The organism is Pelagimonas varians (assembly GCF_003208435.1).
In the GTDB taxonomy this organism is placed as follows: Bacteria; Pseudomonadota; Alphaproteobacteria; order Rhodobacterales; family Rhodobacteraceae; genus Pelagimonas; species Pelagimonas varians.
The window spans coordinates 229425-287095 of sequence record NZ_QKMF01000003.1; the positions used below are offsets into that span (position 1 = coordinate 229425).

Sequence of the window (57671 nt, forward strand, 5' to 3'; positions counted from 1 at the left end):
GCGGACCTGTTCGATTCCTTCCCATGAGGTTTCGACGGCTGTTCCGGCATTTACGATGACAGGGCCGGTTTGCGTATCAAGCAGTCGCAGCGAGAAATCGAGCCCTAGATCCACATCTTCGGCCGTTCGGATAGTCGCATAGACAAGGTCATGCCCCGCTCCGCCTGACACTTCCAATGCCCCGCGGTAGCCGTACAGCCGGTCGGAACCGCCGTTGCCCACCAAGGTATCAGCAAGGTTGCCGCCATACAGGACATCGCTTGCCGATCCGCCCCTGAGATCAAAGGATTCAATCCCGTCAAAGTAGGTGTAAACGTAACCGTCGACATAGGTTCGGTAGTAGGAGGCGGAGGAGTTGCTGAAATGGGTGATCGCGGAGGCAGAGGTGGACCAGTCCATCCGCATTATGTCGGCGGCACCTTCGCCGCCGTAAACGTAATGTGTGCCCCGGGACAGCAACGTTAAACGCAGGTCATCGTCGCCTTCGTCGCCGCTCAGGACTTCGCTTCCGCCGCCCCCGGCGATGATCGTGTCGTTGCCCATGCCGCCGCTGATCGTGTCGCCGGATGCGTTGCCGGTGATCACATTGTCCAGATCGTTGCCGGTGATGCGCACCGCGCCCGACGTGTCTGCGACGGTCAGGTCTTCGATATCAGCCGCCTGCACCGACATGTCAAAGCTGGAGGCCCCGGCGGCGCGCACTTCGATCAAATCATGGCCGCTGGTGTCGGTGATCAGATCCAGCACGTTGTCGACGACATAGGTGTCGTCCCCCACGCCGCCGATCATGGTGTCGCGCCCCAACAGCCCGTCCAACCGGTCATTGCCAGCTGTGCCAATCAGCGTGTTGGCCAACGCATTTCCGGTGCCGATGCGCGCTGCGCCCAGCAGTGTCAGGTTTTCGATGTTGAGTTGGCTAGGCGCATCCAGTGACCAGTCCACCCAAGCCTGAACCAGATCAGTGCCGGTTCCAAGTTCGGTGACTTGCTCTAGGATATGGTCGACAACATAGGTGTCGTCGCCGTTGCCGCCGATCAGCGTGTCGGCGTCTTGTCCGCCGTCAAGGCTGTCATTGCCAGCGTCGCCATCCAGATAATCTGCCCCGATACCGCCGTCGAGACTATCGTGCCCCGAGCCGCCGAGCAGAGTGTCATTCCCCAAGGCCCCGCGCAGCGTGTCGTCGCCGCCCAAACCCAAAAAGGCGTTGTCGCCATCATCGCCGATCAAAGTATCAGCCAGCGCCGAGCCTTCGATTTCTTCGATACTGGTATAGGTGTCGCCAGCCGCGTCGCCGCCAATCTGTGCCGCCAATGTCAGATCGATAGAAACCGCAACAGTGCTGCTGCGATAGGTGGCCCGGTCCCGTCCAGTGCCGCCGATCAGTGCATCCGCACCGCCAAGGCCTTCGAGCGTGTCGTTTCCACTGGCTCCGATCAGGGATTGGTCTAATGCGTTACCGGTCAGCGAACCGTTCAGGACTGAGGCGTCCAGGGCCATTACTTCGATGTCATCGTCCGCGTCCAAAGCAAAACTTTGAAGTCTCGATATGGCGGTGTCGGTGCCCTCAAGGGCAGCTTCGACAATATCGTCGCCGAGGTGGTCGACGAAATATGTATCATTGCCGCCATGGCCGATCATGCTGTCGGCACCAGCTTGGCCGTCCAACCATTCGCCCGCCCCGGACCCGTGCAGCGTGTCTGACCCGCCGCCGCCATACAGCGATCCACCAGAAAGCCCGAGCTGGTTTGCGGTTATGACATTGTCGCCAGCGTTGCCCGTGCCTGAAATGGCTGTCCCGATCAGAGTCAGGTTTTCAATCTGGCTTTGGGTGCCGGTGGCGATGGACCAGCTGATCGCTGCCCGTACTTCGTCTGTACCGCCATCGGTGCCTACTGGAATCTCGCCATAGCGGTTTTCATCAACAACGTCGCCTGTGTCATCGACAAAATAGAGATCGTCGCCCTGTGCGCCGACCATGGTGTCCGCGCCGGTTCCGCCGTCCAGTGTGTCGTTGCCATCAGACCCCAAAAGCACATCGTCGCCGCCTGCACCGGCGATGGAATCATCACCATCCAGCCCGATGATCATCTCGCCGTTGCCGCTGCCGGTCAGCGTATCCGCGTCATTGGAGCCTTGTAGCACCTCAATCGAGGTCAGAACGTCGCCCTGCGCGGTTCCGCCTGCGCCTGTGCCGGTTCCAAGGTTCACATTCACCCCGACGCCCGAATAGACGTAGGATACCATGTCTTCGCCGTCGCCGCCGCTGAGTGTATCCGCGCCTGCGCCGCCATAGAACAAATCGGCCCCGTCGCCGCCGATCAAGCTGTCGTTGCCGTCCCGGCCAAACAATGTGTCTTCGCCAATGCCGCCGTCCAGCGTGTCACCGGCCGCACCGCCCGCCAAAATATCGCGACCTTCGCCGCCTTCGATCGAACCGGCAATGGCAAGAGTTTCGGACAGCACCAGCTGGTCATTACCCTGTCCAAGATCAGCAGCAATCTGCGTCCCGCTGGTATAAGCCTCGGCATAGCCGTCGATGACGACGTTGACCTTGCCGCCGGTTGCATCGCTGACATAGGCGATTTCGTTGCCGTCCACGGCGCTGCCAACCAATCGATTCCCGGCAAGCGGCCCTGTGTTCAGTGTCAGCACACCGCCCGAGAGGGACGCCAGTGCCAGCGTCGATGTGCTGGAAGCCAGGCCTGAAACGCCGGTGAAGTTGAAGTCCGCCAGCGTGATCTGCGGGCTGTCGATGCGGAAAATATCCCCGCCCAAAACACGCGCTGCAAGGGTCAGATGCGCTGTAATCGACCCCGAGGCATCGAAAAGACTAAAAGGGTTCGTCGAAAGCGCCGCAAGGAATTCATCATAGTACAGACGCCCCGGCTGTGATTGCAGCCCATCGGCAATATCAAGTTCGATTGTGCCGGTGACCGCGCCGCCGCCATACAAGCTTGCGATCACGGCATCCAGGGCCGCACCAAGGTTGATCGTTGCCGACAACGAGGCCTCGGGCCCTTCGCCGTCTATCACATATAGCCCGTTCAGCGCTGTCAACGCCGATGCGCCCGGCATGGTTAGCCCACGAGTGCTATAGCCGAATGCGAGGTCAAAGGCCGCCGAAATCGAGCCGCCGATGTTCACAGTGATACCGGTAAAGACCGGAATGGTCAGCAGGCTGTCGCCGCCGGCAGACATTGAGACTTCGGGGAAATCAATTTCGACCAGATCTGCCTCGCCGCCGAACAACAACGACAGAATTTGGGCTGGATCCTCAAGGATCGGCACCGAAAAGGCGGTCCCACTGACCATCTCTTGCAGCATTTCTTGCGGAGAAGTGCCGCCGCTGGAGTTGGTCCATTCGCCGCCGGACAGCGCATCGACGACGTCGGTCAATGTATCCGCAGCGCCCTGAAGGTCGAGATTGGCCGTGGTGATGTCGAAGGCTAAATCACGCAGGTCTTCGGCGGTGTCGAGGTTGAAGTCACCAAAGTTCAAACCGGCTTCGCCGACAGCCACGGAATCAAGGAACTCGGCCCAATCGACAATATCTTTGGCAAGGTCGATGAAGTCTTCAATTGGCCCCAGATCGATATCCGGATCGGCCAGTTTCAGCAGATCCAGCATGTTGATCTCGCCGTCGCCACTCAGATCCAGCAGTGTTTCCCAATTGGGCAACAGTTTGAGCATGGTGATGTCGGCGGTGATGACCTCTAGGGCAGTGTTGATGGGGTCGATCAGCGGCGCGATTGCGTCAAAGATCGGCAACATCACGTTTTCAAGAAAGCTACCGAGGTCGAGCGTTACATCCTTCAGCACAACGCTGGGCAACTCGCCAAAAGTCACATTCTGGTCGGTTGGATTGACGTCGGCATTGATGAACTGCCAGTCAATTTCCAGAACAGCCGACACTGACGGAAGCGCGCCTGTGCCAAAATCAGCTGCCATAGCCAGACCGATATCGGCTTGGCCGTTCAGCGACACATCCAGGAAATCCTGTCCCATTTCAGACAGGCGCAACAAGCCGTCATTATTTGCGTCGGTCAGGTCGATGGCAAACTCGAGGTCCAGCTCTGTACCCGCATCGGCCACAACATATTGCAACACGCCCAAGGAGGCAGACGCGTTAAAAGTAACGCCGGTGGTGCCGAGCGATAGATCAATGCCCGAGGCAGCCGTGTCGATGAAAAAGCCCGAAGAATCCAACCCCATGGTCAGGCTCAGGGCTGCGTTGGCTGCCACATCGGCAGATCCGGCCACAGAGACAGCGATCCCCGGTAGGCCGATGTCACCGGCCACTGCAAATTGCGAAGTTTCCCCGGCTTCGGCATTTATCGACAGGGTGATATCCGAACCGCTGACCTGAACGCCGACAACAACGCCCGACATCCCGATAGAGGCCAGCGCATTGTTGATCTCAATCTCGACCTGCGCGGCGGTATAAGTGGCCGCACCGGACAAAGTCGACAAGGCATTTACCAAAGCCGTGCGGGTGTTTTCCATCACCTGCGTCGCGTCACTGGAACTGGTCCCAAGCCCGGTTCCGATCAATGGCAGTGTCTCGGCCAAGGCTTGCGCGCCATATGCGATATTCAAAGAGTTGAGTGCAGAGGCGGCGCTGGTATGGAGCTGGTCTATCTGCGCTTGGGAAATTGTCATAAAAACGGCCTACTTAAACTGAATTCGCCTACATCTTAAAATTGTATGCGTCTGAAAACGTGCTGTTGGATTAATAATTCTGTATAAATTTATGCAATATTTGGCTTTTATTTGGCAAGTGGCATCATCGACAGGCTAACCGCAACGCGATTTGCTCGCTCCGGTTTTTGCTTTTTGGGATGGGGGAAATCGAATGCGCTGTTCGGTTGCAGCCAAACTCTAAGGGCCGGCTCGGGGGCAATTAAAACGGCGATGTAAACAGGGGGCGGGTGCCCGATCGGTTCGGTTATCCGAGTGTCTGAAAAGCGGTCCGGACCTGTTCAATGTCTGCCGGTCTGGATAGGGTGGGCGCATGGCCGCAATCACAAATCCCAGTGCTTGAAGGCTTTGGGCCAGTGCCTAGCATCTGTTGCAAAATGCTTTGGGTCAGCAGGTCTGACTGCTCACCGTAAAAAACATGCGTGGGGGTAGTTATGCTTTGCCATCGATCCCAAACGGTCATGTCCTGAGGCGCGTGGGTAAACTGCGAGATAATTGCGGGGTCATAGTGCAATGTCAGCTGGCCAGACGACGTCCGCCGTAAGGAGGCCAGTGCCATACGCTGCCAAAATGCATCTGGCGCAGGGCCAAAAGGGGCATAAGCCTTGCGCAGCCAGACTTCGGCCTCGGTGTGGGTGGCAAACTGTGGGGGATTGCCAACATAGGCCATGATGCGCTGGATTGCAGGGGCAGGCACTTCGGGGCCAATATCGTTGATCAATAGGGTGTTCAAACGTGCATGCTGGTCGCCAGACGCGATCCACATTCCGATCTGTCCGCCCATCGAGGTCCCCAGTAAGTCAGCGCTATCCAAGCCATAGGCGTCCATGAGGCCAAGTGTGATTTTCGCGTAACTTTCAACCCGGTAGTCGGTGGTTGGATTGGCGGACCAGCTTGATCGTCCGCGCCCGATCATATCGGGGCACAAAACATGGTAGTGATCTGACAGGGCCGACGCGATTTCATCAAAATCGCGTCCGGTGCGGGCCAGTCCGTGCAGCATAAGCAAAGCAGGTGCCCCGCCTTGCCCCCATTCCGTCACATGAACTTCATGCCCCATGACCGGTACAAAATTGAAACGCGGGCCGCTCATTTCCGCGCTCCTTTGGTCATCACAGTGCCTGCGATGCCGCGCGGGAAGAAGTAAACCAGAAGAATAAAGATGATCCCGAGCCAGAAGAGCCAGCGATCAGGGGCGAGCAGCTCTGGCAGCAACGGAATGTTCGCCGTTGCCTCTGACGCGGCACCCATCAAATCCCGTAAATAATACTGGGCCATGACCATGAGAACAGCGCCGATCACCGCGCCCCACATTGTGCCCATGCCGCCGATCACTACCATCAGTAAGATGTCGATCATAATCGCAAAAGACAGCGCAGTATCGGGGCCCGTGTACTTTAACCAGATCGCATAGATGGATCCAGCGACAGAAGCCGCAACAGCCGAAAGGCAAAAGACAAAGGTGCGGTAGGCAACAACACGATACCCAATGGCCTCGGCGCGGGATTCATTTTCTCGAATGGCTTTCAAGACCGTGCCGAGCGGCGAGACTGTGATGCGCAACATCACAAGGAAGAGGGCCAGAGAGGAGAAAAAGACAAAGTAGTAAGCCGCCAGTTTGCCGTTCAGTTTAACGCCGAACCAGCGGACCACTTTGCCGTTATCATCCACCATCAGCTTGTTCGCGGTTTTGAACAGATCCGGCGCGCGGTAGGTGATCCCGTCTTCGCCGCCCGTCAGATGCGAAAGCTGCGAGGCCAAGACCAACACAACCGAGGCCGCAGCCAATGTAATCATCGCAAAGAAAATGGCTTTGACCCGTAGGCTGATCAAGCCGATGACGGTGGCCACGACGAGTGAGACAAGGATGCCTGCCAGTGTTCCAATCGCAACTGCGTCCCACCCCGGCCCCATTTGCTTCAAGGCAATGGCCGCCCCGTAAGAGCCAAATCCAAAGAACATCGTATGGGCGAAACTGACGATGCCTGTATAGCCGATCAGCAGGTCATAACTGGCAACCAGCACGATGAAAATGCAAATGCGGGCCGCGACTTCGAGGGCGCGAACGTCTTGAAACAAGAAGGGGGCAAAAAGCAGCGCAGCGGCTATGATCAGCATACCTGTTTTGACGGCCATGGTGCCGTAAGTATTGTTCACATGTGCCATATTATTTCACCGCCGGACGCAGGCCGCTGGGCCGCCACATCAAAATCGCCATCATCAAAATCATGTTTGAGGCAAGCGCCAGTTTGGGGGCGAGATAGCCAATGTAATTGGCCGTCAGGCCGACGATGATGGCCCCCAGAAGGGTGCCTTCGATGGAGCCTAGGCCGCCAATGATGACAACGATAAACACAACAATCATCATCTCGCCGCCAAGCGCGGGCGTAATCAGGGTTTCATATCCGGCCCACATCGCGCCGCCCAATGCCGCCAATGCGGACCCCAACATGAACACACCGATAAAGAGGCGGTTGATTTTGAACCCGAGGCTTTCGACCATTTCACGGTTTTCCACCCCCGCGCGGATCAATAGTCCGATGCGGCTGCGGTTTAAAAGAAGGTAAAGACCAGTGAACACCACAGCCCCAAGGCCGAAAGCAAAGACGCGGTAAATCTCGATGCTGACATCACCGATGATCCAGGCCCCGTCTAAAAAGGACGGGCGCGGTACGGTGACAGGGGTGCCGCCCCAAACCGCCAGAATGATCTGTTCGGACACAATCAGCGCACCCATTGTGATCAGGATTTGGCGCAGGTGATCGCGGTACACAGGTCGAATGATCACGGTCTCAAAAAACAGACCGGCCGCAAGGCCAAAGGTGATCGCGGCCAGCAGCGCTAGACCAAGCGCCGCAGAGGCCAAGAGCACGCTGTCGCTGTCCAGCCAACCGCCCAAAGCCGCCAGAACGCTGGCCGCAACAAAAGCCCCAAAGCTGATAAAGGCCGAATGGCCAAAGTTCATGACATCCATCAAGCCAAACACAAGGCTGAGACCCGAGGCCATGAGGAAGACCATCATGCCCATCGACAGGCCCGCAATGGTCAAGGTGACCCAAGACGACGGCGCGCCGATCAAGACAAATGCGATTGCAGCCAGCACGACCGGTAGCAGGTTAACACCGCCGTACCGGCCCAGCGTTTCAGATAGTTTGTCCATGAAACCCCTCATGCGGACAGGCCCAAAAGATGGCCTTGCAATTCTGTGTCGGCAGCGAAACCTGCCATTGAACCGGTGTGAACCACGCGGCCGTCTTCAATGACCGCCATGTCGCGCCCAAGACTGCGGGCAAAGTTGAAGTTCTGTTCGACCAGCAAGATGGTGGTGCTTTGGGAAATCTCGCGAAACGCCTCGCCCATTGCGGCCACGATCGACGGGGCAAGCCCCTTGGTCGGCTCATCGATCAAGATCAGGGCGCGCGGTTCGATAATGGCCCGCGCAACAGCAAGCATCTGTTTTTGACCGCCGGACAGGCTCCAGGCTTGTTTTGTCCAGAACTTTTCGATGGCCGGAAACAGATCATAAATGCGCTGCAACCGCTTTTGGTCAAAGGTGCCCTTGGCGGTGGCAAGGATCAGATTTTCCTCGACGGTCAGGCCGCCAAAGATACCCATGTTTTCTGGAACATAGGCAATGCCTTTGCGGGCAATATCTGCGGTGCCCATGCCTGAGAGGTCTTGCCCCTGAAAGCTGACGGAATTCGCGGATGGCTGCCACAACCCCATGATCGACCGCAGGGTTGTTGTTTTGCCAGCGCCATTGCGCCCCAACAAGACAAACACGCCGCCTTCGGGGACATCAAAACTGATGCCATGCAGGACGGAATATTGCCCGATGTTGGTTTTCATATCTTTTACACTGAGCAGGGTCATGCCGTTTCCTCTGTCGCGGTGCCCAGATAAACGTCGCGGACAATCTGGCTGGCCATCACAGCGTCGGGTGCGCCGTCTGCCAACAGCTCTCCGTTGTGCAAAACGATAATGCGGTCGGCCAAGGCGCGCACCACGTCCATTTTATGCTCGACCAGTAGAACGGTTTTGGTGGGGTCTGCCTTGATTTTGGCAATCAGTTCCAGCACGGCCGGGGCTTGGTCCAGCGACATGCCGGCAGTGGGTTCGTCAAACATGTAAATATCCGGTTCCATCGCCATCAAAAGCGCCACTTCGAGTTTGCGCTGATCGCCATGCGGCAAGGCAGAAGCGGGCATAAAGGCCTTGTCGGTCAGCTGCGCGGCTTCCAGATAGGTTTCGGCCTTGGCGGTCAGTTCCGTCAGCTTTGCGGCAGGGCGAAACAGCCCCCATCCGGCCCCGGCCCGCGCTTGGACTGCCAGACGGATATTTTCCAGAACGCTTAGCTGCGGAAACAGGTTGGTCAGCTGAAAAGCGCGCCCGATACCGTGAGCGGCGCGCGCAGAGGGGGACATGTTTGTGATGTCGACCTCGCCTTTGTGCACGCTGCCAGAGGAGGCTGGAAGCTGGCCTGACATCAAATTGAAATAGGTGGTTTTGCCTGCCCCGTTCGGGCCGACGATCACCGTGGTTTCACCAGGGTGAAAGGCACAGGTCACCTGATTGACCGCGACATGCCCACCGAAACGGATTGTCAGGTCATTGGTTGAAAGGGAAGGTTGGGGCATGAAAAGGGTCGCTTTTGAGTGAATGCCCGGCCAGCTCGCCAAAAGGCGGTGGCCGGACATTGGGGGTTAGTTGTTGTTGCGTCCTACTGGGATACTCATTTCATCGGCTTCGATGATGCGGACCAAATCGGGGATTGCCCAATCAACATTATCATCCACACGGATTTTGAAATGGACCATGGATTGAAGCGCCTGATGATCTTCGGGGCGGAAGGTCATTTTGCCTTTTGGCGTCTCCCACGACATGCCTTCCATCGCGGCGATCAGGTCTTCAGTTTCATAGCTGGTCGCTGTTTCTAGTGTTTTGACCACGGCCAGCGCCGCCGCCATGCCGCCAGCTGTGAAGAAATCAGGCGGGCCGTCAAAGCGTTCTTGATGGGTGTCGACCAACCACTTGTTCACCGGATTGTCGTAGGCTTCGTAGTAGTAGTAGACCGCGCCCTCCATGCCGGGGAAACGCTTGTAGGTGGGCAAGACGGGCAGGATATGGCCGCCCATCGATAGTTCAATGCCATAGCGCTCTGGATCCAGAGCTTGAATTTTACCGGGGGCATCGCCGCTGCCTGCAACATAGACCAAAATAACCTTGCGGCCTTCTTTGTCTTTGAGAGCGTTGAACATACGTTCCGTTGCGGCGGTGAAATCCGCTGTGCCTTGGGGGACGAATTCTTCGGTCACAATCGTTGCGCCACTTCCTGCAAGGGCAGTTTTGAACGCTTCAATCCCGTCGCGGCCAAAGGCATAGTCTTCGGCAAGCGTTGCAACAAACAGGTTTTCGTCCGGCTTTAGCGCCAGTGCTTGTGCTTGCATATCCATCGACGAATTGCGCGATGTTTTGAAAATATATCGATTGCTGTCAGGGCCGGTCAGGCTGTCGGCAACCGCTGGTTCGACAATAAGGATCTTCTCGTATTCTTCGGCGATGGGCAGCATGCCTTTGGTCACACCAGACGATGTTGCACCAACGGCGAGCAAAACTTCGTCATCGCCATAGGCTTCTGCCAAAACGGCCCGCGCCACATCCGGCTTGAACTGTGTGTCCTTGACGATCACCTCAATGGGGCGACCTTTGACTTCGTTGGTGCCGCCTGTGGCGTATTCCAAGCCAAGTTCGAAACCGGTTTGTGCCTGTTTGGAAAAGGCTTCAAAGCTGGAGCCGGACAGGCCGTGGATCAAGGCAATCTTGATCGGCTCCTCTGCCGACGCCGCGCCTGCAAAAGCGATGGATGTAGCAACCGTTGCGGCAAGCCGCGTCAATAATTTCATGGTATCCTCCCTTAAGGGCTGATGCCGCCGTTGCGCGCACTTAGCCCCTCGTTTAGTATCGGACCAACATCCAAGACATCGCGCTTTGGGGCAAGATAGTGAAAATACGTACCGATGATTGCTACGCGGAGGGAAGCTTTGCCGAGCTGGCTTTTACCTATGCGCCCATCGGTTTGGTGGTCACCGAAATGCGGGTCATCCGCGCGTGTAACATCGCCTTTGCCGATATGTTTGGTTACACGTGTGATGAGCTGCGCAATCAAATGTTTTCAATCCTTTACCCTTCGGTGGAGGAGTTCGTGAATATCCGTGATCGCGGTGTAAAGCAGCTAAGCGAAACCAATACCTATCGGGATGAACGGATCATGGCGCGCAAGGATGGCGCGCTGTTCTGGTGCCGTGTACGCGGCCATTCCTTCACCACCGACGATCCGCTTGCACGTGCGGTTTGGAGCTTTGCCGACCTTTCCGCAGAGCGCCCCTATGTTCAGCTCACTCGGCGCGAGCGAGAGATTCTCAGTCATCTCAGCGAAGGTTTGACGAGCAAGGAAATTGCCTTGCAGCTGGACATTTCACACCGCACGGTTGAGGTCTACCGCGCCAAACTGCTGCGCAAATTCCATGTCAGCAACACAAGCAGCCTTTTCCATTCTTTGGGCGGGATCGACGGTGATCACGTGGTTTTTGCGGGCGAAAAGACTTGAGGTGAGGCATTTGCTGTCGCTTCGAAATTCAGCGGACAGTCTCGCCGATATAGCTTTCGACACATAGCATCTTGCCTGACCCGATTTCCCCGTCAAACTCTGCGTCCGGAAGTTCACCCTTGTGAGGACGGGTAAAACCGGTTTTCAAAGTGTTTTTTAGGATGCCCCCTACACGGTCCGCATCGTCTCGAAACCTCATGCCAGCGTCCGTGATGCGCATATTGCATACACCTGTTCATGCGCGATTTTTTAACTTCGCGGGGCTGCGGTTGGTACGCGTGGACCAGAGTGAAATGCCGTTGAGAAATCCGAATAATTCCCGCTGCAACCGACGACATCGGTGTCCAAGGCAATCAACTCGTTCTCCCCGGTCACATTGCAGGATGTCTCTTGAAACCATGGGTTGGACCGTTGGCCAGCATTCAACACCCGTGTTTCGCAATACTCCGCATTCAGAGAGGTCACCGATGGATGCTGGCAGCCGTGAATTCGAACGAAATGGATTTGCCTGCGGTCAGAAGATAGAGGGACGGGGCATTGTCTTGGTAAAACTCTTACATGTTGCTCGCGCCGGAGGCGTCGTGAATGTGGATTTTATCGGACAAAATCACCGCATCCACACCGTAGCGCGGCATTTCTTTGTGCCCGTGGCCAAGCCGGTACGGGCGGATGGCTTTTTGTTCCATGCCTTCGCTTTCTGGTGCGCGATCCCTGCCCAAACCGGTCTGCCAAACCTATGGCCAATCCAAAGGCCGGACAATTGCAGGCAAGGGGGCGGCACTGGCCACACCGTTATCGCAGGCGGATGGTCAACGGCAGCCGGATTTCCGCGCCCTGACCCAGAGTGGTTAGAACGTCCGGCCCGACCGTGAACGTCCCATTGGCGGTGCCGGGCCGTGCGGGCACTCCGGCAATCAAAAGATCAAAGGCTTGGTCTGCATCGCTGAGTGTAACCGTGATCGGTTGATTGGCTGCTATTTCGAAAAGGCCATTTCGTACGTATTTCAAGGCGGGGCGTAGGCGTTCTTGACCGGGTAGCAAGCGAGCGCGCTCTTCCAAAAGCTCTTGGCGGCGTTTGCGCAGGGCTGCAATTGCGATTGCATCCCTGTCCTCAAGCAGATTGATCAGTTTGAGGGCTGCGACTGTCTCCGCAACCTGAAACTGCGCTGCGGCATAGGCGCGAAGCTCGTCTTCCGTGACCTCGCGCGCAATCTTTTGTTTTGCCGTTTCAGTCAATTCATCGATGACGATGCCCTCAAGAATGCCAACCAGAATGTTGCTGGATCTGCGTTCACCAATGTCTGACAGAGTTTGCCCCAGACGCCGACCCATCGCGCGCCGGGTCGATCCGTGTTCGAGCGCCTCTTGGACGGTCGGGCGGGCGGTGTCTTGCAATTTGGTCAATTGCTCCGCCAATGCGCCGACACCTGTTTTTGACAGCGTATTCGCCGCGCTTTTAGCGGTTTCTTCACCGAGTTTCCGGCGCAGCGCCTGTGCGTCTGTTGTTGGTTTGCCGTCGGGCCCAAGTTCTGCGTCATAGTAGGTTGGCTTTGATAACAAGACGTTATTGGTCGCCTGAACGCCGGCAATCGCGATGAAGACATGGGGGCTGCCCTTAGACGCTATTGCTGCATCAGTTATCTGGACCGCCGCTTGTGCCAGCGCTTGCAGCAGGTAGCTGCTGGACGCCGACAGCGCCAGATCGTTGTTTGCAGCACTCGCCGCAGCGAGTGAATTGACCAATGCTTCGTCGGCCACCACCCGTGATTGCGCCAAGGATACACTTGCATGGTTGAGCGCAAGCAAAGCGTCTTCGATCTGCTCCAATTCGGTATGCTGGTCCAAGGTGCGTTCCAAAAGCGCATGTTGGGTTTCAATCTTCAAAACGTCGGGTATGCCCTCATATCGTGCTTGTGACACAGCAGTTTCGGCGGCCACAACGCGTTCTTGGGCCGGACCAAGATCGTCCTTAATTGTTGAATTCAACACTGTTCGCGCGGCTTCCAGTGGCCCACCTAACGCGCGCATTTCAGTTTCAAAATAACGTTTTTCGTTGGCTGCGGCAGCAGAGCCCAGTTCCAGTTTGGCAAGCCGTTCACGATAAGGAACAGCACGCTGGTCGGCCTCTTTTGATATTGAATCTGTCAGCTCTGCCACCCGAAGGGTCAAGCGGTCGACAGATCGTTCCACGGCCTCCAGTTCTAACCGCGCATCGGTGAGACGCTGGAGCGCTGCGATCTTGCGGTCCTTGGGGACATTTGCCTCAACGGTGACTGATCCGATCAAAAACTCGACAAGATACTCGGGTGCAGCGCGGTCATGCAGGTCGTTGATCCGGGCCAATGCTGTTGCGGCGGGGACAATGTCCTGGTTCAAGCCGCTGGGCCAGTTTTCATCATCGAAGGTGTATTGATAGCGAAAAGCGGTAGCTGCGCCGCCAATCAGTGCAACTCCGACTTGATTGAGGACTGCAGAAATCACGAGCGTATCCAGCAACTCGCTGTCCACGATGGCGGCTCTGTAGCGGCGCAAGGCTTCCAGAGTGACAGGTTTGTTGGTAGATAGCGCATCCAATGCTTCTTCTGTTGTTTCCAGCTCGTCTTTCAGGGAATTCGGATACCCTTTGGGAAGTGGCAGGGCACCCTCAAAGCGGGTTGTCAGCCACTGAGTTGTAAAGCCTTCTTTGTCTTCAACCATGTATCTTAGGGTGGGCACCATGCGTTCAAGCATTAGGATCATCCGGTCGCGTTCTGACTGAATAAGTGCTTGTCGTTCTGGATCAGCGGCATCGGCAGATAAAAAAGCCGGACAAAGGCAAGCGGCCAAAGCCGCGATTAGTCCACGCATGAGTCCTGTCCCCCCAAGGTTAAAACAAAATTCATTTCAGTGTTCTTGGCCCAGTTTACACCGTTTTTCGGGTTTCCTTTAGCTTTTTATAAATCGGGAAAAGGTCGGTGTATCGCTCACTATATTTCGGTGAGGGCCGGACGCACATGCCTTGCGGTCTGGGTTCTCGCCATGTGGATGTGTGGCGCAAACTGTGGCCTTGGCGAAAACTACGCCACCGAATGTCCTTTTCTTTCACAGGCGATGCGCGCAACAGAGGGGCATGACGATTCTCAGCTTTCTTCGTGACAATGCGCCTTGGCTCGCTGCCGGTGTGCTGTTGACCCTGCTCAGCAGCTTTGGGCAAACGTATTTCATTTCGCTATTTGCCGGTGAAATACGCGAGGCGTTTCAGATCTCGCACGGCGAGTGGGGGGCGATCTATGCGGTTGGAACCACGGTTTCGGCCATCGCGATGATCTGGGCCGGTGCCTTGACTGACCGTTTTCGTGTTCGCGTGCTCGGGGCGGCTGTGCTTGTGTTGCTTGCCGTATCTTGCCTGTTTATGGCGATAAACCCTGTGTGGTGGCTTTTGCCTTTTGTCATTTTTTGTCTGCGGTTCACGGGGCAGGGGATGGCCAGTTTGACGGCAGTTGTTGCCATGTCACGCTGGTTCATAGCAACGCGCGGCAAGGCCTTGTCGGTGGCCAACCTTGGATTTGCGATTGGTCAGGCGCTTTTGCCAATAATCTTTGTCGGATTGCTGGCGATCTATGACTGGCGGTTGCTTTGGGTTGGGGCGGCAGGAATTGCGCTTTGCGGTGTGCCGCTTTTGTTCGTGTTGCTGCGGTCAGAGCGAACTCCGCAATCTATGGCGAAATCGAACCAGTCGTTGGGAATGCGGTCCATGCATTGGACTCGGAACCAAACTGTCCGCCATCCTTTGTACTGGTTTATGGTTCCGGCTCTTTTGGGACCGGGGGCCTTTAACACCGCGTTCTTTTTCCATCAGGTCCATTTTGCTGAAATCAAGCAAATGACACATGTCGAACTGGTGGCGATGTTGCCGTTCTACACAGTGATCAGCATTGCCGCGATGGTTGTGGCTGGTTGGGCGTTGGACAAGATCGGCACAGCGCGGCTGATAGTCTGGTACCAACTGCCTATGGTCGCCGCTTTTGTAACCTTTGCCTATGCGCAAACTTATGGGGCAATGCTGCTTGGGTTTTTCTTTCTGGCGCTTACCACTGGCGGCAACTCGACACTTCCCAACGCCTTTTGGGCCGAGTTTTTTGGCACGCGGCATTTGGGGGCAATCAAGGCAATGGCTGCTGCGGTCATGGTTTTGGGGTCTGCAATAGGGCCGGGGGTCACTGGATTGGGCATCGATCTGGGCGTCGGGATTGAGACGCAGTATCTGTTTGTCGCGGCCTATTTTGTCTTTGCGACAGTGATGATGGCCGTTGGGGTTGCTAAATACCGGTCTGAACTGATCTAGCCATGCGGGACTGCGAACCAGCAGAAGGCAACAAAAAAGGCTGGCCAATTGCGCCAGCCTTTTGTTGTTTCTAGACGCTTACCGTCTTCTGTGTCCACCGCCGCCGCCGCGGTGACCGCCGCCGCCTGAGGGGCGGCGCTGCGGCGCTGCGCGGGTCGGAGTACGCTGCGGTTTTGCGCGTGTCGGCGTCCTTGGCGCTTGCACGCGCTGCTGTGGCTGGCGGGGTTTCGGCTTTGCGCGTGGTGGCTCAACCCGTGTTTTGGGTTTGGCAGCCGGCCGTGCACGTTGCGGAGTGTCGCGCACCTGATTGGACCGTTGGTTGGCCCGTTCGCGAGCCGACACATCACGCGAAACACCGGCAGGGACGCGGTCTGCTGCAGGTCTGCCGTCGCGGCGCTGGATCCCGTCTTGGGCTTTGCCCTTCAGTCCACCGTTGCCGTTTTGGTTTTGCAAGCGGTCGCGTGCAGTTGTACCGGCTGCGGGGCGTTGCAACTGATCGCGTGACGGGGCTTTGACATCATTCCAGCCATTGCCCGGATCCCACGATTCCCAATCATCTCCGACTTTGCGGTACACTTCGCCGTCGCGTCCGGCAAAAGTGTTGCCGCGCCGTCCGCTCATGGCAAACCCGTCTCCGCGCGAGCTGTCCCATTTGACGCCCTGTCCACCATTCTCGCGGTCAGCGGCTTTGATGTTCAGGTGTTCCGATCCATTGCGAACCGAGGCGGAGCCCCATTTGCCGTAGATGTTTTCACCTCCCCGTGCGGCCACTTTGGTGCCGGTCCGGGGGTTGTTGGCATAGACAAAACCGCGGCTGCCACTGGGGCCATAAACGCGGGCACCGCGTGCATAGGTGCCGGTTCGTGGGTTCCACGATGTCCGCGCTTCGATTCCGCGATACGGGCCGTAAGCATATCCATAGCGCCCGTAGTTGCCGCGCGCCGGATTATAATAAATGCCGCCGCCATAGCTGAGCGGGCGCGGGTAGTAGATCGGGCGATTGTGATGGTGCCAGTAGGGGTTATAATACCAACCCGTGCCATGCACGAATACGCCCCATGACAAGAACCCGAACAGATAACCGGCGGTAAAGCCATACAGCGCTTCGTTGTCGTCATATTCGTAGACGCGCACATAGGTCACGTTATGAACAGGGGAGGACGGCGGGATTGTATAAATTGTTTCCGGAACCTGTGTGGCAGGAACCCAAGGTCCGTTTGCAGTATCAGACGTGAACCAAACCCCGTCGACAACCAAAAAGTACTTGCCTGACACAAGGATGACTTGCGACTGGGTGTTCACCGCATAGCTCATGTCGGTGCCTTCAATCGGCGCAAACTCCGGCTCGCCGTCATAGCTCACGGTCGGCGGTTCGATGTCGGCAAGGCTCACCCGTGCCAATTCGGGTATGGCAGCGCGCAGACGGGCTTCGTTGGCTTCCGAGGTGCCCGGAACACTGGCGCGAACCGTGTAATAGGGAACATCGTCGGGAATATTCTGGAAGTCTTTTGGCAGGTCCGGTGTGGCGAAGGCCCAAGGGCCGTCTTCCAATGAGGCGGTGCTGAACCAGCGACCTGACACCAGATAGTAATAAGTGCCTGTGGGCTTGTGGCGAAAAATGTCGGCCTCGGTGTTCGACGCCCATTCCAGATCACCGCCCGGAACAGCCTCAAAGGTCGGGGGGCCATGGAACAAGACCATCTCGCTTGGGGTTTCGGAGTAGAAGATATGCGGTGCGCCTTCGTCATAGACCACCGGTGTCAAAGCTTCACGGGTGTCCGTCCAATTACCGTCTTCGGGCAATGCGGATAATTCAGCAGGCAGCTCGCTGACTTCTGTCCATGGCCCTGTCAGTTCCGGTGCCGTCATCCATGAAGATTCATCTCGTATCCAAAGGGCCCCGCCGACGCGAAACAAATCCCAATTGGTGTTCACGACAAATTCGACATCCGGCGCACCTTGAACGGGGGCGAAAATCGCGGTGCCATCCGTCTGCACCAAGCGGCTTGCATCTTGCGAGACAAAAATCTGTGGCGGATCGGCCTTCAGACCGTCGACATCCGTGACCTGTTGATAGTTCGCCAGACCAGCGACAATGCGTTCTTCGGGGACCGTCAATGCACCTGTCGGCAACAGCTCTCCGACGCCAACAGACACTTTGGCCAATTGTTCGCGTTTCAAGGCAGAAAAATCCATCTCGGTCACGGTCATGTTGGACACCACAACCGTTCGATCATCAGAGTTTTTCGCCGTATCGCCGCGCAACCCAATCACGCCAAAGATTGGTTCGGCCGTTTCGGTTTCGCGATATTCCGCCGCCAGCAAGGCATCAAGTTTCAGGAAGTCGGCCCATTCGGTAAACTGTGGCTCATACAGAACGATAAACGCGTCCCCTTCGAGCCCGAATGCCCGAGGCCAGGGCGACGTGTTTTCACCTTCGGTTTCCATCAGATATTTGCCGCTGACAAAGCCGGTTTGACCCTCGAACTCAACGGCGCACCACGCGCCAGAGCCATCGCAATCCAGCAAATCAACGGTCGAGCTTTCGGGGATATTGCCCAACACATTGGAACCAGTGCCCGGAGCATCCCGGAAATTCACGTTGGCTGTCACTTGTGCCGGCCCCGCCGCCAAAGATGACACCGACATGGCAAAACATGTCATAGATATAACGAACTTCTTCAAGGAGCTCTCCTGCGATTGGTCCAAGTGTATCGTACAGATAACCCCAAACATTTGAGCTGCAGTGGTTCCCGCCCAATACAATTTTAAGTTACCAAATCAAAGCCTACTCAATTTAAAGCCAGCTGGGAAACTGTTTTCGTCTTGCGGGCATAGTGGGCAAATTCCTGCAAGACCAGTTGGGGAAACAGGGTCAATCAAGAAGTCCGAGGCGGGGCAAGGGACCTGCCTGCATTGGTGTCACTTGTTCCGATAACCCGTGTCGGCAGATCGCAATTCCTCGGGAGAGGCGAGGTTGTCTTTGTTTGCGTCTACAATCCCAAAGGCAAATCTATAGGCGGCAAAAGCGCGAATTGTTTTGGCAGTTGGTTGGCCGGACTTGGCCATGGCTTGCACAAAGATGCGAAACTCAGGCAAGGACAAATTGCCGTCGCGATTGGCGTCGGCGGCGACAAAGGCATTGATCTCTGGTTGCGTCGCGGAAAACACCTGTGCGCGAACGTTATAGGGAGCGGTGGCGAATAATACGCTGAGCAGGGCTGCGAAAACGGTTTTTTTCATCAAATGTGCCTATCTGTTTTGCGCGGGTTCTTTGGACCAGCGCAGGAAATAGATATTGCCGGTTGTTCCCCGCAAATCCAAAGGCGCCATCATCGAGATGTCAAATCCGCCGTCGGTGTTCCGGGACCAAAGCACCAAAGTCTGGCGCACGGGCAAAAGGTCAAGACAGCCGGATGCGCCACTTGCCACAACAAGATCCGGTTTCACATCACGACGATTGCCCAGTCCTTTTTCAGTTGCGTTCTGCGTTGGGTTCTCCAGACAGATGCGCACCAATTGGCTGGGATATCCGCCGGACATACGCAGCCCCACCACCATATCGACCTGATCGCCGCGGGCACCATGAAACGACACAAGATCGTCGCCTTGGGCGATCCCGATATGCGGCCAGATAAACACGGAAAGGATGGCCAAAATCCATCGTATTAAATGTCGTGACACCTGTCTCTCCCGTTACAAAGGCGCTGGGCCTGCGGTTCAGGATTAAACTAGCCTTTGGGCCGGTGTCGCAACATGGGGCCAATCCCCCATTCAAGTCAGAGTTCCGAGGCCGGATCGACCAAGCCTTCGCGCAAGGCAAAGGCCATAAGCTGGGGCACGGAATGCACATCCAGTTTTTGCATCATGCTTGTCCGATGCTTGTCGACCGTCTTGACGCTGATCCCCAGAATTCCGGCGATGTCCTTGTTCGAATGCCCAGCCAAAATCATATTGAGCATTTGCCGCTCCCGCCCCGTCAGTTGTGCGCCCTTGGGCTTTTCTTTCAAGGCCGCAACAAAGCGCCGGGCGATATAGCGTTGGCCCCTCAAAATACTTGGCAACCGCATGTATAATTCTTGATTGTCGTCGCCCTTGGAAAACAGTCCATCAACGCCGCTGTCGACCAAGGCGCTGATCATCCCGATCGCGGTCACGCCGGTCAGCACCACAATCTTGGTATCCGGGCTCCACCTGCGGACTTCGACCACCACTTCGGCACCGCCGGCAAGGGGCATTTGCACGTCCAAAAGCAACAGGTCGGGTTTGTGTTGGCGGGCCAGCGCGATAGCTTCAAGGCCATTTTCCGCCTCGCCTGTGACCTCTATTCCGTCTGGGTCAATCTGCCCCGGCGTTTCAAGCGCGGCGCGCAAACCGCTGCGCACTATTGCATGATCATCCGCGACAACGGCATAGTATTTCCCACGCTCTTTCATTTTGAAATTCCTCAAAGGTCCTGACCAAAATGTGCCATGTCCGCAGGTTGATACCCAGAGTTTTGGCCTGCTTCGTGATGCTTTTTGTCTGGTGCGGTACGGTGCAGGCACAGTTGGTTGAATTGGCTCCGGGCCACGAAACCGCCGATATGGTGCCGGATCTAAGCTATTGGGCCTCGCTTGATCCAGAGGTCAGCGCGGCGATCAGCGCCTTTCGGGACGGGCATTTCAGGCGCGGCTTGCAGACCATTTCCTATAGCGCGCGGCATTCGCCTGAAACATGGGCTGCGGTGGAAATCATCAATCAAACCGCAGAAGATGGCCGACCGGATGACCGGTTTGTAGTGACACTGGATGCGCCTTTGGTCAGCGGTGTGCGGATATTTTTAGTGCGGACCGGCGGGCTGACAGAAAACCTGACGGATTATTCGATCTTTGAGCCGTTTGACCCCGTTGACCATGTGGTGAACCGCTTGCGGACGCCGGAATTTGCGCTGTCGCCCGGTGAACAGGTGACCTTGTTGACCCATGTTCAAACCGGTCCCTTTCCCGATTTCGGTATGGAGATTCACAGCCCCGACTATTTGGCCCAAGCTTCGTTTGGGTGGGGGGTGGCCTTGACCGCTTTTTATGCCTTTGCGCTCAGTTGTTTGGTGTTTTTCTTTGGCTTTCAGGCCGCGATGCGCAGTGCTGTTGGCGTCTGGAATGCAGTCCTGTTCCTAGTGTTTTTGGGGGTGCTGAGTTTTGTTGACGGCCTGTTGTTCCGCGCGGTTTACCCCCAGCACCCTGAATATGCCTCCGGCATTGGCTTTGGCCTGTTGTTCGCGCTGTCGGGGGCAGGTTTTTTGGTGGCGGGGGCAGGGGTGGCCCGCATTGCGCCGCGCCTTGGTCGGGCCGTGTCTGGACTGGCGTTATTGTCGCTCGCCGGGTTTGGTTTTGCGATTTTGGCGCCGGGGCCAATCGCAGCAGTTTTGTCTTATGCATTGATAGGTGCGATGCTGATCGCCAATGTCGTTTCCGCGCGGGCCTTTGCCCAAGATGATGTCGCGCCGCCCGTCGGGGCGATTTGGGTGGCCGGTCTTGCGGTGCTGGGCGCTGTGGTTGTGATTGCTTTGGTGGTTAGCGGGCTGGGAGGGCGATGGCTTGATGCGCCGACGGCGATGCGCGCGGTCTTTGCAGCATTGCTGTTGGCAACGATGACTTTTTTGACTGCAAATGTGATTGCGCTGCGCCGCCGTCATCTCAGCGCAGTCGAAGCGCGTGTGGAAGCGCTTCAAGCCGAGGCAGACCGCAATCGGGAGCTTTTGGCGGCAGAGCGCAACTATGCCCGCGCCCGCGAACTGGCGGCTTTGCGGCAACGGCAACTGGCGACCGCGTCACATGATTTGCGCCAACCGTTGATGTCCTTGCGCATGACGTTTGATGGACTGGCCACAGGTATGCAGCCCGAGGTGAAATCGCGTTTGAATGATGCCTTTGATTATCTGGGCGCGCTGGCCAGTGGCTATGCTGAAGATGGTGCCGATGAAGGCTGGGACGGCGATGAAACGGCAGGGGATGGGGGCGACACAACAGAGATAGAGACCTATGCTCTGTCCGTGCCATTGGGGACTGTTTTGCAAATGTTTCAAGGTGAAGCGCAGGCCAAGGGGCTGGACCTACGGGTTGTAAGCAGCGCGCGCGACACCACCGCGCCGCCGCTGGTGTTGATGCGAATTGTAACAAACCTTGTGTCGAACGCCATCAAATATACCGATAAGGGCGGCGTTCTGGTTGGGGTTCGGCACGGCTCCCGGCCACGGATTTGGGTTGTGGACACTGGTCCGGGTATGCGTGCACAGGACATCGCGCACTTTAGCAACGCTTATGTCAAAGGCGACAGTTCAACCGGCCAGGGTCTTGGGCTGTCGGTTTGTTTTGACCTCGCGCGTGACCACGGCATGTTGCTTGAGGTGACATCGGTACCGGGGCTTGGAACCTGCTTTTCTTTGTCTCTTTAGGGACAGGGGCCTTGGCTGAGGCGGGCGTCGCCGCGATAACAGACGTTTAATGCCCCAAGGCCAGTGACAGTCCATTGCGCGCCGCGTTGCTGCATCAACACCCGATAGGCACGCCCGGAAACGGAATCATCGGCCCATCCGCTGCTTAGGATCGTCGCTGCGATTTGATCGCCGGTTTGCTGCATCGCGGTTTCGATTTGCGGGCGGCCTTCTTCTTGTGTGGGAAAGTATAGGTTCAAATGGCTGGAAATCTGCTTGGGGTCTTCCAACGTCAGGGCAGGTGTTTCCAAAACGGTGAACCCATCCAGATCAAAAGACAGGCCCAGTTCCGTCATCAGGGCCCCTTGTTTCGGGGTCTCATAGGGGGATTCAGGCATCCAGAGCCAAACACGGTCTTGTCCGTCTAAATCTACAAAGGCATCCAGCAGTTCTGGGCGGGTGTCATTCACTTGATAGCTGTGCGAAATTCGCCCGTCGCCGATGCCCGGGGCTATCCTCTGGCTGGAAGAAATCACGCGAAAATCCGGCTGGACATCGGGGGATGACACCAAGGGGGACACCGTCATTCGACCCGTCTTTACGCGATGAGATGGCCTGCCTGATGTCTGAGAAGTAGGCACAAAGCTAAAGCCGGGAATAGGAAAGAAAAGCGGGGTCAGGATGCCGCCTTCGTCATAGACCATTACGTAAACCAAATCAGAGAATGTTGCGCGGCATGGGATCTTGTGCAGTGTCCCTGCATCGAATGGTTGGCTCTCGATCTCCGGCGGTAGGCTGCATTCTTGTGGGGCAATTGTTTCGCGCAGATCAAACAGGGCATCTGCGTCTGCGGCCTGCGCAGCTGCGCCAACAAGACCGGACAGGGCGATCAGGGGAAGGTGGATCAGTTTCATAAAAGGGCTCCGAAAAATTGAGGTGGTGAAAGTGGCCCCCTTGGGTCCATGGGGGCCAGTGTACTTGGGGCAGGGTTTAGTTCCAAATTTTGGTCAGGGCGTAGGTCACCGCCCCGCCACCGCCGAGGCTGCCAATACCGATCCCGATTGAAAATCCGGCGAAATCGAAGGGCTTGGAGGTAAACCACATGTTCAGTCCAACTCCGGATCCCGCATCGAATTCGGCGATAGTGCCAAAGGCGTGCCCGTCAATTTTGGTGTGACTTGAGCGAAAGAAAGAAAACACCAGATCGTTGCCTCCGCCAAAGTGATACCCGCCGCTCAGCGATGTGGTGGTATAGAGCTTGGGAGTGCCATCGAAATCCAGATCCATAGCAAATCCGGTTTCATGGGCACCGCCAGCTACAAACGAGCCACTGGTTTCTATCCCGACAGTTACGGTCTTGAACCCCATACGTTCGAGCGCTTCAAAACTCGTCCGCAGGTCTGAATTGTTGCTTAAAATGCGCTGTATGGCGCGGCCGTCTTTGTCTTTGATTGCTTGGGCAAGTGCCTTGGCGTCGCGCCCATCTGGCAAAGCAAGCGAGATTTGACGGGCGATGCCTGCAATCTCGGGCCCGTGTTTGCGGCTTGCGGCTTGAAGTTTTTCCTTTTTTCCGCCGCCAAAGACACCGCCTACTGTATCTCCAACTTTGTCGCCGATCTGGCCGATCATAGTGCTGCTGGCCGGAACGCATTTTCCCTTTTTAATCAATAATCCAGGTTTGCAGGCTTTGCCCTTGGAAATAATCTTGCAAGCTTTCTGGCCTTTGGCTCCGCAGGGTTTGCAATAGCCGCGCACTTCGCGCAGCCAGGTGCGGCACTCTGGGCCGGGCTTGTGCCAAGCGCAGGCTGCCTGCCCGGACCCGCCACAGCTTTTGGCCAGTGCAGCTGATGGCGGAGCCATTGCCGCAGAGGCCAAACCGAGGGCCAATATCATCAAGACGCGTTTGATAAGAGGTTTCATGGGTTTGTCCTTTGCGAAAATGGCTTCCAGTCAGTGTGGGTCAGTCGGTCAAAACGACGTTGAAGGTGCGGTTGCGCTTACACTCTTGAAACTCGGACGAGGCACGTTTTAGACCGCTCCATTTGTTGAAATGCTTGTTGTCGGTGCGGGTGCGGTAAAGGATCGTCACCTGCGTCTGGCGTTCATTTGCATGTTCAAGATTGCGGGTGACGGTGAATGGCTGACCTGCGGGGACGTCCTGATTGCGGATCGGTTCCGATTTCTTGCCGTAGCCGGAAATCTTGAAGTTCAGATCAACCACTTTTATCAGCCCGCCGGTCAGGTTTTCCGCATGGATATAGGCATCCTTGCAGTTGCCGCGGGCATGGCCCGGTGTGGCCAAAGAAGCAGTGATGGCGATCAGGGCGGTGGCGAAAATTGTCTTGGCGATCATGGTCTTGTTCCTTTTGGTGCCGGATCGAATGATGTCCGGTGGTTGGGTTCGTTTGTGTTCGTCGCTGTGCCGACGCTGCGTGTTTTGCCGTTCGACATCCTCATCATGCCGAATGCCGGTCGCCCTTGGGATCGGGGAAACACCCCATTTGACAGGGGGCGAATTGGGGGATTTCCCCCAGTGCTTTGAATCGCCGATCGGTGCCTACTCAGGGCAGTTTCGGCCTAACGCGGCCGCCTGATTACACCCTTTAAGAATAAGGAGAGCTCCGATGCTCCGCTCCAAAACCACCTTTTCCGCCCTTATGCTGATCACCACCTGCCTATCCGGTTTTGCCAATGCGCAGGCCGCGCCCGAGATCACCCAGATCGAACTGGGTCAGGCAGGCATTGCCCGCTACACCATGACGGCCGAAGCCAATGGCAACCTGATCAGCTTCACCGTGCCAGAGGCCGCTTCGAGCGATGTTCTGGCGTCTTTGGTTGTGCGCGATCCGGCGGGCGGCGTTGTTGATCTGCAAACCGATACGCCGGGGTCCGCAGCGGCGGCGCTGCGTGAAACCGCATTTTCCAAAGGTGTTCCGCAAGACACAGAGCAGCTATTGAGTGCGCTTCGGGGGGAGATCGTAACCGTGACCACGGCGACATCCAGCATCACGGGGCAGGTCATGGGGCTTCGCCACTTTATCGCCGTTGAAGATGGCGAAGGCGTCAACCGTGCGGCAGTCATTGTGCTGTCGGGGACAGGCGTTGTTGAAATCGTGCTGACCCCCGGTGTCAGAGTTGGCTTTTCACCCCAGATTGCCGAGAAGCTGGCCGACGCCCTTAATGCAGGGCAAGTGACCCGCGCCACCCGTCAGTTTGACCTGATGCTTGAGGCTGACAGTGCCCGCGACGTGGATCTTTCGTATGTGACCGAGGCGGCGGCTTGGAAAAACTCTTGGCGTTTGTTGCTGGACGAAGGGCGTCTGCAGGGTTGGGCTACCTTTGAAAACGTCTCGGGTGCGGATTGGGATGATGTCGAGATGACCCTGACCACGGGATCACCGGTGGCGTTTGATCGCGATTTGATTGACCCGCGATTTGTCAGCCGCAGCAAGGATGACAGTGCCAAACCCCAACCGATTCAAGTTAAGGCCAGCAGCGCGGGGATTGGATTGCTGTCCATGCATTCCGGCCGCGCCCATTCGGTGGGTAGGGCCCAAGACTCCGGCCCCGCCTCGGGAAGCGCCTCTGCCGGAGATGCCTTGGATAGCAGCGGTATTTTGCGCTACAGCCTGCCGGATGCCGTTGATCTCAAGGATGGGCGCACTGCAAACCTGATGTATCTAGATGTGTCAATCGAGCCTGAAATTCGAGGCCTGTATCGCCCGTCCAAAAGGCAGGGCACGATCTTGATGGCGGCCTCAATCACTTCTGATCAGGCTTTGGCATCAGGGCTTGTCTCGGTTCAAGATGAAAATGGATTTGTTGGCGATGCGCCATTCTTGGGGATGCAGGCCGGTCAATCGACTTTGCTGCCCTTTGCGGCGGTGACTGGCAGTGATATTCAAACTGTTGAGGACAGAGGCATACGGCTAACCACGGTTGTTCATCAGGCTGGCAAACTGACACTGGATTTCGAAGACACCCGAACAACAACCTATTCGGGCGCTTTGCCAGACATGGCCGATTTGTTTACAGTCGAGCATCCGGTTGGGTTTGGAGAGTTGGACAGCACCAACGGTGAGGCCGAACAGGCCAATGGCATCTATCGGATCACTGCTCCGGTCATGGATGGATCGGGTATGGTGTCATTGGTCGAAACCAACCGGTTCCAAAAACGCGTGCGTTTGGGGGCGGGGGATTTCGGGTCTGTGTTGGCGGATATTGAATCCGGAAGGATCACAGTAAACGACAATCTTCGTGCAGCGTTTGATCAGGCCAGCGCATTGAAGGTGAAGGTCGAAACGGCGCGCCGGTTGGAGGACGCCGCAAAAGCCCGCTACAAATCCTTGGGAGAAGAGCAAAAACGTTTGCTGGAAAACTTAAAGGGAGTGACGCAAGAGGCGCTGCGCACCCGCTATCTTGAGGCATTGGACAAAACCGAGACCGAGATTGCCAAAAGCTTTGACGACATGGATCAGATTAAAGCGGAGTATCAAGCGTTCGAAGCCAAGTTGTGGGCAATTTTCTCCGATATGTAACTCAGGACTTCATGGATAGTTTGCAAGATGGCTTCGGCGGCTTGTTTGTTGGGGAAAGGCCCGGATGGGCCTTTCCCTTTTTGGCCGACAGTTCCGCAGTGTCACGTGACCCTTAGTGAAAAGATGTCAGAGGGTCTTGGCAGCGTTAAAAGCCTGCGGGCTAAACGGATGCCGGCCCTTCCCTTAGGGCTGTCCAGCCAGCAAAGCATCCCAGAACAAATGTGCCGCTTGAGATCCAAGACCGCGCCTGCGGGCAGCGCAAATGTTCCACGGCATTGGGTGTGATAACTGAACCTCGCGGTGGGTCCCATCTGCCACGGCCTTGGCAAATGTTTCGGGCATACCTGCACAAATGTGGTCCGTTTTGGCCGTCAAACGAATGAGCAAGTTGAAGTCATCACATTCGATGGCGGGCATTTCCTCGACCCGCCGCCATGCCGTTGAATCCCCGCCAAGCATTGTTGCAACGGTTGCCCGCCAATGCCTGTGCAGATGGGCCGAAGCCAGCGGGTAATCAAACACTTGGCGGGCGGCTATTGGCCCCAGTTCGTGGATCGGATGGCCAACCCGCGCAAAAAATGCCACCGACCGTTTTTCGAGTACTTTGATATCGAGATTGGCAAGGTTGCTGGTATGGGTCAGATCCACAATGACAATATCAAGAGCGCCAGCACGCAGCTCTTCGACCGGTTCTTTGGTTGCCCGAACAACAACTTTGACCCGCAGATCTGGCTGTTTGGCAAGCATCCGTTCCAGCAACGGCCCGATGAGAGTATCCGTTGTCAACGGACCGCATCCGATGCGCAAAAACATCTCTGTTGCGTTTCTCGTTTGCCGTAGCCCATTTTCGAAACGTGTCGTCGAAGCAGTATAATCATCTGCCAAAAGTAAGAACCGTTCGCCGCCAGCGGTTAGGGCTGACCCGTTTTTGCGGCGCTCAAACAGCATGAACCCGCAAAATTCTTCGGCCTTGGCGATATGGCGTGAAAGAGTAGCAGTCGACATACCCAGACTCTCTGCGGCTTCGTGAAAGCTGTGAAAACTCGCCAAAGCCCGAACTGCGGCAAGTGTGCGATCGTTGAGCATGGCGTTCTCCGTTGGGTTTCGGGGCGGATATATTCCGTAGATTGCGCAACTTGCAACGCCTGTTTCACAAAGTGTAACACGCAGCAAGGATGGTCGCTTTTGCTGTACCGACCTGCAAAACGGGGGGGGCTTCGGGCCAGCGGCCCCAGTGTGTAGGTAGTTGCAAAAGGATTCCAGATGGATTTCGGAAAGACATTTCAGACATTGACGGGCGCTTGTGTGCTCTCAATTGTATCCACGCAGGTATGGGCGGAAGACGACCGCCCGAACATCCTCGTTCTCATTGCGGACGACATGGGGTTTTCCGATGTTGGTGCTTTTGGCAGCGAAATTGAAACTCCGACCATTGACCGGTTGGCCGCGGAAGGGATGTTGTTCACCAACTATCATGTTGGCGCATCCTGTTCTCCGACCCGGACCATGTTGATCAGCGGGGTCGACAACCATCTGGCCGGTCTGGGCAACATGCTTGAGATCCAGGCAGACAACCAGTTTGGTGAGCCGGGTTATGAGGGGCATTTGAACGACAAGGTTGTCGCCTTGCCGCGTTTGCTTAAGGATGCGGGTTATCACACTTATATGACCGGCAAATGGCATCTGGGGCATGAACCGGGCACGATCGCCTATGATCGCGGGTTCGAGAAAAGCTTTATGCTGGCCGAAAGTGGTGCTGACAACTGGGTCGAACAACCCTATGCGCCTTTCTATGATCGGGTTCATTATTACGAAGACGACACTCTGACCAGCCTGCCGACCGAGGGGTATTATTCCTCTGATTTCTGGACGCAAACGATGATCGACTACATCGACAGCAATCTGGGCGACGGCAAACCGTTTCTGGCTTGGGTTGGTTATCAGGCGGTGCATTATCCGCATCAGGCCCCGAAGGAGTTCATCGACAAATACGACGGCGTCTATGACGCTGGGTTCGAAGCATTGCGCGCCTCACGTTTGGCCACGCAAAAGGAAATGGGCTTGGTTTCGCCCGGGATCGAGTTGGACAGCGATCTTTTGAAAACGTCTTTCCAACCTTGGCAGATGCCGGATTGGGACGCGCTTTCGGATGAGGAAAAAGCTTTTCATGCGCGTCAGATGCAAACCTACGCGGGTATGCTCGACAACATGGACGGCAACATTGACCGGATTTTGTCCTTTCTCGAAGAAAAGGGTGAATTGGACAATACGCTCGTGATCTTCCAATCCGACAACGGCCCTGATCCGAACCAGCTGCCGCAGTCTGAAGCCTATCGTGATTGGTACAACGCCAATTATGACAAGGTGTATATCGAAGATTTTAACGGCGATTTCTCTTCCATGGGTCAAAAAGGTGTCTATGCGGATTACGGTCCGGGTTGGGCAGCAGCCGCTGCTACACCGGGCAGCTACTTCAAGACCTTCTCGACCGAAGGCGGCTTGCGCGTTCCGCTTATCGTCCGCTTTCCGGGTGTGGTTGAGCCGGGCAGCAAAGTTGAAAAGTTCGCCTATGTTCGCGATGTCTTGCCAACGATCCTAGAGGTCGCTGGGGTAGAGCGCCCCGGTCCGGTCTATGATGGCCGCGAGATTTATGTGCCGGATGGTATTTCGATGCTGCCAGTGCTGAAGGGGGACGTGCAAACCGTGCGCGGCGAAGACCAGCCGGTCGGGTACGAATTGGCCGGATCGTCTGCTGTGTTCAAAGGGCGCTATAAGTTGATGCAAAACCTTGCACCAAAAGGGGATGGCGCGTGGGAGTTGTTCGACATCGAAGCCGACCCGTCAGAGCTGACCAATCTGGCTGCGGACATGCCGGAATTGGTTGTAGAGATGCGGACCTTCTATGAGAAATGGTCCAAAGACGTGAACCTTGTTCCGGTGCCAGAAGGCTATAATCCGTTGGAGCAGACTGTGATCAACGCACAGCGGAATGCAGCAAAGCACTAACTGGTTTTATGCAAAATGATTTGGGCCGCTCTAACAGGGCGGCCCATTTTGTTATCTGTTCTTGAAGTAGACACGTAAGCATCGGTCAATTTGCAATGAAGCGGCCTGATGGCGGCGCAGATCTGGGGCATCAAGCGCTCTGATTGCCTCTGCCGTTGGAAAAGTCCCCCCATTGGTGAGCTACATTTACAAGCCGTGCGTCTCAGGGTGCCGAAACATATTGTGGGTACTAGTCGCCTTGACTGCGCGCGGCACGCTCAGCGCAAATACTACTCAAAAGACACCAAAAGAGCCCCCAATAGGGCTCTTTCAACAGGGTTTTCCAGATCGGCCAAGTTTATGATCGAAATCAATGGGTTTTTATACGTCGCCGACTGGACCCGCTGGATCCATGATTACAAGGCTGTCATCTGATCCGTTGTTGTCGTCATCATCGTCGTCGTTGTCGGTATTCGCCCAACCGCCGCCAAGTCCGAAATCAAAACCGCCGCGGTTGAAGTCATACCCACCGTTGAGTTCTAGATAGCTGTTTTCCATCATATAGGCGGCCCCGATGCTTCCACGCCAACCTTGGGATCCGAACATATAGTCAACCCCAAGGGAGCCCGCGAATTCATCGGGGGTATCATTGGAAAACAGGCGCACCCCCACACCGGAATTGATAGTCCCGTTTCCGAAGGTGAAGTTCAGACCAAATCCAAGGGTCGGGTCTGCTATCGCGGGGGCACCAAGGGCAATAAGGAATGCTGAAGCGGACAAAATTTTATGGGGCATGATGAACCTCTATGTTGTCGATGGATCAAGCCTAACCGCGACCGATGCGAAATGCAAAAAACACGTTCAGAAAAGTAAATGTGTCATGTGTGGACACAATGGGTTTTCCGATCAATTCCGTATCGAAGGCAATGTCTTTAGGCCCAAACTCTGCTAAATGAGGCCACCCCTGCTGGGCACAGTTGTCGGGTTTCAGCACGTCCAGATGCTGCGCGGCTTTTGCGCCCGTGACTGCATATGCTGCGGGCAAATACGTCCGTTGGTTTGCCTGACACCTCTGATCTCGTCATATATAGTCTTGGGAAAGTCAGCCTTGGTGCGGACGTCCGTTCTGCTCCGAAAAGTCCCATTAGGCATATTGCCAAGATAGTCCCTTGTTGACCGCGACCAATTCTGGGGACTTCCCCCGTTGAGGGGGAATGAGAGCGTTTTGCGCAAAAAGTCACCTGCCCCCTCAGGTCGGAAAAAATGCCCAAACCTTCTCAAAAGGGCGGGGAACAAAAGACCGGATGAACGTGCTGCGCAGGGGCACAATGAAAAGAGTTCTTGGAGAATTTCGCATTTGCAACTTACTCTCACACTATACTGCGGGGCAGTGGTTCTGCCTGCGACAAAGGGGAGAGTGATATGCGGACGCTATTAGTTGCTTTGGTTGCTTCGTTTTCTGCAGGTTTTGTTTCAGCCGAGGTTTCGGTAGATCGAGGAGAATATTTGGTCAGAGGGCCGGCGGGATGTGGAAACTGCCACACGCCGCAAACGCCTGAGGGGCCGGATATGTCCAATGAGTTTGGGGGCTTTATTGTTGAAAAAAGCCCTGCGTTTGAAGCTTGGGCTGTTAACATTACTCCGGCGAGCAGAATTGCGGATTGGACGGACGATGAGCTTGCCAAGGCAATCCGGGAAGGCATTCGGCCCGATGGGACGGTGATAGGGCCACCCATGCCAATCGGCCTTTATCGGGGATTGTCCGACGATGATTTGTATTCGATCGTCGCGTTTTTGCGCACAGTCCCCGCCAGTCAGAATGAAACACCATTTTCAACTTACAATATCCCTTTGCCGCCTGCTTATGGACCGCCGGTGGACAGTGTTGCTGCGCCGCCTCAAGAAGTCAGCGTTGCCTATGGTGCGTATCTTGCAGGCCCTGTCGCGCATTGCGTCGAATGCCATACACCGATGGGGGATAAAGGGCCAAAGCTTGACACTCACCTCGGGGCAGGCGGGTTTGTATTTCACGGACCTTGGGGCACGTCAGTTTCATCAAATCTGACAACCCATTCTGACGGGCTGGCCAAATATTCCGATGCGGAGCTAAAGACGATGATTACACGAGGTGTGCGCCCTGATGGGGCTCGCATGCTTCCTCCCATGGGATATCATCACTATGCGGCAATGACCGAAGACGATCTGGACGCAGTCATTTTGTATCTCCGTCAACTGCCGCCACTGCCCAGCCCGGGGTAAGGAGCCACCGATAGATAGGCAATTGGAATGCGCGGCGATGCTAGCACCACGATCGTTTATCGCTTGATAGGCTAAAGTGTTCGGGACTACCGGCTAGAAAGGCATGAAACGGCCCCGCCGAAAGCCGGCTGAGGGCCGTTGAAGGTGCTCTTGGATTTTGAGAGTATTCGGCTGGATGTTTTGGCATTTCGTGGGGATGTGCTAATCGCGACGAAAGGGCGTTCTGAGACGTTCCACAACCTAAAACGCAAGCGTTGTTACAACGTCATGCAGTGGACTATAGTCTTTGCAGAAAAAAACTGACGCTGAATAAGAGCGCTGAGTCACCGGTTGAGATTGGCCACAAGTTGATGAAACTTTTCGCCCTGAACAGCGACATGGCTGCGCAATGCTTCTGCCGCTTTTTCTGCATTCCCGTCCCGCAAAGCGTTCAAAACCTGTGAATGTTCACCCATAGACTGGGTAAGCCGTCCCCGAAAACGGAGTTGAATTCTACGGTAGGCCTTGAGACGATTTTGAAGCTGGAGCGCCTGCTTTTCCAAAAAGCCGTTTGTTGCTCCACGATAGATGATTTGATGAAACGTCTCGTTCTCTAAGTAATAGCGATCATAATCAGTTTCTTCGATTGCATGCCTGCATCGATTATTCGCGGCTTCCAGCTCGGCAAGGTCAAGGTCCGTCATCCGTGTTGCCGCGAGACGGGCGCACACGCCTTCAATTTCGGCCATTGTCTCAAACATTTCCATGAGTTCGACAGGTCCGGGTTGCCGGATGAAAACTCCGCGCCGCGGGATTTGCACGGCCATTCCGGAGCTGACCAACACTTGTAATGCTTCGCGGATAGGTGTGCGGGACACATGAAATTGCTCCGCAAGTTTGACCTCATCAAGGCGTTCGCCATCTTGAAATTCGCCCGCAAAAACGAGCTGTTCAAGGGCCTCTGCGATTTGGTTCGCACGTCTAATATTCATTTGCAAACTGTATCACCACCTGCTCCAAGAACTCAATCTGGAACTCGTTGTATGCAAGATCGTTGTTCTGCAGTACTAAACGCGGCAGCTATTGGGGCGTAGTTCTCGTCCAGCCTATCTCCCTTTGGCACGGACCGTTTAGGGGGGCATAACAAGTCGGCCGGCAGGTTAGCGGCTTTGGCTGGTGTGCAGTTGTACCGGTCAAACGCTTCACCCAATTTGCCATTGGCGAAGGCCTTCGTGCTTGCTGAAAGCGCGTTCGAGATACCCTCATTGCCCCGCTCCAAGTGTTTGTCTTTGGATGCCAGACAAGAGGGAGGCATTCGCGGCCAAAAGCCGATGGTCAGCACTGCCGAGAGTACGGCCCGCCCTAAAGCCGTACACGCAGTCCATCAGGCCCAAAGAAATGGCATTTTTCCGGCTGGAACGATAGATTGACCGTTGCGCCCTTGTCGAAGCCAACCCGTTGGGGTGAAGAGACTTTAATCTTGGTGCCGGCGATCGAGATATCGACGACGGTCCTGTCGCCGGTGCATTCCATGCTTTCGACCTGACCTTGGGCATTTGTGGCCGCGCTATCACTGCAAAATGAGATATCTTCGGGGCGTATGCCCAGCGTTGCCTCGCCGTTTGCGAGCGGAGTGCCGGGCATTGCTATTCGCAGGCTGTCACACTCAAAAACAGCGTTTGGAACCGAAGCAATCTTGCCGGGGATCAGGTTGATCGGCGGTGACCCGACAAATCCGGCGACAAATTTGCTTGCTGGCTGGTCATACAGTTGCAACGGATTTCCGAATTGTTCAATTTTGCCTTTGTTCATCAACATGATCCGGTCGGCCATTGTCATGGCTTCAATCTGGTCATGGGTGACGTAAATGGCCGTTGTGCCCAGTTCTTGTTGCAAGGTCCGGATATCCGATCGCATCTGGACGCGCAGCTTTGCGTCAAGATTGGACAGCGGTTCATCAAAAAGGAACACGCTTGGGTTTCGGACAATTGCACGTCCCATGGCCACGCGTTGCCTTTGACCGCCCGACAGGTCACGCGGTTTGCGATCCAGATAGGCCGTCAGGTCCAGCATCTCCGCCGCTCGGTGCAGCTGTGTTTTTTGCTCTGCGTCTGACGCCCCGGACAGTTGCAATGGAAAGCAGATATTCTGCGCCACAGTCATATGCGGGTAGAGCGCGTAGCTTTGAAACACCATGGCGATGTTGCGGTCGCGGGGCGAAATGTCATTGACGACCTTGCCGCCGATGCAGATTTGGCCCGACGAAATTTCTTCGAGTCCCGCAATGGTGCGCAAAAGGGTGGATTTCCCGCAGCCGCTTTCGCCGAGGATGGCGATAAACTCACCCTCTTGAATGTCGGCGTTCAGACCGTGCAGGACTTCGACCGCGCCATAGGCTTTGCGCACATCCTTCAGTTCGACAAATGACATGTTTTATCCGTTCAATTCTGTAGGGCGCTGGTGGGTGTCTTGGACTGGAGCGTCGCCAGTCGGGGCGTTCGAAAATCCGAGCCTGACAAACGCCTCATCCGGCGCTTTATTTAGGATCATCTGATCATGCATAGCACCGGCAAGGGAAGCTTCCAGTACGGCATCCCGCACGGGATTTTTTTGTTCCGGGTCATCTGCAAGATCAAAAATCACGCTCTCGCAATCCTCCATCGCCCCGGGACCGTGTGAGTTAAACCAGCCGGAACTTTCTTGCACTGGAATTTTCAGGACGGGATAGCCGTCTGAAAACGCGAGGTCATCGCAAAAGGAGGCGGCTTGTAGTTCATTTTGCGAAAATGGGACCAGCATATGCGCTGGCATCAGCGTGTATTCATTCAGATTGGTCGCGCCCATGTTTTCGGGATAGCGCATATAAGTGTGTCGACCGTCGGTCAGATTCACTGCGCCGCCAAAATATCCGTAGATAATGGTCTCTCGCAGCTTTGCCTTCGGGTCCGCGAGACTCGGCAATAGTGACTGCGCGGTACTGCCAAGATCACAAGGTTGGTCAAAACCGTCCAAAAGCGTTGGCATAATATCAATGGTTTGGGTCAGTGCAGCGCGGCGCGTCCCGGCCTGACCGGCATGGGCCGGGTGATGCACGAACAGGGGAATTCGTGCGACCTCGTCATAACAAGGCATCCGGTTTTTGGCCCACCATTCATGCTCGCCCAACAAAAACCCATGGTCTGTCGTGACAATCATCATGGTGTCGTCCCACATCTTCAGCAAGTCCATCTTGTCCAGCAACCGGCCCAACTGCGTATCGCAGTGGCGCAGCAAGGCCTTGTAGTTGTCCCGCAACAACCGGTTTTCCGGCAGACCATCGACGTAGCGGTCATAATGTGGCCAGTCGAAAACCGGTTCTTCGTCCAACTGGTATTCGCTGCGATATCCGGCAGGGGCGACAAAGGGTTCATGCGGGTCAAAGGTTTCCAACTGCAAAATCCAGTTGTCCGACGTTGCATGGGCGTCGACAAAATCAATGGCCTCGCTAAAGCACTGGGTTGAGGAAAAATCGCTTTCGCTGAGAATTTTTTCCCGGTTCGCCATGTTTTGAAGTTGCAGCGACCCCGGTTCGAAGTTCTGCTGTTTCTCGTGGTATTGTGCCTTCCATTTCTCAATTGGCGGATCGAGCGTCGGCACCCATTTGTCGCCTTCCTGACCCCTGAAAAAACCATAGGAATCATAGCGTGTGTGATAGTTGCCTGCGCCATCCTCGAAGTAGTGGTAATGGTCGGTGATCAAGTGGGAATAGACCCGTTGGTTGCGAAGCGTTTCAAACACCGAATTGTCGAAGGGTTCCAAAGGCCCCCAGCTGCGGTGCAGAAAACTTAACCGGCCGGTATGCAGATCGCGGCGCGCGGGCATGCACGGCAAGCTACCGACGTAGTGATTGTCAAATGTCACGGTCTTGTCGGCCAACCGGTTGAAATTGGGGGTGCTGACTTCGGTACCGCCATAGCATTCCAGAGCCCGGCGGTTCAGGGAGTCAAAAACAACAAGAATTACACGCATTAGGTTCTCGCCTTTTCTAGGTCTCGTTTTCCGTCAGTGCCACCCGCAGGCAATAGTGCCGCTGCTCATTCGGGTGCAAAATGATCATTTCCTGGCGGTCGCGTGCCTCTTGCCGAGAACGCGCCGCGGTAGTGCAAGGTTCAATCCCGAGGCCGTAGATGCCGGGCGCGGTCATTCTCAGCACCTGACAATAGGGCAATTGTGCCGATGGGTACTCAAGCTGCAGTGCCATCCCATCAAGCCTGTTGGTGACGGTCACTCGGCCCTTGTCGCTGCCATGATCGAAAACGGAGATCGCGTTTATGGCTCTTGGGTCGGGTGACAGGAACGGTGCGGTCGGTGCATGTTCATGTGACCGCCAGATGCATGGATCGCCGCCAAGGTCGATTTCGGTTCCGGGGCTGATCAACGGGAAGCCCAGATTGAAGTGATAAAGCAGCATATGCGTCGCCGGAGTGCTCCCGATATTTCGCACGGTATCGCGGATGGTGAAATGCTGCGCTCCGACCGGCATTTCGATCCGGCGGCGCAAGCGTAGGGCCGAGACAAAGCTCATGCCTTGGCAAAATTCGACCTCGCAGAATACATAGGGCACGTCGACATCATCCACGAGGCCATAGCCCCGGATCACACCCGGTTGGAATGTTCCTTTGCCATGAAGCGGATAGTGGACTTGGTCGATCTGGCCCTGATTGCTGGTGACGCCTTTGTCGGAATCTGGTTGCCGGATATGATCCAGACCGCAGGTGTTCAGAAATCCGCCAAACCCGCGTAAGAAACCCTGACCGTTGTCACCTTCTTGATCCATCAATCCGGGCGCGGTCAGGCCTGTAGACGGGTGCCACGACAGGGTTTGCCCGTTGAACGAAAAACGGCCAATGTCGCCGCTCCGATCGACGGCGACGTCGATTTCCACACCGCCGCCTGATCGCATTTCGATCACGCGGACCCCGCGTTCGCGCCCATCTGACAATGTCACGAGGCGCGCACTGGCATAGGTGCCGATGCCAGCGCTGAACTGGTGCACCGTATCAAGGTCGATATGGGTCAGGGGCCCGCTCATTTGACGGCCCCCGCAGTGATGCCGCGCACGATAAAACGTTGTCCGAACAGCAGGGCGAATAGGGCGGGCAGGGCCGACAGGACCGATGCCGCTGCCATTTGGGTGTATTTGATCTCTTCTTCTTGTGCGTATTTGGCAATTGCTACCGGCACAGTTCCGGTTTCGTTGTTGGTCAGGGCCAGCGCGACCGGAAATTCGTTCCAGCTGAATACATAGATCAAGATGGCGGTTGCCACCAACCCCGGTGCCATCAGCGGGGCGATCACCCGCCGGACAAGGGTCACAAACCCCGCCCCGTCGATATAAGCAGCCTCTTCCAGTTCTTTGGGGATTTCGCGGAAGAACGACGCCAGTAGCCAAAGCGCCATCGGCAGGTGCAGCGTGATATGGGCAAGGATCAGCGCGACATAGTCATTGGCCAAACCGACTTCGCGGGCCATGCCGTACCATGCACTGGCCAAAGACACCGACGGGATCAGGTTGAACGCCATGGACCAGATCAAAAACAGGTTCACCACGTAATTGGGCCAGCGCATTCGAAACAACGAATAGCCGGCAAAGAAGCTGATAAGAACCACGAAAAAAGTGCTGATGGATGTGACCAGCACACTGTTGGCGAAATTTTGCAGGTAGTCCGAGGTCCGGTCAAACAGCACTTCGTTATAGTTATAAAGGGTCGGGCTGAACCACACGTCACCCATCAAGAGCGAGATTTGCGTCTTAAAGGAAGAGAGCGCGATGTAGACAAACGGGGCCAGCGTCGCAAAGACAGCCAGAAGCAAAAAGCCGTTCAGATAAAGCGAGGTGCGGCGGTATTGCGCGAATTGGCTTGGGGTCTTGCTCATAGCGCCTCTCCCTTTTTGCGGCTGGCATTCAGGGCTATCACAATGATGATGGACACAACGAAGATGATCGAAACCGAAAGTGCAGATCCATAACCTGCCTTGTCTTGCAAAAAGAAACGTTGGAAAATCGTAAAGCTGATAACCTCGGTCGATGTCCCCGGACCGCCCGATGTTAGCAAGAACACCTCGTCAAAGACTTTGAATGCAATGACGGCGCGGAACAAGAAAGTCATGGCGAGCGCGGGATACAAGAGGGGCAAGGTGACATAGCGAAACTCTTGCCATGCGGTGGCCCCGTCGATTTTGGCCGCTTCGGACACGTCCTTGGGCAGAGATTCTACCGCGGCCAGCAACAGCAGAAAGGAAAATGGCGTCCAGTGCCAGATATCGACAACAATGACTGAGGCAAGTGCGGTTGTAGATGATCCAAGCCAGTCATGACCGGGCAGGCCAATACTCTCAAGCACCAGATTGAAGATGCCAAATTCGGCGTTGTACATCAGCCGCCAGATCGCGCCAATCACAATGCCGGGAATAAGGATGGGCAGGATCAGCAGCGCCCGATATGGGCGGCTTTTCTCCCCGAGGTTCGAGCAGGCCAGAGCAAGGGCAAGCCCGATGGCGACCTGCGCGCTTGTCGCGACCACCACCAGTATGGCCGTGTTGACAATACCGGCTTTGAACAGCGTATCGTCTTTCATCGCGGCGAAGTTTTTAAACCCGACCCATGTCGTTTCCTTCGCACCGGCCTGCCATGTGACCTCTTGAAACGAGGTGATAAACAGATTGATCACGGGAAGCAGGGCAAGAACGGCAAAAAACAAAATTGCGGGCGTAAGCGAGAGGTATTTTCCAAGCGGGCTGAAGTGAGGCATGTGACAGCCGAGTCTCCGTTGTTTTGTGTTTGCGCGTAGATCAAGTGGCGAGGCTAACAGCAGCCAGCCGAATGTGTCGGGGAAAACCGGGATGGATAGTGAAATGGAGGGCGAACCTTTGCCCGCCCCCATGGCACGGGCCAGTTACTTCAGGTCGGGGAGGCGACCGGTTTCGTAACCGGCGTCGGCCAGAACTTTTTCAAGATCGGCGGCCATCGCATTCAAGGTATCGACAACGCTGATTTCGCCAGCAACCGCACGGTTCAGACCCAGCTCCATGACCGAGGCCAGTTCGGCCCCTTCGGGAATGGTCCACATGCCTTTGGCCAATGGGGCAGCCACGCGCATCGCTTGCATATACCGGTTTTCAGGAAGGTCGGCGAAGTCGGATTCGTAGGCTGCCGCGCTGACCGGAGCCCCGCCCAATTCGGCATATTTGATTTGGGTTTCGGGTTTCTGGAACCAATCAAGGAAGGCCAGAGCCGCTTGCTTGTTTGCATCCGGAATGTTCTTGGGAATGCCGCCAAGCCAGTGACCCAGCGCCGGTGTGGATGCAAAGCCTTCGGCGGCTGGCAAAGTTGCATAGCCAATCTTGCCAACAACAGCCGACTTGTTGGGATCGTCCATTTGTGCCCATGCCGCAGCAGGCAGAACAGTGTGCAACAGCTTGCCAGTAACCAGCAATTGGATCAAATCCCCCTGTGTCAGGTTCGCTGAGTTTTCCGGCCCCAGTTCCTTGGCCAGCCCGACATAGGTTTCCAGCGCTGTGCGGCCGGCTTCGCTGTTGATTGTGACAAAGTAGTCGCCCCCATCGGAATCGCGGAAATACGATCCGCCGTGGCCTTCGATATAAGGCAGGAAATCCCAGGTGATCGATACCGTTGCGCGGCCAGCACGTTGAGCGATGCCATAGAATTTTTTGGGGTTGTGCAACGTCCGCGCGTTGGAGGCCATTTCTTCGAATGTTGTTGGCGCTGACCAGCCGTTCTCTTCGTAGATATCCTTGCGATAAAACAGCAAGGTGATGTTGGGATTGACCGGCACAGTCAGAAGGTCACCGGCGTCTTTACCGATCGATTTGGTGTCGGCATTGAACCAGGGGGTTCCGCCATATTCGTACACCTGCGAATCCAGATCGAAATCGGCGCGGATGTTTTGCAGTGGCTCCAGAAAGCCGCCATGATACATTTCCGGATAAAAAATCCCGTTGATGATGAGCAGGTCATATTCGCTTTCGGCGGACCGGACGGCGTTGCGTTGTTTTTCAAGGCTGCCCGCGTAAGGGTTGACGTCAAGCGTCACCTGATTGCCGGTGTCTTCTTCGTAGTAGTCGGCAATGGCAGCAAACCCCGCCAACCAAGGTGATTGATTGATGACCACATTCACCGGTGGATGGGTGTCTGCTGCACCAGCGGATGCGCCCATGACCGATCCGAAGGCCGCCGCGGCGCCCACCATTTTCAATACGGAACGCCGTGTCCCCTGACCCCTAAATCGCTTCATCACCACCTCCTCCTAGTTTCGTGATTTCGCAGAACGTCCCATGTCAGAGGTTTTCTAACAATCTTCTTTTTTGTTCAATTATCAAACTTTTGGTTATAGCTTGTGGCAAAGTCGCCGGGACGAAGGATGGGATGGCATGGCCAATACAAGACGATATGCGCATTTCATTGCTGCGATGGAGCAGCGTTCGTTCATTGGTGCTGCCCAGATGGTTAATCTCAGCCAACCAGCGCTATCCAAAAGCATTCTGGCCTTGGAAGACGAGTATGGCGTCAAACTGTTTGATCGCCACCCACGCGGCTTGGTGCCGACCCAGTTCGGGCACGCGCTCGAATATCACGCGCGACGTATCTTGTTGGACGTGAAGCAGTCCAAAAGCGATTTGGCAGCAATGGCATCCGGCGCGGTAGGGCGCATCCGGATCGGTGTTGGACAAGGTTTTGTCGGGCATGTCGAAACCGCGCTTCTGGAGCTTGAGCAGGATTTTCCGAGCATCGATAATCTGGTTATCACGGATTATGCCGAGGGGCTTCGGCTTGCGCTTTTGGAAAACCGCATTGAAATCTACCTTGGTATGGCCAACCGGCTTGTTGACGATGAAGAGTTTGAAACAACAATTGTCGCGTCGGACCCGATCTTGGGCCTGTGCCATCACTCTCACGCATTTGCTGAAAAAGAAGTTTCTTTTGAACAGTTGCGCGATCAGGAATGGGCTGTGCCGGAAAGAGGGGAGCTGGCTCGATCTGCCCTTGAGGCGCATTTTCTACTAAACCTCGAACAAAAACCGCGGTTCAAGGTGGTGACCAACGTGCCGGTATTGCTGGGGCGCTACGTGCGAGAGGCTCAATTGCTGAGCCTGCTACCTGCCAGCAGTTTAGGAGAATACAAGGATTTTGGCCTGACATGGTTTAAGATCAAAGGATTTCAGTCTGAACGGAAAATTGGCATTGTCCGGCGTCGCGGGGTGGCGGCGAACCCCCTCAGCGCTAGATTTCGGGAAATTATGATCAGCGTTATGAACCGCGCATTCGAGAACCACCCGCTGTTGGACGTGAACAGCTAAAATTTGGTCTCGATTTGATGGCGTCTATGGCCTGCGATTTGGGTTCTCTTTGCGGTAAAGCGCTGAGAAGTCGAGCAATTCAATGAGGGAGAAGTGAATTAAAGCAAATGCCTATCGGACATGATCTGGTGTGGAATTCCGTTTTCATTGACCGTCAGAGCCTGCGCAAATAAGCAAAATCGTGTTGGTCCGGTTCGGCTCTACTTTGGATGTCGACAAACTGGTCAAGGGTTTTCGGGTGTGCGAACTGCAGCTGGCGGAAATCGCCCGTACCCTGCTGATGGACGAACCAACCTCTGCCTTGTCCCAAACAGCACCCGACATCTTGAAGGAAGCCCTTCGGGACCTTGTATTTCAGGGGGTTGCGGTGATCTATATCTCGCACCGGATGAATTTCTTGTCCGAAGGTCGGATCACGGGTCAACTTTCCGCTGAAGACATGAGCGCAACCAACGCTTCAATCACAGACGTCGTGCCGGCCTTTGGCGCACTGACCTCGCCCTTGTCTTAAAAAGGCAACATCATTTTCCTGTCGATCGGAAACCTGACCGATTTGCTGCGACACGTTTCGGTTGTGGTATTTTCTCTGTGGCGTCGCTTCGTCAGGGTGAACCGGACGCGGGTATCGGGTTTGAGATAGATGAAATTGCCGCTGTCGTCATTGGCGGAACCAGCCTGATGGGTGATCGCGGTGCAATTGTAGGAACGCTTGTTCGAGATCTGGTTTTTTGGGTTTCTGAGCAGTATTTTGCATCTCAACAATATCAACAGCAACACCCAGCTTCTCTTGAAGGGGATCATCCTTGTTGCGGCGGTTCTTCGTCAATAAGGCCGTTTCGGCGGAACAGTCGATTGGCAAAAAAAATAGCGAGCCTGTACTTAAAGCAATTTCTTGACCGAATTGATGTTTCGAACCACCTGAGTGTTCTGGATGGCGATCAAATTCTGGCTATTGCCAAGATGGACGCCTCCAAAACCTATGGTCTGTCGTTGCAGGTTAGCTTTCGCCGGATCGGCCTCTTGCAACGCCCGTCGCGGCGATCACACTTGCGCTGTCGGAGGCGACGGTACTGCGCAACACGATCCTAGATACCGCCGACCATCTGAAGTTGGCTGTTTCCGCTTTGGGACAACAAATCGATATCTCCATGCCGTCGCTCGCCCAAAAACCACCGAGCGCAAAACCCTGAGCGCGTCTATAGTCTATGCAGTGACCTATGCTTGCGCCATACCGATGGGGTTTGCTGAATTAAAAACCATCCCATTTGGGAGAAAGGTGCTCTATGCTGCTGAATATCGATCCGATTTTATCGCCAGACTTGCTATTTATCCTGCGCGCAATGGGGCATGGCGACAGTCTTGCAATCGTAGACGCAAATTTCCCCGCCGAAGGGTTGGGACCAAAATGCATTCGGGCGGATGGCTCGGACGCAACTGCGATTTTGAGAGCAGTGTTGTCTCTCTTACCCTTGGATGCCAAAGTTGCTGACCCGGCAATTTGTATGGCCGTCGTGGGGGAGCCAGACGCGGTTCCAGAGGCGGTTGCGGATTTCCAAGCGGTCATTCAGGAGGTGGCGGACACGCCGCGCGACATCCAATCGCTTGAGCGTTTTGCGTTCTACGAGCGGGCCAAAACAGCCAGTGCTGTGGTGCAAACGGGTGAAAGGCGGCTCTATGGAAATATACTTCTGACAAAAGGTGTCATTGGTTAAGGGGATTAGGGTATCAATTTTCCGGTCGTTTGCGCAGCAACCTTGTTGGGCGGGGCAGGGTGCATTTGCGCGGATCGGCTCTTATTCTGCACCTTCGCTGCACTTTTTTGTGCAAAAAGACGCGCATGAATGCTTTTCGAAAATCCCTTGCCGCCCGGATATTTATCGCAATCGCCGCGACCGCCGTCTTGATTATCGCGATCATGGCGTTGCTGATTGCGCTATCAATGCGAGACGGGTTTGCGCAATATCTTCTCCGAGGAGAGTTGACGCAGTTCGACGATCTTGAAGGGGCGTTGGTGCAGGCGCATGATCCAAGCGCATCGGGCTGGCCGGAGCTTGCCTCAGACCGGAAGATCTGGAACGATTTCGTGCATGCCTATCTCCCCTATGGCCCGGACGGTCTTGGACATCCTGACCCGCCTGCTGGGCATCCATTCCCGGCATTGGACCGACCGATCGGACCGCCACCACCAGGCGGCCCGGCCGGTCCGATGATCGCTGACCGGTTGATGTTGCTGGGGCCAGACAAAGAACGCATTGCCGGAGCGTTCGATCAATCGGGGTTGTTTGAACAGCGCGCGATTTGCGTCGCAGCAGATTGCACTGGCGATGGCCTGCTGGGTTACATCAGGCTGAACGCGCTGGATGTGTCCGAAGGCACCAGCGACGCCTTCTTTTTGCGCCGTCAGTACGCCTCGTTGGCATTGTCTGCCCTTATCGCGATCGTACTGTCTGCAGTTGCGGCCTTTTTGGTTGCGCGCCGCATCCTGATCCCGATCAGACAGTTGGAAACGGGTGCCAAGACCATGGCGGCAGGCGACTATACCGCCCGAATTGCGCAAAACCGTAAGGACGAACTTGGCCAGTTGATTGCTCACTACAACGCGCTTGCGGACACGTTGGAGCGGACAGACAAGGCAGAGCGCGCGTGGATTTCCAATACCAGCCACGAATTACAGACGCCTTTGGCCACCCTGCGCGCCCAAATCGAAGCTGTCCAAGATGGCGTGCGCCAACCCGATCCCCAGACCTTGGCTGGGATGCATGCGTCAGTGATGCGGTTGTCCCGTTTGGTACAGGACATCAAGACCCTGTCGCATTCCCGTGAGGCTGGTCTTATGACCGCTTTTCACGCCGAAGATTTTAGTGCGATCATCCGTCAGGCTGTCGCATCAGCGCAGCCGCAGTTTGCGGCGAAACTTGTCGGCATTGATCTTGATCTACCTGAGACGATGCCTTTGGCCTGCGACGGGCTGCGGATCGGTCAGGTCATTGACAACCTGCTGCAAAATGCGCTGCGCTATACAAATGAAGGCGGGCATGTGCGGGTAAAGGTGTGGGAGGCAGGCACAGCTGTTCAATTCGAAATGAACGACACTCCACCGGCCCCGCCACAAGATGATCTGCCACGACTTTTCGATCGGTTTTATCGCTCCGAAAGCTCTCGGTCGCGGGCCTATGGCGGTTCGGGTTTGGGCTTGTCCGTCTGTCGGGCTATTGTCGAAGACCATGATGGAACAATCAAGGCAGGGTTGTCCGACATGGGCGGTCTGCGCATCACCATGACCCTACCAAAGGCGAGAACATGACAGCACCGCGTATCTTGATTGTCGAAGACGAAATCGCTTTGTCCGAGGTTGTACGAGACTACCTGATCGCTGACGGGATGAAGGTAGATATTCTGCACGAAGGAACGCAGGCCGTCCCCACAGCTTTGAGGGGCCAGCATGATCTGCTGGTGTTGGATCTGATGTTGCCAGGTGTGGATGGTCTGACCATTTGCCGGGAAGTGCGCCGGACATCTGACGTGCCGATTATCATGACGACAGCAAAGGTCGAAGAAATTGACCGCCTTGTGGGGCTGAGCCTTGGGGCAGACGATTATATGTGTAAACCCTATTCGCCCCGCGAACTGGTCGCGCGGGTGCAGGCGATCTTGCGGCGCACTGCGCGCGGCCGGGATGGCAGCCAACCGCAGACGTCGCGACTGAAAACCGACACGGAGCGCTGGCAGGCCACATTGGATGGCAATCCGCTGGATTTGACACGCCGTGAGTTCATGTTGGTGCATAGCCTCGTGACGCGTCCTGGTCGGGTGTTTTCGCGCGACGAATTGCTCGGTCTGGCCTTCCCCGATGACACCGAAGTGTTCGATCGCACGATTGACAGTCATGTCCGGAACATCCGCCGCAAAATAGTAGCCGTAAGCCCCGAAGACCCCATCAGGTCGGTCTATGGCGTGGGCTATGCCTACGAAGGCTAGGCTTTTGCGCAGGCACGCGGCAAAAATGCGCCGCCCCGAGTTTTTTGGCGCATCTGCACGGTCTTTGCATATTTACTGCAAATCCACTCCTCAAAGAAAGCGCAAGACACTCCTGCAACGGGCGATAGGTTGCCCAGACAGGAGACGTTGATGTTATTTAAAGATGCCCACCGCAAGAGCGCAACATGCATTAAAGCCAAGCCGGTTCCGGTTTTCTATTCCACGGTGTCGCGTATCCGCCCAACTGTAAAAATCGCAGTAGTATTCTTGGCACCGGCGATTTTTACGGCCGCCATTGGCATATCAGCAGCCCATGCCGAGACGGTCTTTGATGCTGGTAGCACGGCCACAATCCTCGCCCAGCAATCAGCCCCTCGCGGCGGTGGAAATGGGGCCGGCCGCCCGCCGCGCGAAGCGATGGAGGCCTGCGCCGAACAGTCATCGGGCAGTGCCTGTGGTTTTATAGGCCGCGACGGTCAGAAAATTCCGGGAACTTGTAGCGCCCCCGAAGCAAACGTTCCGCTGGCCTGCACACCCGCCGATAGGCCGCAAAACCGGGGCTGACACCTCTAGGCTCGCTTTGGGGGTGCCGTGCTCCGGCCCCGCTCCGTGCGGATCTGAATGGGGTTATGACTGTGCGGGGTCCAAATTCCGCGCAGGCTCGGCCGGTTAAGGACGAATCCAATGAATAATTACCCACGAAGCTGGCCCATCCCGATCTGGCGGAGTTTTCTACCACTGCCTTTGTCCAGAAACCCCAAACAGTTGAATGCAGGTTGAACGATGGCACGGCCACGAGCTGCTATAAAATCGCAGTCCGCCACAAATCTGCCGCCCTGCCTTGTTGGTGTACGGGCAGTTGACAACTTCTCAACCACAGCCACCGCCGGTATCGGGGCCACGCGCGCAGGTCTGGACGGGCGCAATGGACCTTCGCGTCCTGTCGATAGCCAGTCAGGCCAAGTGCGGCCCGGCTTTGATCGCGCGGCGACATCGCTGGGTATGTCAACAAACGCGTTGATGCAGATGTAGCAAGCGTCTGGCTCTGGTTGTTTCGATTTTGCCGTCGCAGCCCATCACCTTGGCATCAACGAGTACGCCCTGTGCGCTGTACTGCCTGCTCCTCCCGGTCCGTAAAGAGCAAAAGGCGTCCGCGGTTTCCTAGTTCAGCCACGGGCGCGCCCCTCGAAGACGGCGAGAAAACCGCTGCAAGAAGACAGGATACCTTGTGACCCAAGCGACAATATCGCCCCCTAACGTATCACGCAGAGCGGTTTTGACCGGACTTGCAGCGGCCAGTCTTTCGGCCTGTGCGGATCCGTCTGCAATATCTTGGTCGACAAGGTCCATGACGGAGACGGACCCTCTGTCGCGCTTTCGCCTTTTGGCCAATGCAAGTTCAAAGCAGTGGTCACGACACCTGCATCCGCTAGAAGCCAAGACCGGAATTTCTGCTCTGGCGCTATCCGGGGGCGGTGAAGACGGCGCTTTTGGAGCTGGTGCCCTTGCCGGATGGACAGCCTCCGGAAACCGGCCCGAATTTGACATGGTCACGGGCATTTCCACGGGGGCGCTTATTGCCCCATTCGCGTTTCTGGGCCCCGCACAGGATGACGCCTTGCGCCGCATCTTTACCCAATACGACGCCAAGGACATCATGCAGTTGCGGGTTTTCAAAGCGCCGCTCGGCGACGCAATTTACGACACAACGCCACTTGCCGGGCTCATCAAGGATTTCACACCGCCAGCCGTCCTTCGGGCCATCGCTGCACGTCACGCAGCGGGCGGCCGGTTGTTTGTCGTGACCTCAGACCTTGATCGGTCGCGTGCGGTGGTTTGGAACATGGGCGAAATTGCGCAATCTGGCCAATATGACTTGTTTCGGGCGTTATTGCGCGCTTCGGCAGCGCTGCCCGGTTTGTTTTCACCTGTCACCCTGACATACAAGATTGGCGATACAACCTATACCGAAACCCATTTGGATGGCGGCGTCCACATGCAGTTTTTGGCGATACCGCAATTCGCCTACACCTCCAAACATCACAAATTGCCCGAAGGTAGCTTGTATCTTTTGATCAACAACACGCTCGAGCCGGCTCCAACAAAGGTATCAAGATCGGCTTTGGCAATATCACAGCATGCCTTGACGACAAGCGTCAGGGCCAACGCACTGGCAGAGGTCAATGCGACGAGGCTATTCGCCCGCGCCAACAGAATTGACCTGTCTGTTGCCTCTGTCGATCCGGATTCCGGAGTGATCTATGATCCATCCGACCGCTTTTCATCGGCTTATATGAATGCGCTTTTCCAAAACGGTTTTGCGCGCGGCATTGGGGGGACGTTGTGGACGTCCTGACGGAGCCTCAAGCAAAATTCGTATGGTTGGTGCAGTGACGCCAACAAGCGGCTGGTGGCAATGTATCGGCCGCTCCGATACGATCAGTTTTACATCCGCTTCCAATTCCCCTGTTATTCCCAGCCATATAGCTTAAGGGAAGATAACCCTAGGAGGACGAACAATGGCAGTTTCACAGAGCCTACCGAACTTGGTGCGCGCAGCGCAAGATACGGCCAAGTCGTCCTATGATCGGATGTCAGAGATTTTGAACGATGCGGATGGTCAACCATTGACCGACGCGCAGAGCAAAGAAATGACGGAGCACACGGTCGCGATTGAGTTGGCCGCCGTGGATATTTTCACAGTGTTCGAAGCGCGTATGCAGCGCCATTTCAAGCGCGGGCCGCTGTCACGCAAAGTCAAAGCAGCCCTGTTGGAAGCCGGAGAACCCGATCTCGCCGATAGGCTCCACCAGCACTACTTGGCGATCAATGTTCTCAAGCACGGAACCGGGGCGAGTCACCGCGAACTGCTAGGCAACAAAAGCACGCTGTTCGTGGTAAAACACGTCTCGGATGAAGCCGTCAAAGAGGGCGACGCGGTGGCCGGTTTGGTCGACGTGACGCCGCCGCATTTCTTTGACGGGCTGGCTGGCACAATCCTCGACGCCTATGACTTTCTTGAGAACTGACGATCCGTAGAACTGGGCGGCCCCCCCGGTGCAAATGCAGCAAAAATCGCTTTGACCTTTGACAGGGCGGTCGCCGCATTCTGGCTGAAGGGATGGTTGCGGGATTCGCGGTCCGGCGGCCAGTTTGGCAGGACACAACAAAGTATAAATTTCAGCACCTGTAACTTAACAAAACTGCTGGATCGCTGGACGGTATGTGAGCATCTTACGATCCACTGCTCCGGGTAAATCCTACCTTTTACAGCCTACAGAGCGGTCCGAGCCATTGCCAATGTGCATTGAGCAAAGGATGAAAATTATACCGCAACCGGCGCTTTGCACAATGCATTCAGCGCATCTGCGGCGATTTCGAAAGACCGAATTCGAGCAGACGGGTCGTGGATCATTCCGGTCACCATCAGCTCGTCTGGCTGATACCTTTGGATCAAGTCACCAAGTTGCTGTTTGACCGTACCGGGTGAACCTGTCGCAGAACACGACAATGCCTGCTTCACTTGGGCCATTACCGCAAGAGGAACGTCTTGTTCGATGTCGTGGCTCGGCATTGGCAACTTACCCGGTGTGCCAGTCCTAAGCCGCGCAAAAGCGCGTATTTGAGAGGACCGCAGGAAAGCTGCTTCAGCGTCCGTTTCTGCGGCACAAACCCCGGCAGCCAGCATTACATGTGGCTTTTCCAGCCAAGCCGATGGTCGAAATCTACGTCGATAGACCTCAAGGGCTTGGTCCAACATGGCAGGTGCAAAATGTGAAGCGAAGGCATAGGGCAATCCCAATTGGGCCGCCAATTGCGCACCATACAAGCTGGACCCAAGAATCCAGATAGGGACGTTGGTTCCCGCGCCAGGAATGGCTTGTACCCGGGCGTTTGCCGGAACGTCCCCGAGGTAACCGATCAATTCCAGCACATCTTGGGGAAAACTGTCTTCGGGAACCATATTGCGACGCAAAGCGCGTGCCGTTGCCATGTCGGTTCCGGGGGCGCGGCCCAGCCCCAAATCGATCCGGTCCGGGTAAAGGGTTGCAAGTGTTCCAAATTGCTCTGCAATCACAAGCGGTGCATGATTTGGCAGCATGATGCCCCCGGCACCAACACGCATGGTTTTGGTTGCCGCAGCAATGTGACCAATCACCACCGCCGTCGCGGCACTGGCGATACCGGGCATGTTATGGTGTTCCGCCAACCAATAGCGGTGATACCCGAAACCTTCCGCAGCACGGGCCAGCTCTACCGAGTTCGCCAAGGCATCAGCGGCGGTTTTACCTTCGGGGATTGGTGATAGGTCGAGAAGTGAAAAATGCTGCATGTTGGTCTCCAATGCGTTGCACTTAGGCACTGCGGCTGCTCAGGCCAAGAGGGGGGCGAAACATCGACCCGATCCAAGGCGTTGCAAAAGGCCAGAATGCGCGGCCCATCGCTGCACTGTGGCGGCGCGCCAAAACAGCAAGGTTGCTTGGAATGTCACAGTCGGTCATCCGGGCGTGATCTCGTGATAGATGACCAGCGTTCTTCAACACGGCATCAGGCGCAGGTTTCTCTGGGGGCGGTTCTTTCACTATGCTGTCAGCCAAAAAAACTATTCGGGGTCACAAACATCGATGGCAGCCACGTCAAGATGAGCGCCGGGAACAAGCGATTCCAGCACCGTGTTTCCGCGGGTGGTGTCAAAGAAACCCCTTTCTCCGACCAGCCAGTAGCCGGCATCGGATGTGAGGGTCTGGGTTGACAGCCTGACAAGGCTGCCACCGGACAGCAAGTCGTCCACCACCCCCAACCAAGCAAGGGCGACACCACTGCCAGCCAGCGTCATGTGCATCGCCAACCCGTGATCATTGACAACGATCCTCTTGTTGCTCGTTTGCGCCACCTTAACTCGCTTTTGGAACCAAGCGTCCCAACCCAGCCATCGTTTCTCTGGATCATCTAGTTCAATGATCTTGGTTGTTTCAGTTCCAATGCTAAGATGACTGTCAAAGATTTGCGCGGCGAGCTCTGGTGCAGCCACCGGGCAAACCTCTTCCTTGAAGAGCAATCGTGCGTCTTTTCCGGGCCAATGACCGTGCCCAAAGGCGATCCAGCAGTCAGCACTCTCCTGCCAAAGATCCTCGTCTCGTTTGAGTGTGACAAGTTTAACGCTGCGGTTCAGATCTTCTGACAAGAATGGCAGCCGATTGGAGAGCCAATAGGTGCCAATGCCGGGATAGGTCACGATGGTGAAACTTGACGAGGGCGAACTGCTCCTCAGTTGATTCGATGTCTCCCGGATTGCGTCAAACGCCTGAGAAAGCGTTTCGAACAGCTCGTGTGCCTTTGGGGTAGGCTTGGGGCGTCCATTCTTTCTGTCAAAGAGGATGACCCCCAAATCTTCCTCTAAGCATTTGATTTGATAACTTATAGCAGGCTGCTGCACATTCAGAGATGCCGCTGCAGCCGTGAAACTACGCAGGCGATAGGCTTCTTCGAATGCCCTAAGCCCCTTGAGAGTTGGCAGGTCTGATCCCATCGAATTTTTCAATCCTGTGCATAATTTTTTTCTGCATATTATAGCCTTGGATTTCGATTTAAAGGTTTGGATGAGATGCAATTTCAAACAGCGAGATCTGACGTGCCCGCACACATCTACTACACATTTTTGGCGGGTCACGCCCATTCAAGAGAGGCAGGGCCGCTCCTTGCAAAAGCAGGTCAAAGGTCTTCCAGATCTGCCCATCCCTCTGGGTTTTATCGGAATCTCTGAACCTGATCCGACATTCCCCGCACTGGTCTTTTTGGGAGGAGCGGCCATGCATGAACACTACGAACAAATGTACCTGAATGGGCCCGATTACGTGGTCGTGTCGGTGTTGAACAGAGCGGATCTTTGCGGGCGCATTCGACCCGTCGGGGTCGGTCTGAATAGAATCGGCGGCACGGCTACCATTCAAAATGGCAACCGGCCTGAGCTGGTCACGGGGTCCTTTGCGCTGACCTCGGCACGCACTGTCTACAACACGCTCGATTTCCGGCATGCGGCCGAAACTGGGTTTGGAACTGGCTGAAACCAAATTGACGATCCCCGACCGTGAACGCCCCCGTATTTTGCGGTCATAGACGGCCGGTTGGGGCGCAAAATCCAGAAAATCACTGTTTTTGAAGATTAATCCCACTTCTCGACCAGAAAACCCAGAAACGCCACCTTCGCGAAAGCGCGACAAAAATGAGCTCCTGAATGACACAACTATCTCTTTCACGCAGATTGCGCCGTACCCCGTTTTCGCAAGGTGTCGAAAATTTTGGAGTCAAATCCTATACCGTTTACAATCACATGTTGCTGCCAACGGTGTTCCGGTCAATCCGCGAAGATTATCGGCATCTGAAAGAGGCGGTTCAGGTTTGGGATGTCTCTTGTGAACGCCAAATCGAACTTCGCGGCCCGGATGCGGGGCGGCTGATGCAGCATCTGACCCCGCGTGACCTGCGCTCGATGCTTCCAGGGCAGTGCTACTATGTGCCCATCGTCGATGAAACCGGCGGCATGCTGAACGACCCTGTCGCCGTGAAGTTGGCCGATGACCGGTGGTGGATTTCCATTGCGGACAGCGATTTGTTGTATTGGGTCAAAGGGCTGGCCTATGGGGGGCGGCTCGACGTTCTGGTAGATGAGCCGGACGTCTCTCCCCTTGCGGTTCAAGGGCCCCGGGCCGACGATCTGATGGCGGCCGTGTTTGGTGATGGCGTGCGCAATATCCGCTTCTTCCGCTTCGGTTATTTCGAATTTCAGGGACGCAGCCTTGTGGTTGCCCGGTCAGGCTATTCGAAACAGGGCGGTTTTGAGATCTATGTTGAAGGTTCGGACATTGGCATGCCTCTTTGGAATGCGCTGATCGAGGCTGGCAAACGCATGGATGTCCATGCGGGCTGCCCCAACCTGATCGAACGGATCGAAGGGGGGTTATTGTCCTACGGAAATGATATGACCGACGATAACACACCGCACGAATGTGGCTTGGGCAGGTTCTGCAACACCAAAACCGCGATTGGGTGCGTTGGGCGTGATGCTTTGTTGCGCGTGGCCAAAGAGGGGCCGGTTCAGCAAATCCGGCCGATCTCGATCGAAGGGGACGCGGTTCCGCCTTGCGATAGTTTTTGGCCGGTTCTTTCAAAGGGCAAAAAGGTCGGCAGGATCTCATCGGCTGCTTGGTCCCCGGATTTTGACACCAACGTTGCGATCGGAATGGTGCGTATGACGCATTGGGATGAGGGAACGGAGTTGCAGGTTGCAACGCCCGGCGGGCTGCGGGATGCAACTGTGCAACCCGCGTTCTGGATTTAATTCAATCCGCCTTGAATGAGCCCAAGAGGACCCCAAGAGAACCCCGGGAAAATCATTTTTTCCGGGTTGGGCCAAGGTCGTGCGCGGTTGCGTCAAGTTCGCAGGCATGTAGCGCTCATTCTGATACCATAGAAGGCACCTTTGAACTTGGTTCTGTTGGCCTTTTCAGTGGTGTCCACCTGTGTCCACCTCGCGAAGCGCAACTGTCCTGCATAGACATTTCCGCGCCCTCTGCGGATTTCCGCAACCCCCTATTCCATGGCCGTCATGCACCCATTTACAGTGGTCACCAATCTGCATCATTGTGCAGCCATTGGAGGCCAAAATGGCGGCAGAAGCAAATATCGATCATATCGCAGGAAAAATGCGCAAGAGCATTTTGGGCGTTTTGCTTGTCACTGTGTTGTTGGCGACAGCAGCCACGTTCTTTGGGGCGCAGCGATACTTTGAGCGGCTTGAACTTCAGACCGCATCGGTACGTTTGGTTCTCTACTTGCGCTCTCTCAACGAGGCCCTTTTGCAGCATCAGCACCTACCTTTTATTCTTGCACAAGATCCGCGTTATTCTGACGAACTGGATCCGAGCTCAGTTGATCCGAAAACCAATGGGCGGCTGCGATCTTTGGCTGAACAGGCGAACCTGGAGGCAATATATCTGATGGATTCCAGCGGGCTTGTTCTTGCTGCCTCCAACTCGGATGAACTGCATACGTTCTTGGGGCAAAATTATGGGTTTCGCCCCTATTTTCAAGACGCTCTACAAGGCCAACGCAGCGACTACTTTGCGATTGGGGCTACTTCGGGAAGGCCCGGATACTTTGTGGCAGAGCCGGTGATTTTCGCAAACGGTACACATAAAGGCGTCGCTGCCATCAAGTTGGATGTGAGCAAATTGCAGCGATCATGGGAAAGCAGCAAGGAAACGGTCATTGCAATCAACAAGGACGGTATTGTTGTTCTGGCCTCGAACCCAAAGTGGTTGTATCGCCCGATCAACCAGCTTGGCCCTGACGAGCGCAATGCCATTCTGGAAAGCCGCCAATTCGGTGCCTTGACGCTTGAACCCTTGGATTGGAGCGAGATCGACCCAAACCGAGTAACTCTTGATGGAAATGATTTCCTGATTGCATCAGGCACCGCGGATTGGCGGGAATGGACAGTTTTGTATTTGCAGCCCGAAAAAGCAATTTTGCGCAAAACGCTTTTGGCTACGGCGATTTTCGGGAGTATCATCACATGTTTAGTCGGTTTTGCGACCTTCCTTCGGTCGCGTCGGATAGAGGTGGCTTTGGCTGCATCCGAGCTGCGCAGTGGAGAGTTGACCGAAGCAAACGAAAGGTTGGAACTGGCGCAAGCAGAGTTGGCACGCAGTGGCAAGCTGGCTGCATTGGGGCACTTGGCAGCTTCTGTCACGCATGAGTTGGGGCAGCCGATCAGCGCTTTTCGCAACCATTTGACCGCAGCTGAAATTGGCAATGAAATCAGCTCTCCCAAAACGCTGGCGAACCTCAATAATCTTGTGAATCGAATGGAATCGATTACCGGTCAGTTCCGCTATTTTGCCCGCGCGCGCGCAGACGAGAAAACCGACGTGAAACTGCTGACGATTTTGGAGGAAGCTGAAGGGTTGCTAAAGACTGAAATTCAAACCGCAGGAATCACTGTGACGCGGGGAAATCCGTTCCCGCAAATAGAAGTCAACGCGCGTCAGGTTCAGTTAGAGCAGGCCTTTACCAATCTGTTCAAGAACGCAATCCATGCTGTCGCAAATGTAGCCGCGCCACAGATTGCTATCAATGTGACGCAAGATGAAAAAAACGTTATGATCAGCGTTGCAGACAACGGCCCCGGCCTTGCGAGTGCGACGCTTGCTGATCTTCAAGAGCCGTTTTTTAGTACGAAACCCTCCGGGGTCGGAATGGGCTTGGGCCTTGCGATCACAACGGAAATCATCAAGGATCACGGCGGAACTCTTGCGCTCGGAAACCCGGAAATAGGTGCGGAATTCGTCGTGACTTTGCCCCTTTCCAGAAGCGGAGATGCAGCTTGACCCTCCCCAGAGTTCTCATTGTCGATGATGACCGTGAAATGCGTGTTTCGCTTGCGCATTTGTTGGAAAGTGCCAAATACGAAGTGGTTGTTGTAAGCAACGCCCTTGATGGATTGGCGGCAATTCAAAGCTCTGACCTTGATGTCATTATCAGCGACGTACGCATGCCTGAAATGGACGGACTGGAATTTCTTGTCAGAGCCCGCGAAATTTGTCGCATTCCCGTTATCTTGATTTCTGCTCACGGCGACATTCCAATGGCGGTCACGGCCTTGCAAGATGGGGCTTACAGTTTCGTTGAAAAACCGTTCGATCCCCGCCGGCTTTTGGGTATTCTCAAAAATGCTATTCGGTTAAAAAGGCTGGAAGACAGCACTGTAGCGTTGCAAGATAGATTGGCGGAACTTACTGACCTTGAACGCATTTTGATCGGGAATTGCGATCAGATCGGCGTGGTCCGAGATCTGATATTCGATTTTGCCAACAGCCGTGCGAACGTCCTTATTCTCGGCCGGACCGGAACTGGCAAAGAGCTGGTGGCGCGGGCGCTGCATGACCTTAGCGCCGATCCGTCCGCACCTTTTGTCGCGGCCAATTGTGCTGCAATCCCACCAGAACGATTTGAAGAGACCGTGTTTGGCAATAGTGAAAACCCCCGTGGATTGATGAGCCAAGCAGGCGGTGGCACATTGTTTCTAGATGAACTCAGTTCGATGCCACTTGAAACACAGGCAAAGTTCCTTCGAACAATAGAAACCAAGAAATTTCAACGCATCGGAGAGGCCGAAATCCAATCGGTCGAGCTGCGGGTGATAAGTGCGGCGTCGGCTCAAATTGAACAACGGGTCAAGGACCAGACGTTTCGCGGCGACTTGTTGTTTCGCCTAAACACGCTGACAATCGAGCTGCCTGATTTGGCGGACCGGGGGGAGGATGTATTGTTGCTGACACGCCACTATATCGCCCGTTTCAGCCAGCTTTACGAGGTTGCTGCGCCCAGTCTTAGCAATGACGATCTTTCTGCGCTGATGGCTCACGATTGGCCGGGGAATGTGCGCGAATTGCAAAGCGTTGCTGAACGGCGCGTTCTCGCGGAACGCCGCGGTGGCGGGTCTATTCGCCTCGCAATCGCCAATCAAGCTACGCCTCAGGCATTTCCGACCACTTTGCGGGACTCTGTCGCCATGTTTGAGCGAGAGCTGATCGGGCGGGCAATCCAGTTGGAGAACGGCCGCATGGAGGACGTTGCGGCTTCACTCGGGATCGGGCGGCGCACATTGAATGAAAAAGTTGTAAAACTGGGGCTGGATAAAGATGCTTTGCTCAGCAACAAAAGCTAACTGCGGAAATCCGCAGACCTTTTTTATGCGACTCTGAATATTTCTTCAGATCGGTCAACCTGCCAGCCCTCTATCAAGCATTCAGGCCCCATCGGTGCCATGAATCTTGGGAGGAAGACCTATGAAAATGTTGAAAGCGCTCGTTTTGGGTGCAAGTCTTGTTGCATCTACAGGCGCACAGGCTGACAGCGCTGACTATGTGCTGAACACAGCGTCCACCGGGGGAACATACCATCCCGTAGGCACAGCGATTTCGACTCTTTCGAAAATCAAGCTGTTGCCAAAGCAAAATTTTTCGCTGACAGCCGTTAACTCGGCAGGGTCTGGCGCGAATGTGCAGGCTTTGTCCGCAGGCACCGCTGATTTTGCAATTCTTCAGGGTCTTTATGGTTCTTATGCCATTACTGGAACTGGCCCGGTGAGCGAGCCGCAGACCAACCTGCGTTCAATCACCATGCTGTGGCAGAACGTCGAACAATTCGTTGTTCCATCCGACAAAGCAGTGACAGGTACCGTGACGGACCTTGTTGCGCTCAAAGGTATGCCCGTCGGCATGGGCAAAGAGAACTCCGGTACAATGGGGTCTAACAAAGTCCTGTTGTCTGGTCTGGGCCTTACGCTAGAAGACTTTTCGCTTGTGAGCGCAGGCTACGGCCCAACCGCAGATGCGTTGGCAAACGGCCAAGCCGTTGCTGCCGGTATCCCATCAGGCCCGCCCACAGGCGCAATCACCAAGCTGATGGCCTCCAACGAAGGCAAATTCACAATCCTTGATGTCACTGCCGAAGAAGGCGCGGCAATGGACGATGGTCGCAATCTTTGGGTGCCTTACACAATTTCTGCCGGAACATACCCCGGTCAGGCTAAGGACATTAATACGATCGCTCAGCCGAACTTTTTGGCAGTGAACGCAAGCGTGGACGAAGAGCACGTCTATTTGCTCACAAAAACGATGTACGAAAACCTGCCGTTCTTGCAGTCGATCCATCCCGCGACCAAGGCAATGGCCCTCGAAAAAGCGATGGCTGGTCTGCCAGCGCCTTTGCACCCCGGTGCGGCGCGTTACTACACTGAGATGGGGCTGGATATTCCCGCCAACTTGATCGCCGAATAAATCAAGGAACTCACTTGATGGGCCGCCACATCGTTGGCGGCCCTTTCAATTAGGGTCTAGGGGGAACAAAGATGACACAACAAGACACAGAAATCGCCATATCGCCGCGCGAAACGCTTTTAGACATTCCGAAAGGGCGGTGGGGTGCCCGGCAGCTTGTGCTCGTCTTTGCGCTTGTTTTTGCGATCTGGCACGTTTTGACAAACGTCTATCTGACGGAACCCGGTTTGTGGCAAAACGCCATTCATTTCGCAGGTTTTGCGTTTCTTGCATCTGTGACCATCAGCCCTTGGGGCAAGAGGTCAAACCAGACCTGGGCCTGGATAGTAGATATTGTCTATGGGCTGCTTGTGGCAAGTGCCGCGCTTTGGGTCGCCTATGCTGAATCTGGACTTTATGAACGGTCGCTAGCGGTGACTGGACAGGGGTGGCAGTTTACGATTGTAGATTGGGCTGCAGGCCTTTTGCTGATCTTTGCGTGCATGGATTTGTCGCGCCGCGTGGCGGGCTGGGTCATTCCCATCCTCATTGCCTTGTCCCTAAGCTATATTCTTTTCTTGGGCACAATGTTGCCCGGAGTGTTCCGCGCGGCCAGCTTGCCGCTCGATGATGTTCTCTTTCGGACCCTATATAACGATGAAGGGCTATTTGGGATTTTGGCCCAGATTTCAGTCGCCAACATTACTTT

At 55.5% G+C, this 57671-nt stretch carries 51 protein-coding genes (2 of these 51 cut by a window edge); 21 read left to right on the forward strand and 30 right to left on the reverse strand.

The features are described from left to right. The 7 genes from C8N36_RS05485 to C8N36_RS05515 all read right to left on the reverse strand — a co-directional run. On the reverse strand, positions 1 to 4659 hold the 5' portion of the coding sequence (locus C8N36_RS05485) for an Ig-like domain-containing protein (RefSeq protein ID WP_110767815.1). It extends 3462 nt beyond the left edge of the window; 4659 of the gene's 8121 nt are visible here — the first part of the coding sequence; the start codon lies at positions 4657 to 4659; its stop codon lies beyond the left edge, outside the window. Between the two features lie 286 nt (positions 4660 to 4945). Next, positions 4946 to 5791: an alpha/beta fold hydrolase gene (locus C8N36_RS05490; RefSeq protein WP_097805567.1), complete on the reverse strand. Its 846-nt coding sequence runs from the start codon at positions 5789 to 5791 to the stop codon at positions 4946 to 4948. Next, entirely contained in the window at positions 5788 to 6864 is a 1077-nt protein-coding gene (locus tag C8N36_RS05495; RefSeq protein ID WP_097805568.1) for a branched-chain amino acid ABC transporter permease, read from the reverse strand. The genes C8N36_RS05490 and C8N36_RS05495 overlap by 4 nt, the downstream gene beginning before the upstream one ends. A gap of 1 nt (position 6865) precedes the next feature. Beyond that, complete coding sequence (locus tag C8N36_RS05500; protein WP_097805569.1) at positions 6866 to 7858, reverse strand: branched-chain amino acid ABC transporter permease; 993 nt, start codon at positions 7856 to 7858, stop codon at positions 6866 to 6868. A gap of 8 nt (positions 7859 to 7866) precedes the next feature. Continuing rightward, positions 7867 to 8571, reverse strand: coding sequence for an ABC transporter ATP-binding protein (locus C8N36_RS05505; protein ID WP_097805570.1), 705 nt, complete (start codon positions 8569 to 8571; stop codon positions 7867 to 7869). Next, positions 8568 to 9335, reverse strand: a complete 768-nt coding sequence (locus tag C8N36_RS05510) for an ABC transporter ATP-binding protein (protein WP_097805679.1) — start codon at positions 9333 to 9335, stop codon at positions 8568 to 8570. The genes C8N36_RS05505 and C8N36_RS05510 overlap by 4 nt, the downstream gene beginning before the upstream one ends. 66 nt (positions 9336 to 9401) lie before the next feature. Beyond that, entirely contained in the window at positions 9402 to 10601 is a 1200-nt protein-coding gene (locus tag C8N36_RS05515) for a substrate-binding domain-containing protein (protein ID WP_097805571.1), read from the reverse strand. 95 nt (positions 10602 to 10696) lie between these two features. Here C8N36_RS05515 and C8N36_RS05520 point away from each other — a divergent pair, with 95 nt between their 5' ends. Beyond that, a complete protein-coding gene (locus C8N36_RS05520) occupies positions 10697 to 11305 on the forward strand; it encodes a LuxR C-terminal-related transcriptional regulator (protein WP_245910734.1) in 609 nt (202 codons plus the stop codon). A 28-nt stretch (positions 11306 to 11333) separates the two neighbouring features. Here the strand turns inward: C8N36_RS05520 and C8N36_RS05525 are convergent, their stop codons facing one another. From C8N36_RS05525 to C8N36_RS05530, 3 genes are all read right to left on the reverse strand, one after another. Beyond that, positions 11334 to 11525 carry a hypothetical protein gene (locus C8N36_RS05525; RefSeq protein ID WP_097805573.1) on the reverse strand — a complete coding sequence of 64 codons (192 nt, stop codon included), beginning with the start codon at positions 11523 to 11525 and terminating at the stop codon, positions 11334 to 11336. A gap of 334 nt (positions 11526 to 11859) precedes the next feature. Continuing rightward, entirely contained in the window at positions 11860 to 11991 is a 132-nt protein-coding gene (locus C8N36_RS24660) for a hypothetical protein (protein ID WP_255253615.1), read from the reverse strand. 106 nt (positions 11992 to 12097) lie between these two features. Further along, positions 12098 to 14152 carry a coiled-coil domain-containing protein gene (locus C8N36_RS05530; protein WP_097805574.1) on the reverse strand — a complete coding sequence of 685 codons (2055 nt, stop codon included), beginning with the start codon at positions 14150 to 14152 and terminating at the stop codon, positions 12098 to 12100. Positions 14153 to 14414: 262 nt separating this feature from the next. On the opposite strand from C8N36_RS05530, the gene C8N36_RS05535 reads away from it, so the two are divergent. Continuing rightward, the gene (locus C8N36_RS05535) at positions 14415 to 15629 is read left to right on the forward strand and encodes an MFS transporter (RefSeq protein WP_176527108.1); all 1215 of its coding nucleotides are present in this window, start codon (positions 14415 to 14417) and stop codon (positions 15627 to 15629) included. A gap of 78 nt (positions 15630 to 15707) precedes the next feature. Here C8N36_RS05535 and C8N36_RS05540 read toward each other — a convergent pair whose 3' ends face one another. The 4 genes from C8N36_RS05540 to C8N36_RS05555 all read right to left on the reverse strand — a co-directional run bounded on the left by C8N36_RS05540 (position 15708) and on the right by C8N36_RS05555 (position 20065). Next, positions 15708 to 18314: an SH3 domain-containing protein gene (locus C8N36_RS05540; protein WP_211318226.1), complete on the reverse strand. Its 2607-nt coding sequence runs from the start codon at positions 18312 to 18314 to the stop codon at positions 15708 to 15710. A 237-nt stretch (positions 18315 to 18551) separates the two neighbouring features. Next, a complete protein-coding gene (locus C8N36_RS05545) occupies positions 18552 to 18872 on the reverse strand; it encodes an EF-hand domain-containing protein (RefSeq protein ID WP_097805576.1) in 321 nt (106 codons plus the stop codon). 9 nt (positions 18873 to 18881) lie between these two features. Continuing rightward, the gene (locus tag C8N36_RS05550) at positions 18882 to 19313 is read right to left on the reverse strand and encodes a hypothetical protein (protein ID WP_141468120.1); all 432 of its coding nucleotides are present in this window, start codon (positions 19311 to 19313) and stop codon (positions 18882 to 18884) included. A gap of 95 nt (positions 19314 to 19408) precedes the next feature. Continuing rightward, on the reverse strand, positions 19409 to 20065 hold the full coding sequence (locus C8N36_RS05555; protein WP_097805578.1) for a response regulator: 657 nt from the start codon (positions 20063 to 20065) through the stop codon (positions 19409 to 19411). Positions 20066 to 20142: 77 nt separating this feature from the next. On the opposite strand from C8N36_RS05555, the gene C8N36_RS05560 reads away from it, so the two are divergent. Continuing rightward, positions 20143 to 22065 (forward strand): MFS domain-containing histidine kinase, encoded by a 1923-nt coding sequence (locus tag C8N36_RS05560; protein ID WP_245910735.1) that lies wholly within the window; start codon positions 20143 to 20145, stop codon positions 22063 to 22065. On the opposite strand, the gene C8N36_RS05565 is transcribed toward C8N36_RS05560, so the two are convergent. The 3 genes from C8N36_RS05565 to C8N36_RS05575 all read right to left on the reverse strand — a co-directional run bounded on the left by C8N36_RS05565 (position 22062) and on the right by C8N36_RS05575 (position 24397). Next, the gene (locus C8N36_RS05565; protein WP_110767817.1) at positions 22062 to 22958 is read right to left on the reverse strand and encodes a hypothetical protein; all 897 of its coding nucleotides are present in this window, start codon (positions 22956 to 22958) and stop codon (positions 22062 to 22064) included. The two genes, C8N36_RS05560 and C8N36_RS05565, sit on opposite strands and share 4 nt — an antisense overlap. A 76-nt stretch (positions 22959 to 23034) precedes the next feature. After that, the gene (locus tag C8N36_RS05570) at positions 23035 to 23964 is read right to left on the reverse strand and encodes a hypothetical protein (protein ID WP_097805581.1); all 930 of its coding nucleotides are present in this window, start codon (positions 23962 to 23964) and stop codon (positions 23035 to 23037) included. Positions 23965 to 24004: 40 nt separating this feature from the next. Then, the gene (locus tag C8N36_RS05575; RefSeq protein ID WP_097805582.1) at positions 24005 to 24397 is read right to left on the reverse strand and encodes a hypothetical protein; all 393 of its coding nucleotides are present in this window, start codon (positions 24395 to 24397) and stop codon (positions 24005 to 24007) included. A gap of 271 nt (positions 24398 to 24668) precedes the next feature. On the opposite strand from C8N36_RS05575, the gene C8N36_RS05580 reads away from it, so the two are divergent. Beyond that, positions 24669 to 26582: a hypothetical protein gene (locus C8N36_RS05580; RefSeq protein WP_097805583.1), complete on the forward strand. Its 1914-nt coding sequence runs from the start codon at positions 24669 to 24671 to the stop codon at positions 26580 to 26582. Between the two features lie 183 nt (positions 26583 to 26765). Here C8N36_RS05580 and C8N36_RS05585 read toward each other — a convergent pair whose 3' ends face one another. Then, complete coding sequence (locus tag C8N36_RS05585) at positions 26766 to 27668, reverse strand: LysR family transcriptional regulator (protein ID WP_097805584.1); 903 nt, start codon at positions 27666 to 27668, stop codon at positions 26766 to 26768. Between the two features lie 177 nt (positions 27669 to 27845). Between C8N36_RS05585 and C8N36_RS05590 the strand changes: the two genes are divergently transcribed. Continuing rightward, on the forward strand, positions 27846 to 29588 hold the full coding sequence (locus C8N36_RS05590; RefSeq protein ID WP_097805585.1) for an arylsulfatase: 1743 nt from the start codon (positions 27846 to 27848) through the stop codon (positions 29586 to 29588). 360 nt (positions 29589 to 29948) lie between these two features. Here C8N36_RS05590 and C8N36_RS05595 read toward each other — a convergent pair whose 3' ends face one another. Further along, a complete protein-coding gene (locus C8N36_RS05595) occupies positions 29949 to 30362 on the reverse strand; it encodes a hypothetical protein (RefSeq protein ID WP_097805586.1) in 414 nt (137 codons plus the stop codon). A gap of 627 nt (positions 30363 to 30989) precedes the next feature. On the opposite strand from C8N36_RS05595, the gene C8N36_RS05605 reads away from it, so the two are divergent. Beyond that, a complete protein-coding gene (locus C8N36_RS05605; RefSeq protein WP_097805588.1) occupies positions 30990 to 31826 on the forward strand; it encodes a c-type cytochrome in 837 nt (278 codons plus the stop codon). 323 nt (positions 31827 to 32149) lie between these two features. Here the strand turns inward: C8N36_RS05605 and C8N36_RS05610 are convergent, their stop codons facing one another. From C8N36_RS05610 to C8N36_RS05640, 7 genes are all read right to left on the reverse strand, one after another. Further along, the gene (locus C8N36_RS05610; RefSeq protein WP_097805589.1) at positions 32150 to 32797 is read right to left on the reverse strand and encodes a GntR family transcriptional regulator; all 648 of its coding nucleotides are present in this window, start codon (positions 32795 to 32797) and stop codon (positions 32150 to 32152) included. Positions 32798 to 33167: 370 nt separating this feature from the next. Continuing rightward, complete coding sequence (locus C8N36_RS05615; RefSeq protein ID WP_097805590.1) at positions 33168 to 34235, reverse strand: ABC transporter ATP-binding protein; 1068 nt, start codon at positions 34233 to 34235, stop codon at positions 33168 to 33170. A 3-nt stretch (positions 34236 to 34238) separates the two neighbouring features. Further along, positions 34239 to 35813, reverse strand: a complete 1575-nt coding sequence (locus tag C8N36_RS05620; protein ID WP_097805591.1) for a sulfatase — start codon at positions 35811 to 35813, stop codon at positions 34239 to 34241. Positions 35814 to 35829: 16 nt separating this feature from the next. After that, a complete protein-coding gene (locus C8N36_RS05625; protein ID WP_097805592.1) occupies positions 35830 to 36876 on the reverse strand; it encodes a DUF4432 family protein in 1047 nt (348 codons plus the stop codon). Next, a complete protein-coding gene (locus C8N36_RS05630) occupies positions 36873 to 37721 on the reverse strand; it encodes a carbohydrate ABC transporter permease (protein ID WP_097805593.1) in 849 nt (282 codons plus the stop codon). Before C8N36_RS05630 ends, C8N36_RS05625 begins: the two co-directional genes overlap by 4 nt. Next, on the reverse strand, positions 37718 to 38596 hold the full coding sequence (locus C8N36_RS05635) for a carbohydrate ABC transporter permease (RefSeq protein ID WP_097805594.1): 879 nt from the start codon (positions 38594 to 38596) through the stop codon (positions 37718 to 37720). Before C8N36_RS05635 ends, C8N36_RS05630 begins: the two co-directional genes overlap by 4 nt. Before the next feature lie 144 nt (positions 38597 to 38740). Beyond that, entirely contained in the window at positions 38741 to 40099 is a 1359-nt protein-coding gene (locus tag C8N36_RS05640; RefSeq protein WP_097805595.1) for an extracellular solute-binding protein, read from the reverse strand. Positions 40100 to 40235: 136 nt separating this feature from the next. Here C8N36_RS05640 and C8N36_RS05645 point away from each other — a divergent pair, with 136 nt between their 5' ends. From C8N36_RS05645 to C8N36_RS05680, 7 genes are all read left to right on the forward strand, one after another. Continuing rightward, a complete protein-coding gene (locus tag C8N36_RS05645; RefSeq protein ID WP_141468122.1) occupies positions 40236 to 41162 on the forward strand; it encodes a LysR family transcriptional regulator in 927 nt (308 codons plus the stop codon). A gap of 181 nt (positions 41163 to 41343) precedes the next feature. Next, positions 41344 to 41673, forward strand: a complete 330-nt coding sequence (locus C8N36_RS05650) for a hypothetical protein (RefSeq protein WP_097805597.1) — start codon at positions 41344 to 41346, stop codon at positions 41671 to 41673. Positions 41674 to 42445: 772 nt separating this feature from the next. Next, positions 42446 to 42874: an RbsD/FucU family protein gene (locus C8N36_RS05660; protein WP_097805599.1), complete on the forward strand. Its 429-nt coding sequence runs from the start codon at positions 42446 to 42448 to the stop codon at positions 42872 to 42874. A gap of 125 nt (positions 42875 to 42999) precedes the next feature. Next, a complete protein-coding gene (locus tag C8N36_RS05665) occupies positions 43000 to 44466 on the forward strand; it encodes an ATP-binding protein (RefSeq protein WP_097805600.1) in 1467 nt (488 codons plus the stop codon). Next, positions 44463 to 45140 carry a response regulator gene (locus tag C8N36_RS05670; RefSeq protein WP_097805601.1) on the forward strand — a complete coding sequence of 226 codons (678 nt, stop codon included), beginning with the start codon at positions 44463 to 44465 and terminating at the stop codon, positions 45138 to 45140. The genes C8N36_RS05665 and C8N36_RS05670 overlap by 4 nt, the downstream gene beginning before the upstream one ends. Before the next feature lie 150 nt (positions 45141 to 45290). Continuing rightward, positions 45291 to 45704, forward strand: a complete 414-nt coding sequence (locus tag C8N36_RS05675; protein WP_097805602.1) for a hypothetical protein — start codon at positions 45291 to 45293, stop codon at positions 45702 to 45704. Between the two features lie 219 nt (positions 45705 to 45923). Then, complete coding sequence (locus C8N36_RS05680; protein WP_097805603.1) at positions 45924 to 46172, forward strand: hypothetical protein; 249 nt, start codon at positions 45924 to 45926, stop codon at positions 46170 to 46172. Positions 46173 to 46301: 129 nt separating this feature from the next. On the opposite strand, the gene C8N36_RS05685 is transcribed toward C8N36_RS05680, so the two are convergent. Continuing rightward, a complete protein-coding gene (locus tag C8N36_RS05685; RefSeq protein WP_097805604.1) occupies positions 46302 to 46490 on the reverse strand; it encodes a hypothetical protein in 189 nt (62 codons plus the stop codon). Between C8N36_RS05685 and C8N36_RS05690 the strand changes: the two genes are divergently transcribed. Continuing rightward, the gene (locus C8N36_RS05690) at positions 46489 to 47496 is read left to right on the forward strand and encodes a patatin-like phospholipase family protein (RefSeq protein ID WP_097805605.1); all 1008 of its coding nucleotides are present in this window, start codon (positions 46489 to 46491) and stop codon (positions 47494 to 47496) included. The genes C8N36_RS05685 and C8N36_RS05690 overlap by 2 nt on opposite strands. A 163-nt stretch (positions 47497 to 47659) precedes the next feature. Further along, positions 47660 to 48169 carry a hypothetical protein gene (locus C8N36_RS05695; protein ID WP_097805606.1) on the forward strand — a complete coding sequence of 170 codons (510 nt, stop codon included), beginning with the start codon at positions 47660 to 47662 and terminating at the stop codon, positions 48167 to 48169. A 296-nt stretch (positions 48170 to 48465) separates the two neighbouring features. On the opposite strand, the gene C8N36_RS05700 is transcribed toward C8N36_RS05695, so the two are convergent. Genes C8N36_RS05700 through C8N36_RS05710 form a run of 3 tightly spaced genes read right to left on the reverse strand, consistent with a single transcriptional unit; the run spans position 48466 to position 50757 of the window. Further along, on the reverse strand, positions 48466 to 49473 hold the full coding sequence (locus C8N36_RS05700; RefSeq protein WP_097805607.1) for an LLM class flavin-dependent oxidoreductase: 1008 nt from the start codon (positions 49471 to 49473) through the stop codon (positions 48466 to 48468). A gap of 22 nt (positions 49474 to 49495) precedes the next feature. Then, entirely contained in the window at positions 49496 to 49723 is a 228-nt protein-coding gene (locus tag C8N36_RS05705; RefSeq protein WP_097805608.1) for a hypothetical protein, read from the reverse strand. A 20-nt stretch (positions 49724 to 49743) separates the two neighbouring features. Continuing rightward, complete coding sequence (locus C8N36_RS05710) at positions 49744 to 50757, reverse strand: LysR family transcriptional regulator (protein ID WP_170125815.1); 1014 nt, start codon at positions 50755 to 50757, stop codon at positions 49744 to 49746. Between the two features lie 82 nt (positions 50758 to 50839). On the opposite strand from C8N36_RS05710, the gene C8N36_RS05715 reads away from it, so the two are divergent. The 6 genes from C8N36_RS05715 to C8N36_RS05740 all read left to right on the forward strand — a co-directional run. After that, complete coding sequence (locus C8N36_RS05715) at positions 50840 to 51205, forward strand: hypothetical protein (protein WP_097805610.1); 366 nt, start codon at positions 50840 to 50842, stop codon at positions 51203 to 51205. Positions 51206 to 51375: 170 nt separating this feature from the next. Then, on the forward strand, positions 51376 to 52479 hold the full coding sequence (locus tag C8N36_RS05720) for a dimethylsulfoniopropionate demethylase (protein ID WP_097805611.1): 1104 nt from the start codon (positions 51376 to 51378) through the stop codon (positions 52477 to 52479). Positions 52480 to 52804: 325 nt separating this feature from the next. Then, the gene (locus tag C8N36_RS05725; protein ID WP_097805612.1) at positions 52805 to 54529 is read left to right on the forward strand and encodes a sensor histidine kinase; all 1725 of its coding nucleotides are present in this window, start codon (positions 52805 to 52807) and stop codon (positions 54527 to 54529) included. Further along, complete coding sequence (locus tag C8N36_RS05730) at positions 54526 to 55869, forward strand: sigma-54-dependent transcriptional regulator (RefSeq protein WP_097805613.1); 1344 nt, start codon at positions 54526 to 54528, stop codon at positions 55867 to 55869. The genes C8N36_RS05725 and C8N36_RS05730 overlap by 4 nt, the downstream gene beginning before the upstream one ends. A 121-nt stretch (positions 55870 to 55990) precedes the next feature. Continuing rightward, positions 55991 to 56983: a TAXI family TRAP transporter solute-binding subunit gene (locus C8N36_RS05735; protein ID WP_097805614.1), complete on the forward strand. Its 993-nt coding sequence runs from the start codon at positions 55991 to 55993 to the stop codon at positions 56981 to 56983. 71 nt (positions 56984 to 57054) lie between these two features. Beyond that, positions 57055 to 57671, forward strand: partial view of a TRAP transporter permease gene (locus C8N36_RS05740; protein WP_097805615.1) — the beginning only. 1594 nt of this gene lie beyond the right edge of the window; 617 of the gene's 2211 nt are visible here — the first part of the coding sequence; its start codon is at positions 57055 to 57057; its stop codon lies beyond the right edge, outside the window.

What these genes read in the sequence shown, in the direction of transcription:
- C8N36_RS05615 (WP_097805590.1), bottom strand. Translation starts at nt 34,235, where the DNA reads ATGTCATTTGTCGAACTGAAGGATGTGCGCAAAGCCTATGGCGCGGTC.
- C8N36_RS05695 (WP_097805606.1), top strand. Translation starts at nt 47,660, where the DNA reads ATGGCAGTTTCACAGAGCCTACCGAACTTGGTGCGCGCAGCGCAAGAT.
- C8N36_RS05620 (WP_097805591.1), bottom strand. Translation starts at nt 35,813, where the DNA reads ATGCGTGTAATTCTTGTTGTTTTTGACTCCCTGAACCGCCGGGCTCTG.
- C8N36_RS24660 (WP_255253615.1), bottom strand. Translation starts at nt 11,991, where the DNA reads ATGGAACAAAAAGCCATCCGCCCGTACCGGCTTGGCCACGGGCACAAA.
- C8N36_RS05630 (WP_097805593.1), bottom strand. Translation starts at nt 37,721, where the DNA reads ATGAGCAAGACCCCAAGCCAATTCGCGCAATACCGCCGCACCTCGCTT.
- C8N36_RS05725 (WP_097805612.1), top strand. Translation starts at nt 52,805, where the DNA reads ATGGCGGCAGAAGCAAATATCGATCATATCGCAGGAAAAATGCGCAAG.
- C8N36_RS05685 (WP_097805604.1), bottom strand. Translation starts at nt 46,490, where the DNA reads ATGGACCTTGTCGACCAAGATATTGCAGACGGATCCGCACAGGCCGAA.
- C8N36_RS05590 (WP_097805585.1), top strand. Translation starts at nt 27,846, where the DNA reads ATGGATTTCGGAAAGACATTTCAGACATTGACGGGCGCTTGTGTGCTC.
- C8N36_RS05570 (WP_097805581.1), bottom strand. Translation starts at nt 23,964, where the DNA reads ATGAAACCTCTTATCAAACGCGTCTTGATGATATTGGCCCTCGGTTTG.
- C8N36_RS05510 (WP_097805679.1), bottom strand. Translation starts at nt 9,335, where the DNA reads ATGCCCCAACCTTCCCTTTCAACCAATGACCTGACAATCCGTTTCGGT.
- C8N36_RS05530 (WP_097805574.1), bottom strand. Translation starts at nt 14,152, where the DNA reads ATGCGTGGACTAATCGCGGCTTTGGCCGCTTGCCTTTGTCCGGCTTTT.
- C8N36_RS05515 (WP_097805571.1), bottom strand. Translation starts at nt 10,601, where the DNA reads ATGAAATTATTGACGCGGCTTGCCGCAACGGTTGCTACATCCATCGCT.
- C8N36_RS05700 (WP_097805607.1), bottom strand. Translation starts at nt 49,473, where the DNA reads ATGCAGCATTTTTCACTTCTCGACCTATCACCAATCCCCGAAGGTAAA.
- C8N36_RS05525 (WP_097805573.1), bottom strand. Translation starts at nt 11,525, where the DNA reads ATGCGCATCACGGACGCTGGCATGAGGTTTCGAGACGATGCGGACCGT.
- C8N36_RS05605 (WP_097805588.1), top strand. Translation starts at nt 30,990, where the DNA reads ATGCGGACGCTATTAGTTGCTTTGGTTGCTTCGTTTTCTGCAGGTTTT.
- C8N36_RS05660 (WP_097805599.1), top strand. Translation starts at nt 42,446, where the DNA reads ATGCTGCTGAATATCGATCCGATTTTATCGCCAGACTTGCTATTTATC.
- C8N36_RS05580 (WP_097805583.1), top strand. Translation starts at nt 24,669, where the DNA reads ATGCTCCGCTCCAAAACCACCTTTTCCGCCCTTATGCTGATCACCACC.
- C8N36_RS05490 (WP_097805567.1), bottom strand. Translation starts at nt 5,791, where the DNA reads ATGAGCGGCCCGCGTTTCAATTTTGTACCGGTCATGGGGCATGAAGTT.
- C8N36_RS05505 (WP_097805570.1), bottom strand. Translation starts at nt 8,571, where the DNA reads ATGACCCTGCTCAGTGTAAAAGATATGAAAACCAACATCGGGCAATAT.
- C8N36_RS05610 (WP_097805589.1), bottom strand. Translation starts at nt 32,797, where the DNA reads ATGAATATTAGACGTGCGAACCAAATCGCAGAGGCCCTTGAACAGCTC.
- C8N36_RS05595 (WP_097805586.1), bottom strand. Translation starts at nt 30,362, where the DNA reads ATGCCCCATAAAATTTTGTCCGCTTCAGCATTCCTTATTGCCCTTGGT.
- C8N36_RS05565 (WP_110767817.1), bottom strand. Translation starts at nt 22,958, where the DNA reads ATGAAACTGATCCACCTTCCCCTGATCGCCCTGTCCGGTCTTGTTGGC.
- C8N36_RS05645 (WP_141468122.1), top strand. Translation starts at nt 40,236, where the DNA reads ATGGCCAATACAAGACGATATGCGCATTTCATTGCTGCGATGGAGCAG.
- C8N36_RS05665 (WP_097805600.1), top strand. Translation starts at nt 43,000, where the DNA reads ATGAATGCTTTTCGAAAATCCCTTGCCGCCCGGATATTTATCGCAATC.
- C8N36_RS05675 (WP_097805602.1), top strand. Translation starts at nt 45,291, where the DNA reads ATGTTATTTAAAGATGCCCACCGCAAGAGCGCAACATGCATTAAAGCC.
- C8N36_RS05735 (WP_097805614.1), top strand. Translation starts at nt 55,991, where the DNA reads ATGAAAATGTTGAAAGCGCTCGTTTTGGGTGCAAGTCTTGTTGCATCT.
- C8N36_RS05545 (WP_097805576.1), bottom strand. Translation starts at nt 18,872, where the DNA reads ATGAAAAAAACCGTTTTCGCAGCCCTGCTCAGCGTATTATTCGCCACC.
- C8N36_RS05500 (WP_097805569.1), bottom strand. Translation starts at nt 7,858, where the DNA reads ATGGACAAACTATCTGAAACGCTGGGCCGGTACGGCGGTGTTAACCTG.
- C8N36_RS05625 (WP_097805592.1), bottom strand. Translation starts at nt 36,876, where the DNA reads ATGAGCGGGCCCCTGACCCATATCGACCTTGATACGGTGCACCAGTTC.
- C8N36_RS05575 (WP_097805582.1), bottom strand. Translation starts at nt 24,397, where the DNA reads ATGATCGCCAAGACAATTTTCGCCACCGCCCTGATCGCCATCACTGCT.
- C8N36_RS05535 (WP_176527108.1), top strand. Translation starts at nt 14,415, where the DNA reads ATGACGATTCTCAGCTTTCTTCGTGACAATGCGCCTTGGCTCGCTGCC.
- C8N36_RS05720 (WP_097805611.1), top strand. Translation starts at nt 51,376, where the DNA reads ATGACACAACTATCTCTTTCACGCAGATTGCGCCGTACCCCGTTTTCG.
- C8N36_RS05670 (WP_097805601.1), top strand. Translation starts at nt 44,463, where the DNA reads ATGACAGCACCGCGTATCTTGATTGTCGAAGACGAAATCGCTTTGTCC.
- C8N36_RS05690 (WP_097805605.1), top strand. Translation starts at nt 46,489, where the DNA reads ATGACGGAGACGGACCCTCTGTCGCGCTTTCGCCTTTTGGCCAATGCA.
- C8N36_RS05495 (WP_097805568.1), bottom strand. Translation starts at nt 6,864, where the DNA reads ATGGCACATGTGAACAATACTTACGGCACCATGGCCGTCAAAACAGGT.
- C8N36_RS05640 (WP_097805595.1), bottom strand. Translation starts at nt 40,099, where the DNA reads ATGAAGCGATTTAGGGGTCAGGGGACACGGCGTTCCGTATTGAAAATG.
- C8N36_RS05560 (WP_245910735.1), top strand. Translation starts at nt 20,143, where the DNA reads ATGCTTTTTGTCTGGTGCGGTACGGTGCAGGCACAGTTGGTTGAATTG.
- C8N36_RS05555 (WP_097805578.1), bottom strand. Translation starts at nt 20,065, where the DNA reads ATGAAAGAGCGTGGGAAATACTATGCCGTTGTCGCGGATGATCATGCA.
- C8N36_RS05585 (WP_097805584.1), bottom strand. Translation starts at nt 27,668, where the DNA reads ATGCTCAACGATCGCACACTTGCCGCAGTTCGGGCTTTGGCGAGTTTT.
- C8N36_RS05635 (WP_097805594.1), bottom strand. Translation starts at nt 38,596, where the DNA reads ATGCCTCACTTCAGCCCGCTTGGAAAATACCTCTCGCTTACGCCCGCA.
- C8N36_RS05680 (WP_097805603.1), top strand. Translation starts at nt 45,924, where the DNA reads ATGGCACGGCCACGAGCTGCTATAAAATCGCAGTCCGCCACAAATCTG.